The sequence below is a fragment of the Azospirillum soli genome (assembly GCF_017876165.1).
Classification (GTDB): Bacteria; Pseudomonadota; Alphaproteobacteria; order Azospirillales; family Azospirillaceae; genus Azospirillum; species Azospirillum soli.
In genome coordinates, this window is sequence record NZ_JAGINQ010000009.1 from 54,480 (window position 1) to 110,233 (window position 55,754).

Sequence of the window (55,754 nt, forward strand, 5' to 3'; positions counted from 1 at the left end):
GGGCTAAAGGGCGACTACAACGCGCGCTTCACCGGCTTCGTGCGCAAACTCCTGGGCCTTTCGGAGGACGAAGGCGTCACGCTTACCGGCGCCGTTGCCGGGATGCTGAAGAACCTGGCCGCCAAGGCCGGGATCGAGCCCCCAGAGGGCGAGGAGCTCAAGGAGGAGGACACCGGCGGCGTCTCGATGATCGAGATCCACTTCTCCGACCGCAAGGGTGGCGGGTCCGCTCAGATCATGATCGACGAGGAGATGCTTTCCGCCCTCGCGGACGAGGCGTCAGCCCTGAATCCGTACACGTCGCAGCGCCGCACCGTGAACCTGACCAAGCCCGAGAACGTCGAGCAGCGCAGCCGCGCGCAAGGCCTGAAGGATGCGTTGCGCGAAGGGCCGTTCGGCGACTTCTGGGTGGAGAAGCCGCACAAGAGCATGGCCTCGCCGACCGCACAATCCGTGTACGCCGTTGCGGACGGCGATGGCGGCGAGAAGCCGCTGTTCCTCATGCAGACGGAACACCAGAACGCCTTTGTCCGCGACAAGGCCGGTGACGTGTTCCAGCGGCTCGCCAGGGCGCTGTCCGGGGCCCTGACCTGACGGAACGTCCTGAGATGATGGAACCATAACGCCCTCCCCCTGTTGGAAGGGCGTTTCCATCATTTTAGGAACAAATCATGAACAAGGATCAGCATCCCAATCCGAAGACCGGCGACGATGTGTCCAACCGCAACAAGGACCCGAACGACTGGACCACCGGCGACGAGCCGATGACCGGCGCCCAGGCATCCTACCTGAAGACGCTCAGCGAAGAGGCCGGCGAGACATTCGACGACAGCCTCAGCAAGGCCGAAGCGTCCAAGCGGATCGACGCTCTTCAGGACAAGACCGGCCGCGGCAAGTGAACGGCGGCGCGGCCTTTCCCGACTGGCCCTGCCCTACGCCATCTCCTCGGCGTAGTGGCAGGCGACCAGCCGCTCGTCCACCGGGCGCAGGGCCGGCACTTCGGTCGAGCAGCGTTCGGTGGCATACGGACAGCGCTTGTGAAAGGGGCAGCCCGGCGGCGGGTTCAGCGGCGAGGGCAGTTCACCCTTCGGAATGACCCGCTCGGCCCGCAGCGCCGGATTCACGCGCGGCGTGGCGGCCAGCAGGATCCGCGTGTAGGGATGGCGCGGACGTTCGAACACCACGTCCTTCGGACCATGCTCCACCGGGCGGCCGAGGTACATCACCATGATCGCGTCGGCGATGTGCCGCACCACGCTCAGGTCGTGGGAGATGAACAGATAGGCGAGGTTCAGCTCTTCCTGCAAATCCATCATCAGGTTCAGAACCTGCGCCTGGATCGACACGTCAAGCGCCGACACCGGCTCGTCCGCCACGACCACGCGCGGGTTCAGCATCAACGCGCGGGCGATGGCGATGCGCTGGCGCTGGCCGCCGGAAAACATGTGCGGGTAGCGGTCGATCTGGTCCGGGCGCAGGCCGACCTTGGCCATCATGCCCAGCGCCTTCTCCCGCCGCTCCTGCTTGCCCATGGGCGTGTTGATGACCAGCGGCTCGGTCAGGATGGAACCCACGGTCTTGCGCGGGTTCAGCGATCCGTACGGGTTCTGGAACACCATCTGGACAGTGCGGCGCAGCTCCTTCATCTCCGCCGCCGTCCGCCCGACCACGTCGCGCCCGTCGTAGAGCAGTTGCCCCGACGAGGGCGGCTCGATCATCGTGACGGACCGCGCCAGGGTGGACTTGCCGCAGCCGGACTCGCCGACCACGGCCAGGGTCTTCCCGGCCTCAAGCTGGAACGACACACCGTCCAGCGCCTTCACCGTCGCCGGTGGCTTGAAGGCGCCGCGCTTCACGGCGTAATGCTTGCGCAGATGAATGGCTTCCAGCACGACCGGCCCGGTCGTCGGCATGGTTTTGGTGAGGAAATCGCTCATCGCAAGGCCTCCTCGACGCCCACGGGGCCATCGGGAAGAGGATAGAAGCAGCGCGCCCTGCCGGCATCGACGTCGAACAGCGCCGGCCGCTCGATGCGGCAGCGCTCCGTAGCGAAGCGGCAGCGCGGGTTGAACAGGCAGCCCTGCGGCCGGTCGGAGATGCCGGGCACCACGCCGGGGATCGTCGGCAGCCGCCGCTTGCCCAGCGCCCGCTCGGGCAGCGCGTCCAGCAGCGCGCCCGTGTACGGGTGGCGCGGCGCCTTGAACAGGTCGGCCACGGGGCGCGTTTCCGCCACCTGCCCCGCGTACATCACCACCACGCGCTGCGCCGTCTCCGCCACCACGCCCATGTCGTGGGTGATGAGGATCAGCGCCATGCCCCGCTCCTTCTGGAGGCGGACCAACAGGTCGAGGATCTGCTTCTGGATGGTCACGTCCAGCGCCGTCGTCGGCTCGTCGGCGACCAGCAGGCGCGGGTTGCAGGCGATGGCGATGGCGATCATCACGCGCTGGTTCATGCCGCCGGAGAGCTGGTGCGGGAAGGCCGACAGGCGGCTTTCCGGGGCGGGGATGCCGACCTGCTCCAGCAGTTCGATGGCGCGGTTGCGCAGCGCCTTGCCCGACAACCCCTCATGCACCTTCAGCGTTTCCATGATCTGGAAGCCGACGGTGAAGCAGGGATTCAGGCTGGTCATCGGCTCCTGGAAGACCATGGCGACGTCCTTGCCGGTGATCTTCCGCCGCGCCGACGGGTTCAGCGTCAGCAGGTCCGTTCCGGCGAAGCTCATCCGGTCGGCGACGACCTTGCCGTTGGAGCCCAGCAGGCCCATGACGGCCAGCGAGGTCACCGATTTGCCGGAGCCGGACTCGCCGACGATGCCGACCACCTCGCCCTCGTCCACGGTGAGGTCGATCCCGTCCACCGCGCGGAAGGTGCCGGCGCGGGTGGTGAACTCGACGGACAGGTTTTTGATGTCGAGAAGAGGCATGATGCGGATCAGCGTTTCAGCTTGGGGTCGAGCGCGTCGCGCAAGCCGTCGCCCAGCAGGTTGAAGGCCAGCACCGTGACCAGGATGGCGACGCCGGGCCAGGTGACGACCCAAGGCGCGCGCTGGAGGAACTGGAGCGAGGAGGCCAGCATGGTGCCCCATTCCGGCGTCGGCGGCTGCGCGCCGAGGCCGAGGAAGCCCAGCGCCGCCGCGTCCAGGATGGCGGTGGAAAAGCCCAGCGTCGCCTGCACAATCAGCGGTGCCACGCAGTTCGGCAGGATCACCACCAGCATCAGCCGCAGCGGCCCCGCCCCGGCGACGCGTGAGGCGATGACGTAGTCCTTGTTCGTCTCCGCCATCACCGCCGCGCGGGTCAGTCGGGCGTAGTGCGGGATCACCACGATGGACACGGCCAGCATGGCGTTGACCAGCCCCGGCCCGAGGATGGCGGCCACCACAACGGCCAGCAACAGGCTGGGCAGCGACAGCAGGATGTCCATGAAGCGCATGGTCAGCACATCGACCATCCCGCCGAAGAATCCGGCGACCATGCCCAGCGCCAGACCGACCGCCAGCGACAGCGTCACCACGATCAGGCCGATCATCATCGACAGCCGCGCGCCGTAAACCAGGCGGGACAGCATGTCGCGCCCGATGTCGTCGGTGCCCAGGACAAAGCGCCAGCTTCCCCCGTCCTGCCAGACCGGCGGGACGAGAATCGCCTCGCGGTACTGGATGTTGGGGTCGTGCGGGGCGACCACGTTGGCGAACAGCGCCACGAAGGCGATCAGCAGGATCACCGCCAGACCGATCATGGCCCCGGTGTTCTGCCGGAAATGGTACCAGAACTCGACCAGCGGGTGCGGCGGCTGGGAGGTCGGGACGGTGGCGGCGATCGCCGTATCCTTGACTTCGGTCGTCATCGTCTCACCTCACCGCGAATGCCGGATGCGGGGGTTCAGGACCCCATACAGAACGTCCACCAGCAGGTTCACGGCCATGACCGTGGTCGCGATCAGCAGAACGCCGCCCTGCAACGCCGGATAGTCGCGGCGGTTGATGCTCTCGATCAGCCACTTGCCGACGCCGGGCCAGGAAAAGATCGTCTCGGTCAGGATCGCGCCGCCCAGCAGCGTGCCGACCTGAAGGCCAATCACCGTCACCACGGGGATCAGCGCGTTGCGCAGCGCGTGCAGGCCGATGACCCGCTTGCTCGCCAGCCCCTTCGCCTTCGCCGTGCGGATATAGTCCTCGCCCAGCACCTCCAGCATGGCCGAGCGCGTCATGCGCGCCACCACGGCCAGGGGCACCGTGCCCAGCACGATCATCGGCAGAACCAGATGGTGCAGCGCCGACCAGAAAGCCTCGTACTCGCCGGCCAGCAGCGTGTCGATCAGCATGAAACCGGTCACCGGCTCCACGTAATGCAGCAGGTCCAGGCGCCCGGACACCGGCGTCCAGCCGAGCCCGACCGAGAAGAACAGGATCAGCAGCAGGCCCCACCAGAAGATCGGCATCGAATAGCCGGTCAGGCTGATGCCCATCACGCCATGGTCGAAGATCGACCCGCGCTTGACCGCCGCGATGATGCCGGCCGGCAGGCCGACCAGCGTGGCGAACAGCATCGCCGCCACGGCCAGTTCGATGGTGGCCGGGAACAGCGTGAAGAATTCGGAGATCACCGGGTTCCGGGTCACCAGCGACAGGCCGAGGTCACCGGTCAGCACCCCACCGATGTAGTCCAGGAACTGCTGCCACAGGGGCAGGTCGAGCCCCAGCTCTCGGCGCAGCTGCTCCAGGCGTTCGGGCGGAATGCCGCGTTCGCCCACGCGCACCTCGATGGGGTCGCCGGGCACCAGCCGGATCAAAAGAAAGGTCAGAAAGGTGACGCCGAGGAAGGTCGGGATCACCAAGCTCACCCGCGTCAGGATGAAGCGAAGCATCGGATCGTCACCGGGGGTCGTAACGAAAGCAAGGGGGCACCAGCCCCCTTGGTCATCCCTAACCTATAGGTATAGGGAAGCCGGGGGTTTAATCCTCCGGCCACCCCTTTGTAAAGCCGTTCCTCGTGTGGACTTATTGTTTCAAGTCCACGCCATGGAAACGATGCACACCGAACGGGTCCATCTTGTAATCGACCACATTCTTGCTCAGCGCCATGTGCTGGATCGAATGGCCGATGGTGAACCAGGGCGCCTCCTCCTTGAAGATCACCTGCGCCTGCTCGTACAGCTTGGTGCGCGCGGCGATGTCCGTGGTGCGCTTGGCCTGGAGCACGAGGTCGTCATACTCCTTGTTGCACCACTTGGCGATGTTCGAACCGCCCACGCGCGCCGCCTCGCAGCCCAGCAGGACGTGCAGGAAGTTGTCCGGATCGCCGTTGTCGCCGGTCCAGCCCAGCATGCCCATCTGGTGCTCGCCAGCCTGCAGGCGCTTGCGGTACTCGCCCCACTCGTACTGCACGACCTTGGCCTTGATGCCGACCTTGGCAAGATCGGCCTGCATCATCTCGGCCATGCGCTTGGCGTTGGGGTTGTAGGGGCGCTGCACCGGCATGGCCCACAGGTCGGTCTCGAAGCCGTTCGGATAGCCGGCCTCGGCCAGCAGCTTCTTCGCGCGCTCCTGATCGAAGGGGTAGTCTTCGATGTTGTTGTTGTACGACCACATGGTCGGCGGGATCGGGTTCTTCGCCGGAACACCGGAGCCCTGATAGACCGCGTCCACGATGGCCTTCTTGTCGATGGCCATGTTCAGCGCGCGGCGCACCCGCACGTCGTCGAACGGCTTCTTGCCGACGTTGAAGGCGAGGTAGCCGACGTTCAGGCCCTCCTGCTCCATCATCGTGATGTTGGGGTCCTTCTTCATCGCCTCCAGGTCGGCCGGATTCGGGTACGGCACCACGTGGCACTCGCCGGCCTTCAGCTTGGCGTAGCGCACGGCCGCGTCCGGCGTGATGGCGAAGACGAGGTTGTCGAGCGGCTGCCGGCCGCCCCAATACTGCTCGAACGCCTTGTAGCGGATGACCGCGTCCTTCTGATAGGCGACGAACTGGAACGGGCCGGTGCCGATCGGGGCTTGGTCGATCCGGTCGATCTGGTTCTTCTTCTGCAGGAAGTCCGCGTATTCCGCCGACTGGATGATCGCGAAGGGCATCGCCAGGTTGGCGATGAAGGGCGCCTCGACCTTGTTCAACGTGAACTTGACCGTGAGGTCGTCGACCTTCTCGATCGACTTCAGCAAGTCGGGCATCGCCATGTCGTTGAAGTAGTCATAGGCGCCGCCGGACACCTTGTGGAAGGGGTGATCCTTCTTCCACTGGCGGTTGAACGACCACAGGATGTCGTCGGCGTTGAACTCGCGCGTCGGCTTGAAGTCGTTGTTGCTGTGCCACTTCACGCCCTTGCGGAGCTTGAAGGTGTAGACGAGGCCGTCGTCCGACACCGTCCAGGATTCGGCAAGGCCGGGGATGACCTTGGTGCCGCCGCGCTCGAACTGAACGAGGTTGTTGTACACCGGCAGGCCCACGTCGAAGCTGGTGCCGGTGGTGTTCACCATCGGATTGAAGTTTTCGGGGCTGCCCTCGGAGCAATAGACGAGGGTCTTCGCCGCCTGTGCCGGCGCCGCAAACGCGAGCGCGGCGGCAACGCCAAGCCCGGCACCCAGCAGGATGCGCTTCATTCTTCTAGCCTCCCGTGTTCGATCGAAAGGGCGCCGGTTTCTACGGTCGCCCTTTGTGGTCTCTAAGGTCATTTGGCGCGCGGCCGATTTCGCTGTCAACACGCAAGCCAGCCTAGCCCTTGCGGGCGTTGCCATGCCTTTCGTCCCAGCTGGTATCTCAACCGCAGGCCGATTTCCACAGATCCTTAGTATTCGTAGAATAGCAGCGAATCCGGCCATTTCAGGGCGGACGGCGCGTCAACCTCGACACGGGTCCGCACGCGCTTCCGCCATGATCGATCACCGCCCGGATCGGGGGATCCGACGCCGACGGATCGCGACTCCGGCGGCGCGCTATCCACTCCGCAGCCATCCCACATCCTCAACCTGCGCAAGCCTGTCCTGAGCATGGGGTGGACGGGTAAATCTGGAAGCGGTGGGCATAGCGCACTATGGTGCGCCGGCTTCTGCCCACGGGATTTCGATGACCGCTGCCCCCCGCCACGCGGCCTTGACCGCCTGCGCCCTGTATGTCCTCTGCTCGGCCCTCATGGCGTCGAACGTCATCTTCGGGCGCGCCGCCGCGAACATCGTGCCGCCGGTCGGGCTGGCCTTCTGGCGGTGGCTGGTCGCCTTTCTCATCATCCTGCCGATGGCCCTGCCCGGCCTGCTGGCCCACCGCCACACCCTGCGCGCCGCGTGGAAGCGTTACCTGCTGCTGGGCGCGCTCGGCCAGGGCATCTGCGGCGCCGTCGTCTACATGGGGCTGGAACAGACCAGCGCGACCAACGCCGGCCTGATCTACGCGACCAGCCCGGTCATGATCGTGATGATCGCCGCCCTGTGGCTGGGCGAGAAGGTCACGCCGCGCCAGACCGCCGGCATCCTCGTCGCCATGGCCGGCGTTCTCGTGATCCTGACGCGCGGCGACCCGCAGGTGCTGTTCCGCTTCGCCTTCAACGTGGGCGACCTGCTGGTTCTGGTCGGCGCGGTGGCCTGGGCGGTCTACACGGTGCTGCTGCGCCAGTCGCGCACGTCGCTGCCGGTGGTGACGGCCTTCGCCGCCAACGCGCTGGCCGGCGTCATCGTGCTCGCCCCCTTTTACCTGTGGGAAACCCTGGCCTTCCGGACGGTGCCCGTCTCGGCGGAGGCGGCCGTCCGCATCATCGGCGTCGCCCTGTTCGCCTCCGTCCTCGCCTTCATCACCTACCAGAAGACCATCGCGACCATGGGGCCGGCGCGGGCGGGGACGACGCTCTACGTCATGCCGCTGTGGGCGGCGGTGGCGGCCTGGGCGCTGCTTGGCGAAGCGCTGCAAGCCTTCCACCTCGCCGGCTTGGCCCTGGTGCTGCCCGGCGTCGCACTGGCGACCCTGCCGCCCCGCAAGCCCGCTCCCGTCACCCGATCATCGGAAGCGTGAGGCCCCGCTCCCGCGCGCACTCCTTCGCCAAGTCATAGCCGGCGTCGGCGTGGCGCATCACCCCGGTGCCCGGATCGTTGGTCAGCACCCGCTCCAGCCGCCGCGCCGCCTCCGCCGTGCCGTCGGCGACGACGACCATGCCCGCGTGCTGGCTGTAGCCCATGCCGACCCCGCCGCCGTGGTGGATCGACACCCACGTCGCGCCCGAGGCGCAGTTCAGCAGTGCGTTCAGCAGCGGCCAGTCCGACACCGCGTCGGAACCGTCCATCATCCCCTCGGTCTCCCGGTTCGGGCTGGCGACGGAGCCGCTGTCCAGATGGTCCCGCCCGATGACGATGGGCGCCTTCAGTTCGCCCTTCGCCACCATCTCGTTGAAGGCGAGTCCCAGCTTCGCCCGATCGCCCAACCCCACCCAGCAGATCCGCGCCGGCAGCCCCTGGAACCGGATTCGCTCCCGCGCCATGTCCAGCCAGTTGTGCAGATGCGGGTTATCGGGGATCAGTTCCTTGACCCGTTGATCCGTCCGGTAGATGTCCTCGGGATCGCCGGACAGGGCAGCCCAGCGGAACGGCCCGATGCCCCGGCAGAACAGCGGCCGGATATAAGCCGGCACGAAGCCCGGAAAGGCGAAGGCGTTCTCCACCCCCTCGTCCTTGGCCATCTGGCGGATGTTGTTGCCGTAATCCAGCGTCGGCACGCCCATGGCGTGGAAGTCCAGCATCGCCCGCACGTGCCGCGCCATGGACTGTTTGGCCGCCTTCACCACCGCCGCCGGGTCGGCCTGCCGCTTTGCCTCCGCCTCCTCCAGCGTCCAGCCGGCCGGCAGATAGCCGTTCAGCGGGTCGTGCGCGCTGGTCTGGTCGGTCACCGCGTCGGGCCGGAAACGCGGATCGGCCTTTGCCCGCCGCACCAGTTCCGGAAACACCTCCGCCGCGTTGCCGAGCAGGCCGACCGACACCGGCCGCCCGGCCGCCTGCGCCTCCCAGATCATCGCCATCGCCTCGTCGAGGCTGTTGGCCGAACGGTCCAGATACTTCGTCTCCAGCCGCCGCTCGATCCGGTGGGCGGAGCATTCCACGGCCAGCATCGACGCCCCCGCCATGGTCGCCGCCAGCGGCTGCGCCCCGCCCATGCCGCCGAGGCCGCCGGTCAGGATCCAGCGCCCTTTCAGGTCGCCCGCGTAATGCCGCCGCCCGACCTCCACGAAGGTCTCGTAGGTGCCCTGCACGATCCCCTGGCTGCCAATGTAGATCCAGGACCCGGCGGTCATCTGGCCGTACATCATCAGCCCCTTGGCCTCCAGGTCCCGGAAATGCTCCCAGTTCGCCCAGGCCGGCACGAGGTTGGAGTTGGCAATCAGCACCCGCGGCGCGTCCGCGTGCGTCCGGAACACGCCCACGGGCTTGCCCGACTGCACCAGCAACGTCTCGTCCTCACCCAGCCCCTTCAGCGCCGCCACGATGGCGTCGAAGCAGGCCCAGTTCCGCGCCGCCCGCCCGATGCCGCCATAAACCACCAGCTCGTCCGGGTTCTCCGCCACGTCGGGGTCGAGGTTGTTCATCAGCATGCGCAACGGCGCCTCGGTCAGCCACGACCGGGCGGACAGTTCCGTACCGCGCGGCGCGCGCACGACACGGCGGTTCGCGGATTGGCTGTCGGTGGAGGCAGAGTCGGTCATCAAGAACCCTCCCGATTTTTTCTTTAGGTCGGAACGGCGCCTTCTCCCAGCAAGATCAACTCCGCGTCATCCCGCCCCGCACCACGCCCACGCATGGGTTGGCGCCCAGCCAGTAGCAAAGCTCCGCCGGGTCGCCGACGTCCCACACCGCGAAGTCCGCAGCCTTGCCCGCCTCCAGCGTCCCGTGCGTCTCGGCCATGCCCAGCGCCTTGGCGGCGTTCCGCGTCACGCCGGCCAGCGCCTCCTGCGGGGTCAGGCGGAACAGCGTGCAGGCCATGTTCAGCATCAGCAGCAGCGACACGGCCGGCGAAGTCCCCGGATTGCAGTCGGTGGCGACCGCCATCGGCACGCCGTGTTTCCGGAACAGCTCCACCGGCGGCAGTTTCGTCTCACGCAACGTGTAGAACGCGCCCGGCAGCAGCACGGCCACGGTCCCCGCCTCGGCCATGGCGCGCACGCCGTCCTCACCCGTGTGCTCCACATGGTCGGCCGATAGCGCCCCGTAGCGTGCCGCAAGGGCCGCACCGCCGCCGTCCGACAGCTGGTCGGCGTGCAGTTTCACCGGCAGGTTCAGTCGCCGCGCCGCGTCGAACACGCGGGCGGTCTGTTCCGGCGTAAAGGCGATCCGCTCGCAGAAGGCATCCACCGCATCCACCAACCCCTCCGCGGCCAGCGCCGGCAGAATTTCCTCGCACACCAGATCGATATAGGCGTCCGGCCGCCCGGTGAACTCTGGCGGGACCGCGTGCGCGGCTAGGCATGTCGTCCGCACTGTCACTCCGTACTGCTCCCCCAGCCGCCGCGCCGCGCGCAGCATCGCCCGCTCCGTGGCGAGGTCTAGGCCGTAGCCCGACTTCACCTCCACCACCGTCACCCCTTCGGCGAGCAGCCGCTCCAGCCGCCCGGCCGCGCTCGCCACCAGCCCCTCTTCCCCCGCCTGCCGCGTCGCCGCCACGGTGGAAACGATGCCGCCACCGGCCCGCGCGATATCCTCGTAGCTGGCGCCCTTCAGCCGCATTTCGAACTCGCGGGCCCGGTTGCCGCCGAAGACCAGATGCGTGTGGCAATCGATCAGCCCCGGCGTCACCCAGCGCCCGCCGAGATCGTGCACCTCCCGCGCCGCTCCTTCCGGCAAGTCCGCGCGCGGCCCGACCCAGGCGATCCGCCCATCCTTCACCGCCAGGGCGGCGTCCCGGACGGTGCCAACCGGTGCCATGGTGGCGGCGTGTCCGTTGAACCAGAGGCTGTCCCATTCCATTCTACAGGTCTCCCCTTTCTCAACCCATCGGCCACATGCCCACCCTGTTCGCCGACACCGCCCTGCTTCCCGACGGCTGGCGCAGCGCCGTCCGCATCACGGTGGCCATGGACGGCACCATCGCCGCCGTGGAGCCCAACGCCTTCCCCAACGGCGCCGAGCGGACCGCCGGCCCCGTCATTCCCGGCCTGCCCAACCTGCACAGCCACGCCTTCCAGCGCGCCATGGCCGGCCTTGCCGAGCGCGCGGGGCCAGAAGAGGACAGTTTCTGGACATGGCGGGAAACCATGTACCGCACCGTGGCGTCCCTCACCCCCGAGCAGGTGCAGGCCATCGCCCGTCATCTCTACATTGAGATGCTGAAGGCCGGTTACACCTCGGTCGCCGAATTCCACTATCTGCACAAGGCCCCGGACGGCACCGCCTACGCCGATCCCGCCGAGATGGCCCAGCGCATCGCGTCGGCGGCCGAGGACGCCGGCATCGGCCTGACGCTCTGCCCTGTGCTCTACCGTCACGGCGGCTTCGGCGCCCAGTCGCCCGGCGAAGGGCAGCGCCGTTTCATCCTGACCACCGACGCGTATCTCGACCTCCTGACCGCCATCGACCCGCGCGTGCCGACCGGCATCGCCTTCCACAGCCTGCGCGCGGTCACCGTGGAGGACATGGGCACCGTTCTGGCCGCCGTCGATCCGGCCCACCCCGTCCACATCCACATCGCCGAGCAGCGGCGCGAGGTGGAGGATTGCCGCGCCTGGTGCGGCGCCACGCCCATCGACTGGCTGTACGACCATGTCGAGGTGACGGCGCGCTGGTGCCTCGTCCACGCCACCCACGCCAGCGACGCGGAACTCGCCCGCATGGCCGCGTCCGGCGCGGTTGCCGGCCTCTGCCCGACGACCGAGGCAAACCTCGGCGACGGCGTCTTTCCCGCGCGCCGCTTCCAGGAACTCGGCGGGCGGTTCGGCGTCGGGTCGGACAGCCACGTCGCCGTCAGCCCGTCCGCTGAGCTGCGCTGGCTGGAATACGCCCAGCGCCTGACGGCGGAGCGGCGCAACCGCCTGTCCCGCCCCGGCCGCTCCTCGGTCGGCGGCTCGCTCTGGCAGGCGGCGCTCGAAGGCGGTTCGGCCGCCCTTGGCCATCGCACGCCCGGCATCGCGGTCGGCGCGCGCGCCGATCTGCTGGTGCTGGATGGCAACCACCCGCTGCTTTCCTCCGTCACCGATGACGCTATTCTCGACCGCTGGATCTTCGCCGCCGACCGTGCTCTGGTGCGCGACGTGATGGCCGGCGGCGTCTGGCGCGTCCGCGACGGCCACCACCCGAAGGAGGCCGAGGCCGCCGCCGCCTTCGCCCGAACCGCCAAGGCCCTCGCCTCGCTATGATCAAAGCCCGCCAGCACCGCGTCCTTCTCTGCGCCGACGACTACGGCCTATCTCCGGGGGTGAACGAGGCGATTTGCGACCTGATCGCCGCCGGGCGCCTGACCGCCACCTCGGTCATGTCGCTCTGCCCCTATTGGCGAGAGGGCGCCGCGCCCCTGAGGACCCTTGCCGACAAGGCCGACGTCGGCCTGCATTTCACCCTGACCGACCAGCCGCCGCTGGGCGCCATGCCCGGCCTTGCCCCGGACGGCCGCCTTCCCCCGCTCGGCACGCTGATGCGCAAGGCCTACACCGGCGGGCTCGACAAGGTCGAGATCCGCGCCGAACTGGCCCGGCAGATCGACGCCTTCACCGCCGCCTGGGGCGGCCCGCCGGCCTACATCGACGGGCACCAGCACGTGCACCAGCTGCCCATCGTGCGCGAGGCTGTGGCCGACGCGCTCGCCACGCTCCCCGGCGCCTACGTCCGCCTGTGTCGGGAGCCTATTGCGGCCATTCTTCGCCGTGGCGTCGCCGTTCCCAAGACGCTGCTGATCGGCGGCCTCGGCGGCGGTCTCGCCCGCCTGACGAAAGCGCGCGGCATTCCAGCCAACGAGCGCTTCGGCGGCGTCTACGACTTCTCCGGCAAGGCGCCCTTCGCCGACCTGATGGCCCGTTTCCTCGACGCCCCGAATGGGAAGACCCTGGTGATGGTTCACCCCGGCATCCCGGACGAGGCGTTGCGACGGGCCGACCCGTTGGTCGATCAGCGCAAGGTCGAGTACGACTATCTGAAGGGACCCGATTTCGCCGCCCTTCTGGACGCCCGGAGCATCCGGCTTGCGCGCTTTGCGGATCTTGCGACCGCTTGACGCGATGCGGCAGTTTTATGACGCATTGCGGTAGCCTTTGACCGCCACAAAACAATTCGATACCTAGAGATTCCCATGGACGGCGCCTCGCGGATTGCATGAATCCGGCGGCCTGCGCTCCCCCGTGGCAGGGTGGTCGCTGGAGAGCTGCGAAGCATGAATCAACAGGTGCCGTTCGACCCGCAGATCCCCCTCGCCACGCCCATCGGCATGGCCGGCGAACGCGGCGTGCGCGCCCCCCTGGTATGGGACCAGCTAGCCCGGACCCTGCTGTTCTGCCTGGCAGTCGTCGCCGCCCTGACCTTCCGCGACTACGGCATCAGCACCGACGAGGAGGTGCAGCACATCTACGGGCAGAAGCTGCTGGCCTTCTACACCAGCGGCTTTCAGGACTGGTCGGCGTTCAGCTTCAAGGATCTCTACCTCTACGGCGGCCTGTTCGATCTCGTGACGGCGCTGCTCGTTCCCAATTCGCCGTTCGACGAGTACGACACCCGGCACCTGCTCTGCGCCATTGTCGGCGTCTTCGGCATCGCCGGAACGTGGCGGCTGGGGCGCTTGCTGGCCGGCCCGCGCGCCGGTTTCATCGCGGCGGCCCTTCTGGCGCTCAGCGGCGTCTATTACGGCGCGATGTTCAACAACACCAAGGACGTGCCCTTCGCCGCCGGCATGGTCTGGACGGTCTATTTCGCCACGCGCATGGCGTTGCAGTTCCCAAGGCCACGCCCGTCGGCGGTGTTGAAGTTCGGCCTCGCCCTTGGGATGGCGCTCGGCATCCGGGTCGGCGCGATCCTGGCCGGCGTCTATCTCGGCGTGGTGGCGCTGATCTACATCGGCCTGACGGTGCGCCGGTTCGGGACGCGCGCAGCCTTGTCCGACGCCGGCTCGATCGTCCTGCGCTCCCTGCCCGCCTTGCCGGTCGCCTACGGGCTGATGGCAGCGCTCTGGCCCTGGGCGGTGTTCGAGCCCCTGAATCCCTTCCGCGCGCTGTTCACCTTCTCCAGCTTCCAGCATCTGCAATTCTCGCTGCAGACCCTCTATTCCGGCGCCATGGTTTCGGCCACCGACGCCCCCGCGCTGTACCTGCCGGTCTATCTGCTGATCAAGCTGCCGGAAACCGTGGTGATCGGCACCAGCCTGTCCGCCCTGCTGCTGGTCGCCTGGGCATGGCGGACGGCCCGCGACGGCGGCTCCTGGCTGCCGGTCATCCGCTATACCATGACGATTCTGGCCGCCTTCCTGCCCATCGTCATGTTCGTGGCGATGCGGCCGACCGTCTACAACGGCATCCGCCATTTCCTGTTCGTCGTGCCGCCGCTGACCGTGCTGGCCGCCGTCGCCTTCCAGCGGATCTGGACCCTCGCCGAGGCGCGGAGCGAGCTTGCCGGCCGCACCGTCGCCCTGGCGCTCGCCGCGACGGCGACGGTGCAGGCCTGGACGCTCGGCACGCTGCATCCCAACCAGTACGTCTACTACAACCAGTTCGTCGGCGGGCTGAAGGGCGCCGATGGCCGGTTCGAATTGGACTACTGGGGCAATTCCCTGCACGAGGCGACCAAGGAACTGATCGCCTTCATTGAGCGCGAGAACGACGGCAACACCCCACCGCGCACCTACACGCTGACCGTCTGCGGCAACCCGCTGGCCGTGCGTTACGACCTGCCGCCCTGGCTGAAGCTGGTCAACGGGATCGAGCCCGACTGGCGCCGCGCCGACTTCTTCCTGGCCTTCACGCAGAGCCGCCGCTGTCCTTCCCTGCTCGATGGCCGCCCGATCATCGAGATCGGGGTGGACGGCGTGCCCCTGTCCATCGTCAAGGACCGCCGCCGCGTCGAGGAGTGAAGCGTCCGGTAGTAATACGTACGTTCCACAAGCTTGACGCCTTCGGCACCGTGCCCGTACCCTTTCAAGGCATAGTTGCGCCAAGGAACGGCGCCCCCTTCACCGCAGGGGGTACCAACGACCGTTCCAGCGCACTCCATTCATGAATGCGATTGGGAGCGAATTCGTGCCGCAGAACGTGCATTCAACAAGCGATACCCCCCAGGACTGGGTCGCCTTCTGGAACCGCCCGAACGCCATCTACGCGAACCGCCGCAACTTGGAAGCGCATTTCGCCTGCCTGCTGCGTGACCTCGAAACCTATTTGCCGGAAGGCGGTACAGTGCTGGATTTCGGCTGCGGCGACGCTCTGGCGGCCGAGGCCATGGCCGCGCGCTGCGGGACTCTCTACCTCTACGATGCCGCCCCGGCCGTCCGGCAGCGCCTTCAAGACCGCTTCCACAATCACCCGCGCATCAAGGTGTTGGACGAAGACAGCCTTGGCTCCCTGCCGGCCGGCAGCATCGATCTGATCCTTGCGGTTTCCGTTCTGCAATACATCCCGCGTGAGGATCTGCGAGGCCTGATGCACCGCTGGCGCGGCCTGCTGCGGCCCGAAGGGCACGCCCTGATCGCCGACGTGGTAGACCCGCACACACCGATGCTTCAGGACATCGCCAGTCAGCTGCGCATGGCCCACCAGCACGGCTTCCTGCTGGCCGCTCTGCTCGGACTCGGCCGGCTGGCCTTTTCCGACTACCGCCGCATCCGACGCGAGGCGGGTTTCTCCGCCTACACCCCGGCGGAGCTGATCGACGTGTTGGAGGCCGCTGGTCTGAGCGCCGCCCCCCTGCCGCGCAACGTCGGCCCGACGCCGCACCGCCGCTCCTTCCTGGCCCGCCCCACCGATCGGAAGGCCGCGGTTCAGAGCGCGGATGAACCGGCGTTGAAGGTCCAATAGCGGTTGGCGGCAAAGCTCCACACCATCACCAGCCCCGTGGCGGTGACCTGCGCCAGCAGGTAGTGGAGGTCCAGCCCGTGGGTCAGCGCCCACATGATCGCGCTGTTCAGGCACAGGCCCACCGCCGCGACGGCGACGAACTTCGCGGCGGTGGGCAGGTGTTCCTGCTCGCTGCGGAAGACGTGCCCATAGTTCAGCACGTAGCTGATGATCCCCCCGGTCACATATCCCGCCGCCGAGGCCGGCACCGGCGGCACCGCCAGCAGTTCGGCCAGGACGATCAGCACCCCGTAATGCCCGACCGCCGCCGCGCACCCGACGACGGCGAACAGGATAAATTGTGTCAGCGGATGATGGGCCACGGGATGCACCGGCAAGTCTTTCCGCGCGAAGCTCTACCCGCGCGATAGCCCCCTGTCCACCCCCACTCCGGGAGAAGGAACGGTCATTCATCCCCCTCCCATTCCTTCTTGCGCAGCTTGTAGCGCTGGACCTTCCCCGTCTCGGTCCTGGGCAGCGCGTCCAGGAACTCCACAGCACGCGGATATTTGTAGGGCGCAATCCGTTCCTTGACGTAGCCCTGAAGCATTTCCGCCAGTTCGTTGCTGGGCCGCACGCCATCGCGCGGCACGATGAACGCCTTGGGAATGGTGCCGCGCAACGGATCGGGCGCAGCAACCACCGCGCATTCCTCCACCGCCTCGTGCCGCAGCAGCAGTTCCTCGACCTCAAGCCCGCTGATCTTGTAACCGGCTGAGACGATCAGGTCGTCGGTGCGCGCGTGGTACCAGAAGTACCCGTCCTCATCCATGTGGAAGGCGTCGCCGGTCAGATTCCAGCCGCGCTGCACATAATTTTCCTGCCGGGGATCGTCGAGATAGAGGCATCCCGTCGGCCCGCGCACCGCCAGCCGCCCGACCTGCCCCGGCGGCAGGGGAGTCAGGCTGTCGTCCACGACGCAGGCCTCGTATCCCGGCACGACCTTCCCCGTCGCCCCCGGCCGGACCGCGCCGGGCGGAGAGTGCAGCACGGCGTTCAGCATCTCCGTCGTGCCGAAGCTGTCCAGGATCTCCAGTCCCGTCGCGGCTCGCCACGCCTCGAAGGTCGCGGCCGGCAGAGGCTCGCCCGCCGACACGCAGGCGCGCAGGCTTGCCAAGCCCTCGGCCGCCACGACCTCGCCCTCCAGCATCGTCGTCATGGCGCGGTAGACGGTCGGCACGGTGAACATGACGGTGGCCTTGTGCCGCTGCACCGCTTCCAGCAGTTGTTCCGGCGTGGACCGGTCGAGCAGCACGACGGAGGCCCCGACCCGCAACGGGAACAGCAGCAGCCCGCCCTGCCCATAGGCGAAGGCAAGGGATGGAGTTCCGCAGAACACGTCGTCGGCCGTCGTGTGCAACAGGGACTGCGGCGACAGGTCGGCCACCGCCAGCAGGTCGCGGTGGAAGTGCGCCGTCGCCTTCGGCAGCCCCGTCGTCCCGGATGTGAAGGCGATCAGCGCCACATCATCCCCCGCCGTGTCGGCGGCGGTGAAGCCCGGCGGCTTGTCGGCGGCCCTCGCCTCCAACTCTCCCCCGTTGAAGCTCAGGACCGGCGTTTCCCCGCGCGCGGCCTCCAGATCGTCCAGGAACCGCGCGTCGCACAGCGCCAGATCGACGGCGGCGCGCTTCAGAATCGCGTCCAGTTCTACCGCGCGCAGCAACGACATGGTCGGGACGACGACCGCCCCCGCCTTCAGCACCGCCAGCCAGCAGGCAGTGATCATCGGGGTGTTCGGGCCGCGCAGCAGCACGCGGTTGCCGGAGACGATGCCGAAGTCCTCCACCAGCACCCGCGCGACGCGGTCCACCGTGTCGCGCATCCGGCCGTAGCTCCACACCACGTCCCCGCCAGCCACGCCCCCACCAATTACACAGGGGCGTTCGTCCCACCCGCGATCCCGCCAGACGTCCAGCAGGGCGGTGGCGGCGTTCAGACGCTCGGGATAGGTCAGCTCGGGCCGGTCATAAAGGAAATCGGGTTGTTGCTCCTCCGGAGGCAGGCCGTCGCGGGTGAAGCTGTCGATGTGACCGGACTGAGCCATACGCTATCGCCCCCCGTCCCTGTTTCCGCCGCGCGCCGATGTCTTCACCTTGCCCAGCAACCCCATCAACTGCACGACCTCGTCATGGGACAAGCCGTTGGTCATCTCCGTCAGCCAGCGGCGCTGCGCCGCCGTGATCGCCTGGACGATGGCCCGGCCCTCCGGCTCGATCCGGACCAGTTGCATGCGCCGGTCGCTGGCGGCGGGCGCCCGCGTCACCAGCCCGTCGCGCAGCAACCGCTCCACGATGCCCGTGACGTTGCCGTTGGTGACCATCAACCGTTTCGACAGTTCTCCCATGGTCAGCCCCTCGGGCGACCGGTCGAGCAGCGACAGAACGTCGAAGCGGGGCTGCGTCGTGCCGAATTCCTGGCGCAGCCGGCTGCGCAGCCGGGCGCCGATCAGGACGGCGCACGCCGAGAGGCGCAACCACAGGCGCATCTCCGGGGAGGCGGCGAGATCGGCCGCGGCCTCCACATCGACCGATGCGTCCCCCGGCGCCTCGGCCGAACACTCGGCCGGTGCGAAGGTGGATCCCTTCACGGTCTGTCTCACTCCCTTTGAGGGGCGTCCGCCGCGCGGCGTCCCTTCTTGTATGGATTCATTACTGTAGTGCGCTGCTCAGCCTTTGAGCCATGCAACGACAGAATGGTGGGTGCACAAGCAATCACCGTTTACGCTGGGAGGGTGGGCGCTCACGCGCCAGCGCTGAGGTACAGGTCGATTTCCGCCTGCTCCATGACGTGGGCGGTGCCGTGGATGATGCCGTTGGCGACCTGGATGATGCGGTGGATCATCGCCACCGAAGTCTGGCAATCCAGGCGCAGCTTGTCCGTCATGCCGTCCTGGATGTCGGCCCCGATCCGGTCCAGCGTGTGGCGGATCACCTGATGGGCCTGGGCGATGGTGTCCTCGAAGGGGCGCTTGAACTTGCTCGGCACATGTTCGTACGCCTCAATCGCCAGGTCCTTGTCGGAAAAGCCGCTGTCGCGAAAATGCTCGGCATAGCTCTTGGGCTGCCAGATCAGGCACTCCTCCAGCATGTCCGGCATGTCCGGAATCATCTCGATCAGCATCACGATCTCGTTGAAGTGATTGAGATAATCGGTCGCCAGCAGGGTCTTGTCGGAGATGTTGGTGCCCTTCACGCGCTGACGCCACGCCAGGAAGTCGGCCAACTCGTCCGGCGGAATGCCGTTGGTCATGGACGGGTCGAACTCTTGGTCTTCCATACGCGGTTCCGAATCCAAACGACAACGGGCGGGCAGCACCGTGGGACGGGAGATCTGTCAGTAATGCCCCGCAATCCAGCGCGCAAGCGTGCGCGAGCAACCGGCGCGCTGCAAGCGGCAAAAAAATTGCCGCCCCCACGGTTCCCAAAGAGGGGCGTGGGCGGCGGCTTCAGGAACTGGCGGTTCAGGGAGGAATCACACCATTGCCCCAAGAACACTCCCTTTTCCCGTTTGTTCCCGCACGCTTCGCATGTGCGGTATGCGGGAACGAATCCGGCTGGACGAAAAAGCGCCGCCACCGGGGGAATGGTGACGGCGCGCAGTCTTGGGAACACTCGCCATAACCCCATCGCGATCCGCGTCGGGGCGCAATACCAGAGTGACGGGATAAGTCTTTCACAAGCGTTAAGGCGGCGCACCGCGCCCGTTCCCGTGCGAGCCGCTCATCGCGCAATCGAAAGGGGATATCCGAAATACACTAACCGGTCCGAGGTAACCCGCTCCAGCTATCACCAATAACCCTTTTGAATTCACTCCTGATATGGCGCGAACTGCGCCATATGAACTTAACCTTGGAAGCAACAAATTCCAATTTCTCTTGCCACGAAGAACCGCGGCGGTGCCCAGCCAACCGCTTTGCAGAGAGGTACGGGGAGAGTCATGGATCAAAACACCCGCCACCTGATGGAGCATCTGCCCTATCTGCGCCGATACGCCCGTGCCCTGACCGGCGGGCCGGCTCAGGGTGATGCCCTGGTGACGCGCACACTGGAATGGTGCCTGGAGGACAAGGGCGCCCAAGCCGGAACCGACCAGACCGGAGCCGATCTGTCACGCGGCGCCCTGTACCGACATCTGAACCACCTCCAGGACAGCGCCGGCCAATCGGCGACGCGCGTTTCCCGACACCCGGTCGAGGCGGCGTTGTACAGCCTGGACGAATCCGACCGCCGCCTTTACCTGCTGGTCAATCTGGAGGATCTGCCACTCGCCGACGCCGCCTCGGTCCTGGAAATGCCGCCGGAAGAGGCGGTGGAGCGTCTGAACCGTGCCCGCGAGAGGGTGCGCGACCGGTTGACCGCCACGATCCTGATCGTGGAGGACGATGCGATCATCGCCTTTGATCTGGCGGAGACCGTGCGTGGCATGGGCCACACCGTGTGCGGCAACGCCGCCACCATGGACGAAGCTCTGGCGCTGGCCGCCGAACACAACCCGACGCTGGCGCTGATGGACATCCGCCTTGCCGAGGGCGACAACGGCATCGAGGTCGCCCGCGAACTGCGCCGCCAGCGTTTCCTGCCGGTGATCTTCGTGACCGCCTTTCCGGACGAGCTGTCCAAGCGCGGCCTGGAGCATCTGGGGCCGGTGATCCCCAAGCCCTTCACCCGCGAGCAGATCGAGCAGGCGATCACCCGCGCCGTCTTCACCCCCCACCCCGAGGAAGCGAAGATGGCGCTGGGGCCGCACTGAGCCGACGGTGATGGCCCGCCGGTGAGGACCCTGGGTTACTTGAACACCACCGTCTTGTTGCCGTTCAGCAGCACACGGTGTTCAACGTGGTAACGGACCGCCCGCGCGAGCACGATGTTCTCGATGTCGCGCCCGATGGCCACCAGGTCGTCGGGCGTCATGGTGTGGTCCACGCGCTCCGCCTCCTGCTCGATGATCGGCCCCTCGTCGAGGTTGGACGTCACGTAATGCGCCGTGGCGCCGATCAGCTTCACGCCGCGCGCGTGCGCCTGATGGTACGGCTTGGCGCCCTTGAAGCTCGGCAGGAAGGAGTGGTGGATATTGATGACCCGCCCGGCCATCCGCTGGCACAGCGCCGGCGACAGCACCTGCATGTAGCGGGCAAGCACCACGAGATCGACGTTTTCCTGTTCGACGATCTCCAGCAGGCGGGCCTCCTGCTGGGCCTTGGACTCGTTGGTCACCGGCAGATAATGGAACGGAATGTTGTGCCACGCCGCCAGCTGATAGAAGTCGCGGTGGTTGGAGACGATCGCCGGGATCTCGATGGGCAGATAGCCGGTTCGGTAGCGGTACAGCAGATCGTTCAGGCAGTGGCCGAACTTCGACACCATGATCAGCACGCGCTGGCGCCGGCTGGCGTCGTGCAGCTTCCAGGTCATGGCGAAGCGCTTGGCCACCTCCTCCGCGAAGGCCGCCTCCAGCTCCGACTGCGACGGTCCACCGGCCGCGGCCGAGAAATGGATGCGCAGGAAGAACAGGCCCGAGACGCGATCGCCGAACTGCGCGCTGTCGATGATGTTGCACGACCGCTCGGCCAGGAATCCGGACACCGCATAGACGATGCCCACCGTATCGGGACACGAGATGGTCAGGATGTAGTCGGAAGCGGTCTCGGACATGCGCGCCTACCGTTGCGGGCAAAAATTGGGGGCGAGTTCCCTAGCATGAACCTCCGCCGGATGCACCCGGCAATCGCTTTGGCGGCAATCACATTGGCAGCTTTTGGTAAAGACTTTCATGGCACACTGACGACCTCGACCGGAGAGGTGCATGATGACCATGGGCGGCAAGATCATCGGCGAGTACGCCAAGGGCAAGGTGGACAAGCTCCTAACGCCGGAAGCGGCCGACAGCACGTCGCGCCACCGCATCCGGCATTTCCTGGAGAACATGGAGGCGGCCGTCCTGGAGGCCAACTGCGAGGTCATCGGGCGCGAGATCCCGCATCTCAACCAGGAATCCTTCCTGCGCATGGCGGTCCGCGTGGCCGAATTGCGGGCCGACTACATCCGCGCTGGCCTGAAGGCGACCGAAGCCCGTCACCCTGCCCCCGCGGCCATTGAGGAGTTGGCCCGCATCCGCAAGGCCTACGAGGAGATGCAGGCGGTCTTCGACGCCGCCGAACGCATCATCGAACGCGGCTACGTGAAGCTGGGATAAAAAGCCAATGCCCCTTCCCGCTTCGCGGGAGAGGGAGAATTGCGCCGGACCAGTTCGGATCCTGGTTCTTGGAGATCACCCGCAAGCAGCGCGGGCGAAATGCCGCCGTTTCCAAAGTCGTGCCTGTTTCCGTTTGATGACAAAACCCCTCCCTGGCATCGCCGGAGAGGGGTTTGCAAATTCCACGCTTTGAGATCGAAAATGTCCGTCAGACGTCGCGAAAGTGTTCCAGTTCGCGCCGAAGGCTTGTCGCCTCCTGCTTCAAGGCAACCAGACGACCAACATCAGGAGCCGGGCTGCGCTCTTCCTTTTCGAGCTCACCCTCGACCTCTTGCTGCTCCTGCCGGATGATGTTGAACAGGGCTTTTCTCAACATCGCGACCTCCCAAGCTTATTGCTAAAATTTTAGCGCTTTCGGCGAGTATCTTCAAGCAAGCAGTGGATTGAGTCGAATCTTCATCCGGCCATGCCCGGGTGTATGAAAATCTTCCCTGCGCCATTGGTGGGGATTACCACCTTCGTCCCTTGACAACCCTTTTTCGCGCACCCATTGGTTAACGCGGACGAGACGCCGCCGGCCTGAACGCGGCGGAGCTTGGGGCTCATGGAACGCAGACACTTCCTCCACCTCGCGCTGTCGCTCCCCCTTCTTGGAAGCGGCGTGCTGCTGCCCTCCGCATCCCTGGCGGCGGAGAAGACGGCCGCCCGCCCGCCGGCGCGGCGGCGGCTGATCATGCTCGACCCCGGCCACGGCGGCATCGACCCCGGCGCCATCGGCACGCGCGGCACGAAGGAAAAGGACGTCACCCTCGACATTGCGCGGGAAGTGATGCGCCTGCTCTCCACCCGGCACAAGGTCGACGCCAAGCTGACCCGCCAGGACGACCGCTTCCTGGCCCTGGACGAGCGCGTGGATATGGCGCGGGAGTCGCGCGCGGACCTGTTCGTGTCCATCCACGCCGACAGCGCCCCCAACCGCGAGGCGCGCGGCCTGTCTGCCTACACATTGTCCGAAAAAGGTTCCGATGCTTTCGCCGCCGCCCTGGCCCATCAGGAGAACCAGGTGGACCGGTTGGGCGGGGCCGATCTGAAGGGCACCAAGAAGGTGGTCAAGGACATCCTCCTCGACCTCACCGCCCGCCACACCAAACACGCCTCGCTGGTCGCCCGCCACACCATCGTGAAGGGGGTTGGCAAGGACCTCCGCCTGCTCGACAACCCCATGCGATCCGCTAACTTTGCCGTGCTTAAGGCGCCGGACATCCCCTCCGTCCTTCTTGAGACCGGATTCCTATCAAACCCCCACGATGAGGAGATCCTGCGCGACGCCAAGGCGCGACGTACGGTCGCACGGGTGCTCGCGCGGGAACTGGCGGGCATCGTGTCCCGCGCCCCCTTCGCCTGACCGTCCACGTGATTGCGGCCTTCGCAGCCGCAGCGAGTGCAACATTCGTGCATCACCCTGGAATAAAAAGACGATGACGCGTAAAAGCCCCCAGAATCCCCATTGCCAACGCGCCCGCAGCATGACTTTTTCCCGCCGCTCGCCCCTTTGGCGGGCTGGGGGACGGAGGCAGAGCGTGGCAGGGTTTGGCCGCCTTTGGGCGCTGGTTGGGATGGTCGCCGTGACGGCGTTCGCATCCGGCTGCGCGCCCGTGGTGATCGGCGGCGCCGCCACCGCCGGCGTGGCCGCCAGCGAGCATCGCGGACTGAAGGGCTTCGCCAACGACACCCAGATCCAGGCCGAGATCAATCACCTCTGGTTCCAGCATTCCATGGACCTGCACCGGCGCATGGGGCTGACCGTCAACGACGGCCGGGTGCTGCTGACGGGGCGCGCGACCGACCCGCAGATGCGCCTGGACGCCGTCCGCCTCGCCTGGCAGGCCAAGGGCGTGCAGGAAGTCATCAACGAAATTCAGGTGGACAACGAGTCGGGCCTGATGGACAGCGCGCGCGATACCTGGATTTCGACCCAGCTGCGCACCCGCCTGACCTTCGACTCCCGCATCCACAGCCAGAATTACAACATCGATACCGTCAATGGCGTTGTCTATCTAATGGGTCTGGGCGTCAGCCAGGACGAGGTGGACCGCGCCGTCGATCACGCCCGCTCGCTGCCCAACGTCCAGCGCGTTGTCAACTACGTCCGCCTTCTCTAACCGTCCGCATCCTCCAGCGCCCCGCCTCCTCCAGCGCCCAAGGTCAACCGCCGCCATGGCACTCCTGCCCGTCCTCGCCCACCGCCTAGCCGCCCTCGCCACGGTCCTGTTCCTGACCATGGTGGCGCTGACCGCCGCGGCCGTGCTGGTGCTGGCCGGGGGCGGCGCGGCGTTCGCGCAACAGGCGCAGGACCAGGGGCCGGCGAACCGCCTGTTCGTCCAGGCGATGCAGATGATCAGGCAGGCCGACAACACCTACGACGTCGCCGAGGAAAGCCGCCTTCTGAAGGACGCCGACAAGCTCCTGAACGAGATCGTGGTGAAGTATCCGGACAGCCCGCTGGCGGTTCAGCTCGTCACCAACCAGTTCGTCGGCGACTTCGACTTCTACGAATTCCGCTCGCGCATCCGCGCGCTGGTCTGCAACGAGCCGCTGACCTCGCTGTGCTTCCTGCACCGCGTCGGCGAGATGCTGCCGCCGGTGGAAACGCCGATCACGGCGGCCCGCTGGGACTGGCTGTCGCTGGCCGTCGCCTACAACACCGTCGGCGACGGCGCGCGCGCCAAGGAGATCGTCGCTCCCTTCGTCAGCGCCGTGCGCCGGGGTGCCGCCGCCGATGGCGCGGGGCAGGACCTGTTCGTCGCCCGCGCGCTCGCCCTAATGGGTCAGACCCAGCTGGCGCTGGACATCACCCGGCAGATCCCCGACTGCTCGACGCGCATCTACAACCTCGCCGACATCGCCAAGGCGGCGGCATGGCGCAACGACGTGAACCTGACCGTCCAGCTGGCCGAGGAGGCCAAGGCCTACGCCACCGCACGCGGCTGTTCCTGGGAGCTGGGCCTTGTCGCCCAGGCCTTGCTGCGCGCCGGCAAGGAGGCCGCCGCCCGCACCCTGTTCCTCAACACGGTCGAAACCCAGTTCTCCAAGTTCCGCGAGACCAAGGGCGACTGCTGCCCGCCGGAGCTGGCCGTCGCGGCGGCGGAGCTGAGCGACAGCAATCTCGCGCTGAACCTGCTGCGCACCGTGCAGGACGAGAATCCCTGGGCCATTCCGGCGGTGCTCGGCCGGCTGGCGCGGCGCAGCGACGCCGCCGTGGCGCTCGCCTACGCCGAGCAGGTGCAGGACATCGACATCCGCGGCGAGTCCTTCGCCGAACTGATCGAGGCGGCGCTGAAGCGCGGCGACGGCACCACCGCGGCCGAGCTGATGAAGCGCCTCAACCGGATGGTGGACGAGGCCGCCGGCCGCCGCCCCGCCCTGCTCGCCCAGAAGGCCAAGGCGGAAAAGGCGATGTACGGCGACGACCGCTGGCGCACGACCTTCCAGTCGTCGATCAACGCCGCCGAGCGCGCCAGCAACTTCGTCCGCCGCGACATCGGCGCGCCGCTGCTGTCCGCCCTGGTGCGCATCGAAACCGGCCTGCCGATGCTCGATTAATCACAGCACCTGCTTCGGCAGCGACAGCAGCTCCTTGCGGATCTGCCCGAGGCTCGGCCGGTTTTCCGCCCCGAAGGCGATCGGCCGGCACAGGTGCATGGCGGTCACGCCGACCCGCGCGGTCAGCAGCCCGTTGATGACCCCCTGCCCCATGCGCGTGGAGATGGCCGCCGCCAGCGACCCGCCCAGCGCTTCCACCGCGACATGGTGCGCGCTCTCCGCCACCCCGGCGACGGCGATGTTGGCGAGCATCCGGCGCAGCAGCTTCAGCGAACCGACATAGCCCGGCCGCGCGCCGTAGAGCGCCGCGATCTCCCGCACCAGCTTCAGGTTCCGCCACAGCACCACAGCGAGATCGACGACCGCCGCCGGGCTGAGCGCCGTCGCCACCGCCGTGTCCCGCGACGCGCGCAGCACCATCTGGTAGGCCCGGCTGTCGAGCGGCGCCATCACCTCGCGGTCGAGCAGCCGCACCACCTCATGGTCATCGTGCGCGTCCGTGACATGGTCCTTCACCCGCTCCAGGGACGGCGCCAGATCGGTGCGCCCGGCGTACAACCGTGTCAGGGACCCGGCGAAGCGGTCCGCCTCGCCCGGTTCCACCGCGCCGGACAGCCGCTCCGCCTCCTGCCGCAGCGCCTCGATCCTGCGCAGCCGCCGCAGGGAGCGCAGTTCGCCCACCAGCATCGCCACCGCCGCCCCGCCCGCGACCACCGCCAGCGATGCCACCAGGGCGCCCAGCGCCACGCTGGTCGCAAAGGACCGGTTCAGCAAATCCCAGGTGTCAAACCCCAGCGCCACCAGCACCAGCGCCGCGACCGCCCCGACCAGCCACCGCCCGACGCGGCTCTTCGGCCGATCATCGACCGCCAGCAGCGCGGGCAACCGTTCGCCGGCGGTTCTGGGCGCCGTCCCGGCGATGATCGCCTCCTCCTCGGCGGCCGGCACGGGCGCGGCCCGTCCCGGGTCCAGTTCCATGGGCGGAACCCACTCCGCCTCGCGGGTGCGGGAATCGGTCATTCCAGGTAATCCCCCAGCAGGAACTGCAAAGCCTGATCCAGACGGATGTGCGGCAGGCCGCGCGTCTCGTGCGCCAGATTGTCGGGCGGCTGGAAGGCCATGAACTTGTAGGGATTGTCCCGCCCCGGCGGGAAGTCGGCATTCTCCGGGATTTCGCCGGGGAACAGCACCGTTGGCCGGTCGCGCCCGATGGGCACGCCGCGCACGCAGCGCAACTGCCGCCCCTCATGCTCGCTCACCACCGTCTCCGTGCATTTCAGCGCGGCGATGGCCATGGTGTCCACCTGTGCCCCCTCGAACCGGATGGAGGAGCGCGCGTCGGACACCAGCCGGTCCAGCAGATGCCGCAAACTGTTGTGCTGGTGCGAGGCGACGTGGTCCGCCTTGGTCGCGGCGAACAGCACCCGGTCGATCTTCGTCCCGAACAGCCAGTCGAGCCACCCCGCGCTGCCGTGCCGGAACGGCTCCAGGCTCAGCTCCAGGGCGCGCTTCATGTCACTCATCCCCGCCGGGCCGGAGTTCAGCGCCCCCAGCACGTCGATCAGCACGATCTGCCGGTCGAGCCGCGCGAAATGTTCGGAGAAGAAGCCGCGCACCACCTTCGCCTTGTACGCCTCATACCGTTCCTCCATCAGCGCCCACAGGCTGCCGCGCCCACGCTTTTCGCCGGGCAGCGGGCAGAAGGTCAGCAGCGGCGCGTCCTTCCACTCGCCCGGCTCCAGGAACCGCCCCGGCTGGATCAGGCTCAGCACATTGTCCGAGCGCCGGCAGGCGTGCAGGTAGTCGGTGTAGAGCGCAGCACCCCGCCGCGCCGTCTCCTCCTCCGCCGGAGCGCCGGGATCGACCGTCGCCAGCCAGCCGCGCCACGCCGCCGACAACTCGTCGCGCGGCGGCCGCGCCGCCAGTTCCAACGTCAGGGTGCTCCACTCGGCGAAGCTCTGCCGCAGCAGTGGCAGGTCGAGCAGCCACTCCCCCGGATAATCGACGATGTCCAGATTCAGCGTGGCGACCGGCTGGAGCGTCCGCTTGATGACCGCGTTCGGCCGGTAGCGCAGCGAGAGCCGCAACTGCCCGATGCCCCGCGTCGGCTCGGGCCAATGCGGCTCCGGCCCGGTCAGCGCCGCCAGATACCGCTCGACATCGAAACGGGGAACGTCCGGGTCCGGCTGGGGCCGCAGCCTTGCGGCCTGGAACCGCCCGGATGACACCACGTCCAGGAACGGCAGCCGCCCGGCCTTCAGCAGGTTATCGACCAGCGCCGTGACGAAGACCGTCTTGCCGGCCCGGCGCAGCCCTGTGACGCCCAGGCGGACATCCTGTTCCAGAATGCCGCCGGTCACCAGATCGCCGGCCCGTTCCACGAAACGGGTGCCGGCGTCGAACAGATCGTTGAAGACGGGAATGCGCAAGTCCGACGCTCAACCGAAGGGAAAACCGCCCTTCAATATGGGGATCCGCGCCCGCCGTCACAGACCCCCACCCTTGCGTCACGCTGTCAGGGTCAGTTGGCCCCGAAGTCCAGGCCCCACTGGGAGTAGCGCTCCGGATCGTTCTCCCAATCCTCGCGCACCTTGACAAACAGGATCAGGTGAACGCGCCGCTCCAGCATCTCCTCCAGTTCGGTCCGGGCAGCCTGGCCCAGCGCCTTGATGCGCGTCCCGCCCTTGCCCAGCACGATGGCCTTCTGGCTTTCGCGCTGCACGAAGACGACCTGGGAAATCTTGACGGAGCCGTTCTCAAACTCCTCCCACACCTCGGTCTCGACCGTGGCGGCGTAGGGAAGCTCCTGGTGGAGCTGGTGGAACAGCTTCTCGCGCGTGATCTCCGCCGCCAGCAGCCGCATGGGCATGTCGGAGATCTGGTCTTCCGGATAGTGCCACGGCCCCTCCGGCATGCGCGCGGCGAGGAAGTCGCGCAGATGCTCCACGCCGTCGCCGGTCGAGGCCGACAGCATGAAGATGTCCGTGAAGATGCCCTCGTCGTTGAAGGACTGCGCGAGGCCCAGCAGCTTCTCGCGCGGCACGAGGTCGATCTTGTTCAGGATCAGGATGGCCTTGCGCCCCTGCTCCTTCAGCTTCTCGACGATGCCGCGCGTGTCGTCGTCGATGCCCTTGCGCGACACGTCATAGAGCACGCCGACGAGGTCCGCGTCGTCCGCGCCCTGCCAGGCCGCCGCCACCATGGCGCGGTCCAGCCGGCGCTTCGGCTTGAAGATGCCGGGCGTGTCCACAAAGATGATCTGGCTGTCACCGGCAATGGTGATGCCCAGCACCCGCGTGCGCGTCGTCTGCACCTTGGAGCTGACGATGGACACCTTCGAGCCCACCATCGCGTTCAGCAGCGTGGACTTGCCCGCGTTCGGCGCCCCCACCAGCGCCACGAACCCGCAGCGCGGATTGTCAGGCTCATGACGGCCGGGCTCATGGCCGCCCGCTTCGTCCGTTCCGTCGTCCATGCCGTCTTCGAAATCGTTATCGTCGATATCCTTGTCGTGACCGTCAGTCATCGACCTTCACTCCCACTTGGCGCAGCAACGCGCTGGCCGCCTGCTTTTCCGCGATCCGCTTGGACGGGCCCGTGCCGATCACCGGCTCCATCCCCTGCACCCGCACCCCGACGCGGAACACCGGCTCATGCGCCGGCCCGCTCTGCTCGATCAGTTCATAGGCTGGCAGAGGTTTGCCCTTGCCCTGCACCCATTCCTGCAACGCCGTCTTGGGATCGACCGGCGGCGGCTGCACCCGGTCGATCTGGTCGGCCCAGGCGGAGCGGATGAAGCGCTTGGCCACCTCCATCCCACCGTCCAGATACAGCGCCCCGATCACCGCCTCACAGGCGTCGCCCAGGATGGTGCGGTTGCTGCGTCCGCCGCCCTGCGCCTCGGCCGGCGACAGGCGCAGATAGCGCCCCAGCCCGATGGCGTCGGCAACGCGCCCGACTGCTTCGCGCTGCACCAGCGACGCGTGCCGCTTGGCGAGCGCCCCCTCCCGCTCGTGCGGGAAGCGTTCCAGCAGCCATTCCGCCACGACCAGCCCCAGCACCCGGTCGCCCAGGAACTCCAGCCGTTCATAGGCCAGCCCCGGACCATGCTCCGGCCGCTTGCCGCCCCGGCCCGTGCGCTCCAGCCCCATCAGGCTCGGGTGCGTGACGGCGTCCGCCAGAAGCTGCATATCGGCGAAGACATGCCCAACCGACGCGGCCAAACCGTCCAGATCCGCGTCCATACGATCAGGATTCAACTCACTTCACCCCACTGAACAAACGGCTGAACCGCAGATCGAACGGCCAGCGCCACACCTCGAAGAAGCGGGTCCCGTCCTCCAGCGAGAAGAACAGGAATTCGGCGCGGCCGACCAGATTTTCCAGCGGCACATACCCCACCTGCGCCGGCACACGGCTGTCGAGCGAGTTGTCGCGGTTGTCGCCCATCATGAAGACGTGGCCCGGCGGCACCTTGAACACCGGCGTGTTGTCCAGGGGGCCGTTGTCCGTCTCTTCGATGATGCGGTGGGTGCGGCCTTCCGGCAGGGTCTCGATGAACTGCGCGACGCGCACCTCGCGGCCCAGCGCGTCCTTGGTGACGAAATCCTCGATGCGCTCGCGCTTCACCGGCTGGCCGTTGATGATCAGAACGCCGCCGCTGACCTGCACCGTGTCGCCGGGCAGTCCGACGACGCGCTTGATGTAATCGGTCTTGTTGTCGCGCGGCAGCTTGAAGACCGCCACGTCACCGCGCTCCGGCGCGTGGCCCAGGATGCGCCCCTCGAAGACCGGGAAGCCGAAGGCCACCGTGTATTTGCTGTACCCGTAGGAGAACTTGGACACGAACAGGTAATCGCCGATCAGCAGCGTCGGGATCATCGAGCCCGAGGGGATGTTGAACGGTTCGAACGCGAAGGTGCGCACGCCGAAGGCGATGATCACCGCATAGAAGACCGTCTTCACCGTCTCGGCAAAGCCGCCTGCATCCTTCGTTTTGCCGGTAACGGCGGTTTCTTTGTTCATGGTCATGCGGGGGAAGCCGTCGAGCTGGTGATGGGGGTATCGGCCGGTTCGGCGCTGATGATGACGAAGGCCTCGGCCATCGGATATTCGTCGGTCAATGTGACGTGAATGCGGGCCTGCATGCCCGGCGGCGTGATCGCCTTCAGCCGCTCCAGCGCCCCGCCCGTCAGCGTCATCGTCGGCTGGCCGGAGGGCAGGTTCACCACCCCCATGTCGCGCCAGAACACGCCGGCCTTGAACCCGGTGCCCAGCGCCTTGGAACAGGCCTCCTTGGCGGCGAAGCGCTTGGCGTAGCTGGCCGCCCGCGCGCTGTGCCGTCCGGCGGCGCTCGCCCGCCGCTCCGACTTCGCGCGCTCCACGTCGGTGAAGATGCGGTCGATGAAGCGGTCGCCGAAGCGCTCCAGCGACTGCTCGATGCGGCGGATGTCGATCAGGTCGTTGCCGATGCCCAAAATCATGCGCGCCCCATCACACCCGAGAATCCTTCATCAGGGCGCGCATGCGCTGGATGGCGTTGCCGAGCCCGACGAAGATCGCCTCGCCGATCAGGAAATGACCGATGTTCAGCTCCACGATGGTCGGGATGGCCGCCACGGCGCCCACCGTCTCGTAATTCAGCCCATGCCCGGCGTGGCATTCCAGCCCGATGGCCTCGGCGTGCGCGGCGGCGCGAACGATGCGCGCCAACTCCGCCTCGCGCTCCGTCCCGGCCGGCGCGTCGCAATAGGCGCCCGTGTGCAGTTCCACCACCGGCGCGCCCAACGCCTTCGCTGCGTCGAGCTGCGCCGGCTCTGGGTCGATGAACAGCGACACCCGCACGCCCGCGGCCCCCAGCTCGCTCACATAGCGCGTCAAGTAATCGTAATTGCCGACGACGTCCAGCCCGCCTTCCGTCGTCACCTCGGTCCGCTTCTCCGGGACGAGGCAGCTGGCGTGCGGCCGGGTGCGCAGAGCGATGCCCAGCATCTCCTCCGTCGCTGCCATCTCCAGGTTCAGCGGCAGAGCGACCTCGGCCCGCAGCCGTTCGATGTCCGAATCGATGATGTGGCGCCGGTCCTCGCGCAGATGCGCGGTGATGCCGTCCGCCCCGGCCTCGGCGGCAAGCTTCGCGGCGCGCACGGGATCCGGGGCACGCCCGCCCCGCGCGTTGCGGACGGTCGCCACATGGTCGATGTTCACGCCGAGACGAAGAGGACGGGGCATAAGGCGAGACTCCGGAATCCCACCGTCCCCGCGCAAGACCGGCGGGGCTCGGTGTTCCCGTCTATATAGCGGTGGTGCGGCGTCCCGTCACGCCCTCATCCCCGGAGAGGCGATCACGCCACGACGATCCGCGCCCCGAGCGCCTTCAGCTCGTCCATCGGCGGATTGTTGCGCGGCCACACCAGATCGGCCCCGTCGCCCTCATAGCGCGGCACAACATGGATATGAATGTGCGGCACCGTCTGCCAGCCCGCCGCCTTGTTGGCCTGAAGCAGCGTGATGCCCTCGGGCTCGAACGCCGCCTGCACGGCCTTCGCCACCCGGTGCACGGTGCGGAACAGCGCCGCCGCCTCGTCCTCGCTCACATCCAGGATCGTCGGCGCCGGCCGTTTCAGCGCCACCAGCACATGGCCGGGATTGACCTGCCCCGCGTCCATGAAGGCGAAGGTCTGTTCGTCCTCATAAACCTTGGCGCAGGGCAGTTCGCCAGCGATCAGGCGGCTGAAGATGGTCGTTTCGGACATGTTTCCTCCCTTCCAAGCCCGTTGGCCGGGCAATTCCATTCCAGAACCCTGCACACCGGGGCGGACATTGCAAGGAATAGGATACCCAGGACCCTGCCACCATCCCGACAACCCACCTGTACGATAGCGTCCTTGACAACCGCATCTTCCCCATTGACGCGATTTGATTGTCATAGGAATTATTGAAATACGAACATTTCTGGAGACATATCCCGCCTTGCGAGCGGCAGGCGGCCCGGAGCACGCGCGTTCACACGACTGTCCGTTGCGTTCGATTCACCCAAACCCGCCGGCAAACCACCCAAAACCGAATGGCCGATCTTTCGGCCTCCATGCAGCGAGGAATAACATGCCCAATTACGTGTCGTTTACCTCCGCTGGGGGATCAGCCACGCTCGACAACACGGATATTACTGGCTTCACCGCCATCGAGGTTCACTTTCAAACCACCTACAAGAAATACCAGCCGATTCTCAGCGCCATCTCCTATGGGTACATGGGCCAAAACGGCTATTTCTGTCTCTACCTGAAAGAAGGAAATCAAATCGGAGCCCGCTACTGGCATTACAGAACGGAGAACGCAACCGCAAGCTGGACTCCGTCCGTAACCTTAACCGACGGCGAATGGCACCAGATCGCCGTCAGGCTGGAGAACGGCCAGCTCACCTTCTATGTGGACGGCGTTCCGCAGACCTTGGACAAGAAGCTCCAGACGCAGCCTTTCTCACTTCCCATCGAGGTCGGCGGCAACATCGTCCTTGGAAACTTCAACTGGGATCAAGGATCGGACCTCAACGGCAGCTTCCTTGGCAACATCACCGAGGTCCGCGTTTGGAATAACCGGCAGAACTTCGTGCCGACTCCCTTCGCTCCCGTCGGCCCCGATGCCGCGGGTCTGGTGAATTACTGGCCTTTCTGGAGCAACTACGGCAGCCGGGCCAAGAATCTCGATGTCGCCACGGCCGTCAGCAAGCCGACGCCGGCAACGCTGAAGAACTGCACCCTCGCCTACTCCGCGTCGCAGATCTTCTACGATCCGTGGAACGAAGCCGTCCTCAACGCCCCGCTCCAGGCCTTCCCGTCCTTGAACGACGGGCTGCAGAGACTGGCGGTCCATGATCTGCTGAACCAGCTCGCCAAAAATGGGACCATTCAGGCTGCCGAGGCTGACCTGACGGCGTTCCGGACAAAGCTCTACCCGAATCCGGTGAAGATCACCCCCAGCACGCTGCCGTCCGCCATCGACCACGCCACCCCGAACACTCCCAACGGCAGTGACGCCGCACTTTACGCCAACGCCTTCAATACGGTGAAGGAGCAGCTGCTCAAGGAGATTCACACCCTTCAGTCGGTTTATGAGTACGCCAACCTCGCCACCCAGTTCGCGAATTCCTACTACAACAACGTCTCCACGGCCCTGGCGAACGCTTATTCCGCCAACGTCGCGCCCCAGACGGCGTCGGTATCGGTCGATCTCGACACCGGCTTGGAAATCTCCAAGGCGCTTATGGAATTCCTGCTGTGCGCCGTTGCCGCCCCGGTCCCCGCGCTGGCCGGCGAAGGCGCCTTGACCAACGGAAACGGAAACGAAGACGAGGAGGTGGAGCCCGGCGAAACCGGTTCGGCGGCGATGGCTCTGATCTTCGCCCTGATGCGCTTTGCCATTCCGAAAGACGACTCGGCCAGCATCCTTTACGAGATGAACAAACGCCTGATCGGCACCTGCGCCACGCTGCGCACCAGCGTCATCTCCACCTACAACGATTACGTCGGCAACGTGAACTCGACTGCGGTCGCAATTGCCAAGGATTGGGGCAAGCTTTCCCTGCTCCACGATCATTCGGACGATTTCGCCTTCCCGTTCTACCCGCCCACAAGGCAGCTTCTGGACGGGGTGCTTCAAGCCAACGAAATCGCGTTCTGCAAATCGATCCTGCCGACCCAGTATGCCCGCTGGGAATTGGTGGATGTTCCCGGAAACGCGATGAAGGACATCCATTTCAACGGAGCCGACATTCTCGACCCGTATCTAAGCACGTTCAAGAACGAGGGCGGACACTGGAACTTCTACACCATCGCCAACTTCAACCGTGACCCGAACGTCAACGGCTTCACCTCGGCTCCGTCGCGAGAACTGGTGGACTTCCTCAAGAAACGCAGCGTGACCACCGACGATCTGCTGTGGCGCTGGCCGTTCGCTCAGAACATCTATCAACAGAAGATGTGACTGGGGCCGTAGCTTGCCCATCTCCCTTATCCGCCGGGTCCCAGCGGATAAGGGAGAGGCTCTCAAAACCCCTGCGGTCAGCGCCCCCGCGCCCGGTCCACGGAGTTGATCGCGGGGGTCGCCCGCAACGCCGCCATGATGTTGGTCAGGTGCTTGGCGTCCTTCACGTCGATGTCGATCAGCAGCTCGAAGAAATCGGTGTTCCGGCTGGTGATCTTCAGATTCGTGATGTTGCCGCCGTTCTTGCCGATGACCGTGGACAGCGTACCCAGCGATCCCGGTTCGTTGTTCACCACCAGCGTGATGCGGCCGACATGCTCTTCGGGGTTGTCGGGGCCGATGTCCCAGGCGACGTCGATCCAGCGCTCCGGCGACTCGTGGAAGCTCTCCAGCGTTTCGCAGTCGATGGTGTGGATCGTCACGCCCTTGCCCGTCGTCACGATGCCGACGATGCGGTCGCCCGGCAGCGGGTGGCAGCAGCGGGCGTAATGCACGGCCATCCCAGGGATCAGCCCCTTGATAGGCAGGGGCGAATCCTTGCCCTTGTGCTTGGGCTTCGGCTTCGGGATGGTGATCGCGTTCTTGTCGTCGCCTTCCTTCGGCGTCGGAACGTGCGGCTTGTGACCGGGGAAGACGGCGTGGAAGACCTCGCGGCCCGAATGCAGACCGGACCCGACGCTGGCCAGCAGATCCTCGGAACTCGGCTGCTGGAAGATCTTGATGACCCCGTCCAGCGCCTTTTCCGAGAACTCGTAGCCTTCCGCCTTGAACTGGCGTTGCAGGATCGCGCGGCCCAGTTCGACGTACTGCGCGCGCTGTTGGGTGCGCAGGAACTTGCGGATGCGCGCCCGCGCCTTGCCGGTGACGACGAAGCGCTCCCACCCCGGAACGGGCGTCTGCGCCTTCGACGTGATGATATCGACCTGATCGCCGTTCTGCAGCTGCGTGCGCAACGGCAGCATGCGCCCGTTGATCTTCGCGCCGACGCAATGGTCGCCGACCGCCGAGTGCACCGCGTAGGCGAAATCCACCGGAGTCGCCCCGCGCGGCAGCGCGATCAGATCGCCCTTGGGCGTGAAGCAGAACACCTGATCCTGGAACAGTTCCAGCTTGGTGTGCTCCAGGAACTCCTCGGGCTTCTGGGCGTGCTCCAGGATGTCCAGCAACTCGCGCAGCCAGCGGTATTCGCGGGCTCCGGTGCGCGGCTGGCCCTGCTTGTAGGCCCAATGGGCGGCAACGCCCAGCTCGCCGATCTCGTGCATCTCGCGGGTGCGGATCTGCACCTCGATGCGGTTGCGCTCCGGGCCGATGACGCCGGTGTGCAGCGAGCGGTAGCCGTTCGGCTTGGGCGTGGAAATGTAGTCCTTGAAGCGCCCCGGCACGACCGGATAGTTGGCGTGGATGACGCCCAGCGCCTGATAGCATTCCGGCACCGTCTCGACCATGATCCGGAAGGCCATGATGTCGGACAGCTGTTCGAAGCTGACGTTCTTGCGCTGCAGCTTGCGCCAGATCGAATAAGCGGTCTTTTCGCGGCCCGTCACCGTCGCGTCGGGCAGTCCATCCGCCGCCAGCGTCTCGCGCAACTCGTCGATGATGCGCTGGACGCGGTTCTCGCCTTCCGACCGCAGGCGGGCCAACTGCGCCAGGATGCTGTCGCGGGCGTCCGGGTTCAGCTCGGCGAACGCCAGATCCTCCAGCTCGTCCTTGACCTGGTGCATGCCGATGCGCTCGGCCAGCGGCGAGTAGATCTCGATGGTCTCGCGGGCGATGCGCTTGCGCTTGTCCGGGTTCTTCAGGTGGAACAGCGTGCGCATGTTGTGCAGCCGATCGGCCAGCTTCACCAGGAGGACGCGGATGTCCTCCGACATGGCCAGCACCAGCTTGCGGAAATTCTCCGCCTGCTTGGCCTGCTCGCTGTGCATCTCCAGCCGCGACAGCTTGGTCACGCCATCGACCAGCCGCGCGATTTCCTTGCCGAAGAGCTTCTCGATGTCCTCCAGCGTGGCGACCGTGTCCTCGACCGTGTCGTGCAGCAGCGCGGTCGCGATGGTGCCGGCGTCCAGCTTCAGCTGGGTCAGGATGCCGGCGACCTCCAGCGGGTGGAGGAAGTAGGGATCGCCCGAGGCGCGGGTCTGCGACCCGTGCGCCTTCATGGAGAAGACATAGGCGCGGTTGAGCAAATCCTCGTCGGCCGAGGGGTCGTACGCCCGGACGCGTTCGACAAGCTCATATTGCCGGATCATGCCACCGGACCCGGCGCACCAAGCGCCTTGTTAGCGTTGAGACGAAAAGGGGGCCTTTCGGCCCCCGTACCCTCGCGAGCGGCCAGGATCAGATGTCCCCGTCGGCATCGCGCCCGACGACATCATCCTCCGTCATGCCGAAGGCGGCCTCGGGGTCGCCGTCCATGTCGGAGAGCATGTCCTCGCCTTCGCCGACCTCTTCGGCCTCGCTCATGCCGTCCTCGTCGTCCAGCGAGTTGTCGCTGCGCGCGGCCCAGTCGTGCTCGCCGGCCATCAGCTCGACGATCTCTTCCTCGGGCTCGTCCGGCTCGACGTGCTTCTGGTGGCCCTTGATCAGGGAGTTCTTCAGGTGATCGAGCGACACCGTCTCGTCCGCGATCTCGCGCAGGGCAACGACGGGGTTCTTGTCGTTGTCGCGGTCGATCGACAGCGGAGCGCCGGACGCGACTTCACGCGCGCGCTGGGCCGCCATCATCACCAGCTCAAACCGGTTCGGAACCTTGAGGACGCAATCTTCGACGGTAACGCGGGCCATACCAAACCAACTCCGGGATCTGCGAAGGCATTTGAATATATTGATCGGCCAGCGTCGGCGCAAGCGCTTAGAACCTGAATCGGACCCGCCCGCCGTACTCCGCCCGCACCCGCAGCCGCAAATCCGCCCCCTTGCTCCGGCGAAGACGACACCCTAGTTTCTACATCTGGCGCACCGCAATTTCGCGTACGCCGAAGATATAATACAATCACTTGTAGAAGGAATACGACATTGGAACGCAATGCAACTTTGCCGAAGGATGTTACAAAACTTTTTTATAAAGAAGAACGACTGGCAATGTTCATCGACGGCGCGAATTTGTACGCCGCCGCCCGCGCTCTCGGCTTCGACATCGATTACAAGCGGCTTCGCGACGGCTTCGCTTCCGAAGGGCGGCTGATGCGCGCCTTTTATTACACCGCCCTTGTCGAGGATCAGGAGTATTCGCCGATCCGGCCGCTGGTCGACTGGCTGGACTACAACGGCTACACGATGGTGACCAAGCCGACCAAGGAATTCACCGACGCGTCCGGCCGCCGCAAGATCAAGGGCAACATGGACATCGAACTCGCCATCGACGTCATGGAGATGGCCGAGCATGTCGATCACATCCTGCTCTTCTCCGGCGACGGCGACTTCCGCCGGCTGGTCGAGGCGGTTCAGCGCAAGGGCGTGCGCGTCAGCGTCATCAGCACCGTGCGCTCCCAGCCCCCGATGGTCGCGGACGAGTTGCGCCGTCAGGCCGACAACTTCATCGAGCTTCAGGACCTCGCCCCCAGCATCGCCCGCGTCCATCATCACCGCGACCCGGTGATGAACGCCGGCGGCATGGGCGGTGGGATGGGCGGCGGTCACGACCAGGGACCGAACGGCCTCTACGACAACGTCTGATCCCGCACCGGCGCGGCGCTGAAACGATTGGGATTAGCGCCGCGCCAGCGCCGGCTTCAACGCCTTGGCCGGCAGCGCGAACATCATCATGTAGGTGCGCTGGAGCGCGCTGCGGTTGTCGTCGGACACGATATAGACCATCGTCTCCTCATCCGGCCCCGGCCGCACCGCGATCCCTTCGAAGTTGTCCACCAGCAGCGGCGGTTCCAGCCGTGCCAGCTCCACACCATCTATGACCGCGCCCGGCCGCAACGCGTCGGCCGGCACATGAACGATTCGCGCCGCCCAGCCGCCCAGCAGAGACACGTATCGTTCCAGAACCAGCGCGCTCCCGTCCGGCAGCGGCGCCGCCCCGGTCGGGCGGAATCGCGGCGCCGTCCGGTAGGTCAGCGCCTGCCAGTCGCCGCGCGCCTTCAGCCCCGCTTTGCCGATCCAGGCGCGGTGCTCCACGACTCCGTCGTCATTGCCTTCCTCGATCACCAGCAGCCGCCCATTCGCCAGGGCGGCCATCGCCTCCGGCCCGCCGTTGGGCGGCGCGTCCTCCAGCCCCGGCGGGGTGGGCAAGGGCGCCGGTTCGCCTTCCGGACGCTCCGGGCCGGAGCGGTAGCGCAGAATGCGGTGATTCCGTTCGAAGGACACCAGCCAGGAACCATCGACCAACCGCGCCAGCTCCTCTGAATCGTTCATGCGGCCCGTTCGCCCCTTGCGCTCATCAAGCGGCAGATCCCGTGCCGCGAAGTCGCCGGCCCCGACCAGCTGTCCCGCCGCGTCGTAGGCCAGCCGGCCCGTCAGCGTCCGTCCATTGTCGCTGATCGCCACAAAGCGGTTGCCGTCGCCGCTCACCCATAAGCCGGACAGCCCACCCACGCCGCCGCCGTCGGGCAGCTCGATAGCCCCTCGAAAGTGCAGGGCGCCGACCTCCGCCGCCTCTGGGCGCTGCTTGTCGAGCGCCACCGGGAAAGCGCGCTTCGATTCGCCAACACCGGCCGCCGCGACGCAGCCGCCGGCCACCGCCAGCACGGCCAGAACGGAAATTGTCAGATTTCTCATGCGCATGAAGGCCACTGAAGCACGGCCCATCCGATCTGGAAATGCCTTTTCGGGCGTGCCACATCATGTCGAGGCCATAGGCCCCCTGCCCCGCCCGGCCGGAGGATCTATGCGCCCCGAGGTACTTCCTCAGAACCAATCCGAGAGCGGGGGGAAGCGCATAAATTGTTCTCGACCTTGTAGAACTCGTCCCGTCCGAACAGAGATTCGCGTGATGTCGATGCCCCCCCGGCACCAGCCGGCCGCCCTGCCCCCGGATCGTCCCGCCACCGGTCCGGACGCGCCGGAGGACCCGCTCGCCCTCCGCATCCGGGAGCTGGAATCCGAACTGCGCGAGCTTCAGCACCGCGCCAAGAACAGCCTGCAGCTGGTCATCAGCCTGCTGAAGCTCCAGGCCGGCCGCATCCGCGATCCGGACGCCCGCGCCGCCTACGAACAGACGCTGGTGCGAATCGAGGCGTTGGCCATCCTCTATCGGCAGCTGCACGAATCCGGCTCGGGCACCCACGTCGGCCTGCAACACTATGTCGAGGCCCTGGCCGACGCGGTGAAGCACGGCACGCCCGGCGGTCTCGCCAACGTCCCCATCGAGATCAAGTCCGACCCGATCCAGATCGGCCTTTACGAGGCGATGCCGCTTGGCCTCATCATCGCCGAACTGCTGACCAGCAGCCTGCATCACGCCTATCCGGAGCAGGGCTGGATCCGCATCAGCGTGACGCAGGAAACCAGCAGCCGCGCCCGATTGACCGTGGAGGACAACGGCCGCGCCCTGCCCGCCGGCTTCGACACCACGGCAGAAGACGGCCTGATGCTGGCCGAGGCGCTTGCCGCGCAGTTGGGCGACACCCTGTCCACCGACAGCGACGCCGCCGGCACCACCGCCAGCGTCAGCTTCCCGATTTAGCGTATCCCTTCAGGGGTGGTCGTGATGGTCATGCGGGTGTTCGGGCGCCGGGGCAGCCTTCACCGTTCCAGCGAAATAGTCCCGGATCGCCTGAACGGGATCGGTTTCCACCGTCGTCACCGGCTCGATGCCGCGCCGCCGCATGTGATTGATGAAGCCCTGCCCCGAAGAGCCGGTCACCACCACCTGAACCTCGTCGATCGGGTGCGGACGGCCGTCGCCGGCCACATGCAGCACCTCGTCCTCGCCCAGCTCGATACGCTTGACCTCGACGGGCACGCCGCCGGCCTCGGCCTCCAGCACCAGAAAGCGCCGGGCGCGTCCCCCGTGGGTGGCGATGGTTCGGAAATCCTGGGTGGCGACGGCGAACTTCATGCGGCATCTCCCTCATGGCGTGCACGCCACCGTGGCACGACGGATTGTCGTGCACACTGAGGGAAATCAATGAAGGTCAGAGGATGTCGGTTTCGTCGGAGCGGATGACGTCCGTCCACTTGCGCTCCAGCCGGCGCAGCGTGCGGTAGGTCACCTCGAAATCCTGAGTGTCGTCGTCGGTGCGGATCAGCCCCTCGGAATGCAGCGAGGCCATGCGGCGCAGCTGCTCGCACAGCTCCGTGCCCTTGGCCGACAGCTTCAGGCGGGCGGCGCGCTTGTCGCGCGGCGAGGCGGAGCGGTCCACATAGCCCGTATCCACCAGCTGCTTCAGATTGTACGACGCGTTGGAGCCCAGATAGTAGCCGCGCTCGATCAGGTCGCGCACGCTGATCTCTCCGTTGGAGATGTTCAGCAGCATCATCACCTGCACCGGACTGATGTCGTCGATGCCGATGCGGCCCAATTCGATCCGCAGCACGTCCAAGAATCGGCGGTGCATCCTTTCGATGATGCGGGCCACCTCATGATACATCTGGGTGGCCGTCGCCTTGTCCTTGCGCGCGGCGTCTTCGTTCTGTGGCTGGGCGAGCGTGGACATGGGTCTTTGGTTCTTCTTTGATGGCTCTGGAACCGCCTTCTTCAAGCAAATCACCCTAGGGAGCTAACTGTTTAAGATATGTTAACTCTGAGGGGCGAAAGTGCCGGCCGTCCGCAACACTCTCCGCCCTGCCTCTCATCAGGCCATCATCGACGGTTGCGCATGTTCACGACTTGTCACGGCCCCTTCGACCGTTCACGCTTCTCTCGCCGGCTGCGCGCCGCCGCGCTGGTCGCCGCTCTGTCGGCGCTTCCGCTCGCCGGCTGCGGGACATTCGGCGACGAGGCCGCCAAACCCGCCGCGACGCAGAGCCAGAACGCCAGCTACGGCTCGCTGATGCGCATCGCCGCCCAAGCGCAGGCGCAAGGTGACCTAAACACCGCCAGCACGCTGTTCGGCCGCGCCCACGAGACCATGCCGGACAAGGTGGAACCGCTGCTCGGCCTCGCCGCCGCCCTGACCGACCTCGGCCGCCCGCGCGAGGCGCTGGACGCCTGGCGCACCGCCCTGACCCGCGAGCCGACCAACGGCGACGCGCTGCGCGGCTACGCCCGCACGCTGATCGCCATGGACCAGCCGGAGGAAGCGGCCCGCCAATACGCCTCCCTCCTCAGCCGCGAGCCGAAGGACGTGCGCGCCCTGACCGGCCTCGGTGTCGCCAAGGACATGATGGGCGACCACGCGGGCGCGCAGCAGCAGTATCAGTTGGCGTTGACCCTGGCGCCCAAGGATCGCTCCGCGCGCAACAACCTGGGTTTCTCGCTTCTGGTGTCCGGCAAGCCGACCGAGGCGATCACCATCCTGGAACCGCTGGCCCGCGACCCGGCCGCCACCGCGCAACAGCGCCAGAATCTGGCGCTCGCCTACGGCCTCGCCGGCCGCGACGAGGAAGCGGCGCGGATGGCCCGCCTGGATCTCGACGATGCGTCGGTGCAGAAGAACCTTGCCTACTACCGCGAGGCCCGCGCGACCGGCGCCATCCCCGACGACGCCATACCGAATCCGATTGCCCCCAAAGCCTCTCCGCGCCCCAAGGTCGAGCCATCCAAGGAACGTGGGCGGTCGTAGGGGCAAGGCCTCCCTTATGTGTTCATAAGCGCCGGAAACTCACCCTCCCACGGCCTTGCCTCGGCTCCCTCCCTTGTCCGCCCCGCGCCCACGCGGAGCATCGGAGAACGGCATCGCCAGCAGGCTCAGCAAACCCAGCTTGCCCTGCTCCTGGTGGTCGGCGAGGCCGAGAACGGCGCCCTGGTGGCCGCGTTTCGGCGGGGCGCGGTGGTAGGTGCCGCAGAGGCGGTCCCACACCGACAGGAAGAAGCCGTAGTTCGTGTCGGTCTCCGTCCGGTCGATGGAGTGGTGGACGCGGTGCATGTCCGGCGTGCACACCATCCAGCGCAAAGCGGCGTCGAGCCACTCCGGCAGGCGGACGTTGCCGTGGGTGAAGACGGCAGACCCGTTCAGCACCGCCTCGAACAGCAGGACCACCCAAGGATCCGCGCCGATGGCCACGACGACGGCGGCCTTGAACAGCATCGACAGCAGAATCTCGATGGGGTGGAAACGCAGCCCCGATGTCAAGTCGATGTCGAGATCGGCGTGGTGCACCCGGTGCAGCCGCCACAGAACCGGCACGGCGTGTGATGCGACGTGCTGGAGGTAAACGGCGAAATCCAGGATCAGGAAGGCCGCGACCGCCTCCGCCCAGAACGGCAGGTCCACGAGGTTGAACAGACCCCAGCCGCGCGCCTGGGCGTACATCGCCGTGGCGAAGGCCAGCGCGCCGATGGTGACGCGCAGAATGACCACGTCCAGCACGACGAGGCCGAGGTTGATGCCCCAGCGCCGCCAGCGGCTCACCCGCAGCGGGCGCTTCGGGAAGGCGAACTCCAGCAGTCCGACGGCGACGAAGATGCCGGCGAAGATGGTCAGGCGCAACGCGGCTTCGCTCATGGTGCGTCCCTTCGGGGTCCTCACATCCATATCGGCGCGGTCGGGACCTTGTACCAGAATGGCCCGGCAAAGACTGCGCGTTGCCGGTGAGAAACTTCCCGGTCGCAAGGAGGAAATTGCCGCGACACATCGTGCACCCGATGTCACAAGAACAACCAACCCTTTGTCACGTCTTTGTTTTTGACCGGTGTGACCACTGGCACCGGCTTTGCGATGGGAAGGACGTGCCTACGGGCACCGAAGAAACCCTGGCCAAAGGAAACGAGACCATGTCTTTCCATGCCACCCCCATCCGGATCTGCATCGCCGCCTCTGTCCTGGCCCTCGCCGCCATGCAGCCTGCGGTCGCCTCGACCAGCGGTTCGGTCAAGTTGCAGGGTAATGTTGCGCTGAACTGCTCTGTGGCGGTGACCGACCTCAACCAGACCCTGAACCTTGTCGGCGGCGAGAGCGCGCGGCAGGTCGGTACGGTGGTGGAGAACTGCAACAGCGGCACCGGCTATACGATTTCGCTCAGCTCGGCCAACGGCGGTCAGCTGAAGAACAGCAACAACGCGACGGTGAGCTATCAGGTGGCCTACGACGGCCAGGGCGGCACGCTCGGCAGCGCCATGTCGGTGACCCGTTCCACCGCCCAGTTCGCTAAAAGCGTCCCGCTCGCCGTGTCGCTCAGCGCCAACGCCAACGCCATCGCGGGCAGCTATTCGGACACGGTGACGATCACCATCGCCGCGAAGTGATGGGCGCGGTGAAGTGATGGGCGCCGCCAAGTAATGGGCTCCGGATCGGCGCCGAAGGGATTGCCCGCCCGTCGCGGTTGTCTCTTTGGCGCCGGAGACCAGTTGGTGTATGGTCCGCCTATCCGGACTATAACCAACGATCTGATCCATGAACGGTTTTCGCCTGCTGGGCTCCGCCTTCGTCTTCACATGCCTCCTCCTGGCCCAGGTGAGCCCGGCCAGCGCCTTCCGTCTGGTGCCCATCGAAATGGAATTCGCCCCGAGCGGGCGCGGCGCCACGCAGATTTTCCGCCTGGAGAACGACACCGCCGAACCGGTCGCCATCGAAGTCTCGCTGATGACCCGGCGCATGACCGAGCAGGGCGAGGACCAGCTGGAGCCGGCCGGCGAAAATTTTGCCATCTTCCCCGAACAGATCGTCCTCCAGGGCAACCAGAGCCAATCCGTGCGCGTCCAGTGGATGGGCAATGCCAACCCGTCGCAGGAGCTGGCCTTCCGTCTGGTCGCCGAACAGCTGCCGGTGGACCTGGGCAAGGCCCCGCTGCCGGGCGGGCAGGTGCGCCTGCTGGTGCGCTACGTTGCGTCGGTCTACGTGACGCCGCAAGGCGCCAAGCCCGATCCGGTCGTGACCTCGGTCGCGCCGCAGGGCAAGGCGTTGGCGGTGACCGTCACCAACCGCGGCACCTCCCGACAGATCCTGCGCGACGCGACGCTGACCGTCACCGGCGGCGGCAAGACCGTGACCCTGCGCGGCGAACAGCTGACCGGCTTGCTCGGCGAGAACGTGCTGGCCGGGGCGACGCGCCGCTTTTCCATCCCTCTGCCCGCCGGTCTCCCCCAAGGACCGCTCAGCGCCACCCTGGCCGCCGCCCCGCGCTGACCGCGAAGGGGAAGGCCGCCTTGGGCCGTGCGCGGGACGAAGGACGCCTTTCCATAGCCCCTCCCCCCTCTTCCACGGGGGAGAGAGGGGCTTTGTTGCTCCTCGCCGTCGCTCTCTGCTCCCTCGCCCTGCCCGCTCACGGCCAGACGCCCGCCAAATCCACCGAGGACATCTACCAGCAAGTCTTCGGCAAGAAGAAGGGCGCCTCCGCCACGGCTTCGGCCGTGCGGGACATGATGGTTCCGGTGCTGGTCAACGGGCGTGAGGCCGGAATGGTGCCGGCGCGAATCGCCGCCGACCCCAAACAGACCACCGTCGCCCTGCGCCCGCTGCTGGAAACGCTGGCACCGCTGGTGCAGCCGGCCGTCCTTGAGAAGCTGCGCGCGGTGAAGGAGGAGCAGCTCCCCCCTGCCCGGCTGGCCGGGAACGGCATGGACATCGCCTATGAGGCGACAGAGATCGCGGTCGTCGTCAAGCTGGATCCGGAGGCGCGCAAGACCGTCGATCTCGACCTCGGCGGGGCGCCGCGTCCGCCGACCGGCAACATGGCGCTGGAACCGGCGGATTTCAGCGCGCTGACCAACATCACCGTCAACGAGGAGTGGATCTCCTACTCCGACAACCGGCCGAACGGCGGCCGCCGGCCGTTGCGCACGGCGTTCGCGCACGCCCTGAACGTCGGCGGCTTCGTGGTGGAAGCGAACACCTTCTACCAGGAGGACGGGTTCGACCGCTGGCAGCGCGGTGACGCGCGCGCCACGGTGGATTGGACCGACGCCGCCGTCCGCATCAGCGCCGGCGACGTGACCTTCCCGGTCAGCGGCTTCCAGGCGGGGCAGCGGATCGGCGGCTTCGTGGTCGGACGCAACTTCGCGCTTCAGCCCTACACCCTGTTCCAGCCGGCCGGGCAGCAGGAATTCGTGCTGACCTCGCCGTCCGTGGTGGACGTGCAGGTGAACGGACGGCCGACGCGCAGCTACCGCCTGCCGGCCGGTCCCTACAGCTTGCGCAACTTCCCCGGCACGCTGGGCGCCAACGACGTGACGGTCCGCATCACCGACGAGTTCGGGCGGACGCAGACCATCGACGTGCCCTTCTTCTTCGACAGCCAGCTGCTGGGCGAAGGGGTGCATGACTTCACCTACGCCGGCGGCCTGCCGACCACGGTCAACCAGGGGACCTACCGCTACGATCGTGGCCAGCCGACCGGTTCGGCCCGCCACCGCTACGGCGTCACCGACCAGTTGACGCTGGGGCTCAACGCCCAGGGCAACCCGGACCAGCGGATGTTCGGGGGGGAGGTGCTGTTCGCCTCCCCCATCGGCACCATCGGGATCGAACCGGCGGTCAGCGACGGGCGGACGCTGCCGCGCGATTACGCGGTGCAGATCAACTACCGCAACTTCACCACCGGCGACCAGTTCTGGAAGCAGCGCACGGTGACCGCCCTGGCGACGTGGCGCGGGCCGAATTTCGCGCAGTTGGGGACGACGCAGCCGCGCAATCCGGTGAAGCTGGACCTCGGCGGGCGGATCACCCAGCCTCTTGCCGACTGGGTGACGGCCAGCGTCAGCGGACGCTACCAGTATTCGCGCGATCCGACGCTGAGCGACACCTCGTCGGTGGAACTGGCGCTGCGCACGCGCATTGCGCCGGGCGCCTCCGTCGATCTGTCCGTGGAGCAGAGCCGGCGCACCAACGGCGAGATGGAAACGGCGATGTTCGCCAGTCTGCGCTATTCCTTCGACGGCAGCCGCCAGACGATCGGCGCACGCACCGACACGCGCAACCAGTCGCGGGAGCTGGACTGGCGCCTGCGCAGCACGGAGATGACCAACGCCCTGGACGCCGGCCTGCGGGTGCGCCGGGACCGCGACGGCTATGGCGCGGACGGCGACGCCTCCTTCCTGCACCAGCGCTTCACCGCCAACGCGCGCAGCACCTACCTCAGCCAGTTGAACGACTCGGGCACCGGGATGAGCCCACGCAGCTATGACCGCAGTTCGGCTTTGACCTTCTCCACCGCGCTGCTGTTCGCGGACGGCTATGTCGGCGTGTCGCGGCCGGTGAACGACAGCTTCGCCATCGTGGCGCCGCACCCAAGGCTGGCTGACAAGCAAATCGGCGTCGATCCCTACAACCAGCGCTACGCGGCGGAGACCGACCTGCTCGGCGCGCCCGTGCTGCCCGATCTGTCCGCCTACCGGCAGCGCGCCTTCCTGCTGGACGTGCCGGACGCGCCGGTCAGCTATGACCTGGGCAACGACCGGCCGGTGCTGGTCCCGCGCTATCGCAGCGGCACCGTGGTGCCCATCGGCACCGACGCCACCGCCAGCCTGTCGGGCGTTCTGAAGGGCGAGGACGGCAAGCCGCTGGGGCTTCAGTCCGGCGTGCTGCGCCCGGCGGACGGAAGCGGTGCCGCGGAGATCGCCTTCTTCACCAACCGCCAGGGCCGATTCCGCGTCGAGGGCGTGCGGCCGGGGCGCTGGACTCTGGTGATCCATGGGATGGAAGACCGGCCAAAGACCCTGACGGTCCCGGCGGACGGCGACACCATCGATTTGGGGGAGGTCAAGCCATGATGACGCGCATCCGTTTTGCCCTGGCCGCCGCGAGCCTGCTCTCCCTGTCCGGCGGGGAGGCGTTCGCCTGTGCCGAGTTCAAGAGCCTGCCCGACATCGTTTTTTCCAGCCCCTACGATCCCTTTGCGGCCACGCAGGCGCCGCGCACGGTGACCATCCGCGTCGGCGGCACGGAGAGCGGTTGCACCGTGGGGATCGGTGTGGATGGCGGGCAGAACGGCGGGCGACGGATGAGCGGCCCCGGCGGCGGATCCCTGCGCTATGAGATCGTCGGGTCGGACGGCCGGCCGGTTCCCGACGCCCCGGCGACGGCCGACAACGGCCTTCTTGTCGAGCGCATTCCGGGCAAAAGCCGCCTGGACGTCGCCGCCTACGCCATGATGCCCCCGGGACAGACGCCATCGTCCGGCGGCTACAGCGACCAGCTGACCTTCAACCTGTATGAGATGAGCGACGGCCAGCCCGGTCGGCTGCTCGATTCCCACACGGTGTCCGTTCAGGCGTCGGTCAGCGGCACGATCCAGAGCACGCTGGTCGTCGGCGGCCAGCGCGGCGACCTCGGCGGGCGCACCGCGACGCTGGAGTTCGGCGAACTGGAGACCGGTAAGAGCCTGACGTTCGGCCTGGAGGTGACCGGCAATACTCCCTATCAGGTGACGCTGGAATCGCAGAATCGCGGCCATTTCACCGGGCTGGACACCGGCATCACCGACGCCCGCATCCCCTATACGCTGACGATGGACGGCCGCACGGTGGGCCTTGGCGGGCCGTTCGACCTGCCGGTGTCCTCCCCCACCGATTCGGGACGGCGCAGCAACGAGCACGGCTTCGAGGTGAGGGTCGGGAATACCGAACGGGCATTGGCCGGGCGCTACAGCGATGCCATCACTGTCACCGTGTCGGCGAATTAACGTCCTTTTACGATCTCCCGGCCCAAGCTGAAGCATTCTTGGGATGGGAGGCCGCCATGGCGCGCTTCGGAAAGATTGCCGCGAGCGGTTTTGTGGTCGGGATCGTGGCGGCTGGAGCGGCCGCCCTGGCCGATGGTCCGTCGAGCAGCGGGCGCATCCGCATCGTCGGCGAGGTGCCGACCGTCTGTACCGTCGCCGTGACCGAGCGCGGCACCCCCCTCGATCTCTCCCGCGGCATCGAGCGCGTGCCCGTCGCCACGGTGGAGGAACGCTGCAACACCGCCGCCGGCTACAGCGTCACGCTGACCACCCAGAACGGCGGCCAGCTTCGCACGGACAATGGTGCGGCCGGCGTTCCCTACAGCATCAGCTACGACGGCGCCACGCGGTCTGGGGCCGGCATGGTCGCCAACCGCGCCGCCTCTCCCCAGCCGCAGAACCGGGAACTGTCGGTCAGCGCGGCGGCTCCCGACAAGCTCCCGTCCGGCACCTACCAGGACACGATCACCATCACGATCGCCGGGAAGTAAAGGACCTTCAGGCCGGCTTGGCCTGAAGCTCGCGGAAGCCGATCAGGCGGCGGCTGTCCTCGTCGAACAGGGCGAGACGAACCGTCTTCAGGCTTTCCTTCAGGCTGATCGACCGCACGGCCTGGAGTTCCGGAATCGACCGGTGGCAGTCGCGCAGCCGGTAGTTCGGCACGCGGGACGCCAGATGATGCACATGGTGATAGCCGACGTACGCGGTCATCCAATGCAGCCAGCGCGGCAGGTCGTAGAAGGAGCAGCCGTGGATGGCCGCCTCGTGGAAGTCCCATTCCGGCTCGTGGCGCCAATAGACGCTCTCGAACTGGTGCTGGACGTAGAACATCCAGATGCCGACCGTCGCCGCGATCAGCACCACCGGCAACCACACCTTCAGCACCGGCCCAAGGCCGAAGACCATGGCGAAGAGGGCCAGCACCACCAGGATCATGGCGTTGGTGGTCAGGACGCTGACCCAGGCCTTGCGGTCGCGGACCTGATCGCCCAGCGGAAAGCGGAATTTCCACAGGAACAGAAAGGTCGGCCCCAGGCCGAACAGGACCAGCGGGTGCCGGTAGAGACGATATCGGAAACGCTGGAATGGCGTCAGCGCCAGATACTCGCGCACCGTCAGCGTGTCGATATCGCCGGTGCCGCGCTTGTCCAGGTTGCCGGAGGTGGCGTGGTGGATGGCGTGGTCGCGCCGCCACATCTCGTAGGGCGTCACCGTCAGCACGCCCAGGCAGCGGCCGACCCAGTCGTTCGCCTTCGCCGAGGCGAAGAAGGCGCCGTGACCGCAGTCGTGCTGGAGAATCCACAGCCGCGCCAGGAACAGCGCCGCCGGCACGGCCAGCAGAAGAGTCAGCCAATAGCCGACCGACAGGGTCAGGCCCATCACTGTGATGATGCCGGCCAGCGGGATCAGCGTGCTGGCGAGTTGCCCGACGCTGCGGGCGACGCTGGGGTCCTTGTAGGGGGCGGTCCGTTCGGCCCAGAAGCGCGCCTGACGCTTGCGGGCTTGGTTGTCGTTCGCTTGGTGGGTTTCGGTCGTCGAAACGGTGGCGCTGGCGGGCGCCCCGATGGCGGCTGAAGTCATTGCTGAGAAATTCCCGGTGGTCAGGTGCGCAAACAGTCGGGTTTGGTCAGTGGGTGGTACTACATTCCGACAATCTAGCGTATGCCAGCGGGAAGGGCGTCTTAAATTTTATCCGACTTGCCCTCTCGGGCTTAAGCTATGCCGTAGCGCCGGCCAGCCTCGATCGTCAGCCCCAGGCCGACCGAGCCGAAGATGTTGCCCTCCACCACGCGCGCACCCGGTACCTCGGCCAGGATGGAAGCGCGGACCTGCGGCAGCAAGGTCGAACCGCCGGTCAGGAACACCGCGTCGATGCGCTCCGCTCGCGTGCCGGCCTCGGCCAAACAGGCGCGGACCCGCGCGCCGATGCGGCCGGCGAGGGTGCCGGTGGCTTCGTTCAGTTCCGTCACCGTGACCGGGCGGGTCAGGTCGCCGTTGCCCCAGTCGAGCGCCAGACCGGCCTCCGGCCCATCGGACAAGGCGATCTTGGTCCTCTCCACCGCCATGGCCAGCGCGTGGCCCAGCCGGTGTTCGACTACGCCGATCAGCCGCTCGATCCGGTCGGGGGCCGCCGAATCGCGGTGCAGCCGCTCCAGTTCCGCCATGGCCTTGGCGGTGTAGAGGAAGTTGATCTTCGACCAGGTCGCCAGATCGAGGAACAGATGCTTGGGCGCCAGCAGGCCGGCGCGCTTCATGGCGCTGCCGTGGCCGAGCAGCGGCATGGCGGTGGCGAGGCTGAGGTCGCGGTCGAAGTCGGTGCCGCCGACGCGGATGCCGTCGTTGGCCAGGATGTCCTCGCTGCGGTCGGCCTTGCCGCGCCGGTCCGGGCCGATGCGCACGATGGAAAAGTCCGAGGTGCCGCCGCCGATGTCGGCGATCAGGGCCAGTTCCTCCGCGTTCACCTGCTGCTCGTAGTCGAGCGCGGCGGCGATGGGCTCATACTGGAAGGAGATGGCATGGAAGCCGACGGAGCGGGCGATTTCGCCCAGCGTCTCCTCCGCCGCCGCGTCGCCGGCCGGGTCGCCGTCCACGAAATGCACCGGGCGGCCGAGCACCACGTCGGTCAGTTCGCCGCCCTGAGCGGCCTCGGCGCGCTCCTTCACAGCCTTCAGGAAGGTGGCGATGACCGCGCGGAAGCTGATGCGGCCCTTGCGCAGCGCGGTGTCGGCATCGATCAGGTCGGTGCCCAGCATCGACTTGATGGAGCGCATCAAACGCCCCTCGATACCGGACACATAGGCGTCGATGGCCGCCTGCCCGACCGTGACCTGATCGGCCTCGAAATCGAAGAACAGGGCGCTGGGCAGCGTCGAACGCTCACCGTCGAGCGGCAGCAGACGGAATTCGCCGTCCGCCCGGATGCCGAGGGTCGTGTTGGACGTGCCGAAGTCGAGGCCGCAGGCCGTCATGGGAACCCCCGCCGTGAGAAAAGGGGCGACGCTTTAACGGGGTCCGGCCTCCGGGTCAAGCCGTTCAAAAGCCGAGGGTGTGTTCGACCAAAATCTTCGTGCCAATGGCGATCAGGCCCAGGCCGCCGATCAGTTCGGCGCGCTGGCCCAGCAGCGGGCCGGCGGCGCGGCCCATCAGGACGCCGCCCGAGGCCATGCCGAAGGTCACGACGCCGATCAGCAAGCAGATGCTGACGATGTCCACGTCAACCACGGCCAGCGACACGCCCACGGCGGCCGCGTCGATGCTGGTGGCGACGGCGGTGAACAGCAGCGCGCCCAGCGCCGTGCGCCCGTCGCCATCGCCACCAGCCTCGTCCTCTTCGTCGCCGAACAGGCTCTCCCAGACCATCTTGCCGCCGACGCCGAGCAGCAGAAGGAAGGCGATCCAATGATCGACCTCCTGCACGAAGGTGGCGAAGGTCAGGCCCAGCGCAAAGCCGATGGCCGGCATGGCAAGCTGCACGCCGCCGAAGCAGGCGCCCACGCGGAACGCCTCCCACAGGCCGGGGCGGCGCAGGCAGGCGCCGGTCCCGAGCGCGGCCGCGAAGCTGTCCATGGACAGGCTGAAGGCGAGGATGAGGGCGGTCGCGATGGTCATGGGGCCAGCCGGCACGGGGAATAAGGCGGCGCGACGGCTAGCAGACTATGAACAGCTGTTCAAATACATTTGCTGGGGTTTTATGGAAGATTGGCTTACTGCCGCCTTCCCGCGCGTAGCGGGACGGTGCGGGTACCCTCGCCTTGCGGCGAATCGGCCCTTACCGGCGTGTCGGACAGCAGTTCCTTGATCGGCACGCCCAGCATGTCCTCGTGGCTCTTTTCAGCCTGTTCGAGAAGCTGCGCGGTGCGCTCCTGCCAGGGCAGCTCCAGCCCGCCGAGGCCGCGCACAGACCCGCGAATGCCGATGCCCAGCGCCTTCATCAGGTCGTAGAGGGACGATTCGCCGAGGTCGCGCGTCACCACCCAGGCGTTCCGGGTCGTGTGCGCAACCCAATGGGCGTCGCGCAATTGCTCCAGAATGCCGTCGATCAGCACCGTTCCGACCGGCACCCGCCCGACCAGCGTGCGCCGACGCAAGCCGACGCCGAGGCGGCTGGCGTCCATCAATTCGTGCAGCACCGCCAGCGCAAGGCCCAGTCGTTGAGCCGGCAGCAGCCCTTCCGGCCCACCGCGCGTGATCTTGCCGGCCCGCCATTCGGGAAGGGAGGCGGTGACCACCGCACCGAACAGCACCGTGGACCAGGCGATGTACAGCCAAAACAGGAAGATCGGCACCGTCGCCAGCGCGCCATAGATGGTCTGGTAGGCGGGGAATTCCCGCATGTACCAGGCGAAGCCCGCCTTCGACGTTTCCAGCAGCAGGGAAGCCACCGCCCCGCCGCAGGCCGCGTCCAGCCAATAGACCTCCCGGTTTGGGATGATGAGGTAGAGCAGCGTGCAGCCGATCAGCTGAAGCACGAAGGGCAGCACCGCGCCGATGCCCACCAGCGGGTCGGTGAAGTCCTCCAGATGCGCGAACTGCAACGCGGCCCACAGCGTGCTGGACAGCGACAGGCTGGCCCCGGCGAACAGGGGCGTCAGCGACACCACCGCCCAGAAGGACAGGATGCGCGTGATGTAGGAACGCGGCTCCTTCACCCGCCAGACGGTGGCGAAGGAGCCCTCGATGGTCCAGATCAGCAGCACCGCCGAAACGGCCAGCCCGACGACGCCGAAGATCGGCATCTGCCCGGCGTTGGCCATGAAGGCGCCGAGATATTCCAGGATCGCGTCGCCGATCTCCGGCACCAGATTCTTGAAGATGACCGTCTGGATTCGCGTCTGCAACGCGCCGAAGGCCGGAAAGGCCGAGAAGATGGCGAAACCGATGGTCATCATCGGCACCATCGCCAGCAGCGACGTGTAGGTCAGCGACGCCGCCGTCTGGAAACAATTGTCGTTGTAGAAGCGGACCGCCGAATAGGCGATGAAGCTCCAGGCCTCCCGAATGCGGGCGAGCACGCGGCGGGGCTTCGGCGTCCACCGTTCAGTTGCGGCCATGGAACGCCTCCCGCCCTGGGTTCACCGGATCGCTTTTGACCGGATCGGTCTTTCGTGTAGGATGCCGCCCACTTTTCAAAGCATAGCAGTGATTCACGAGGTTCCGATGTCCAACCCGAAGCCGCTCATGGACGGCAAGCGTGGCCTGATCATGGGTGTGGCGAACGACCGTTCGATCGCCTGGGGAATTGCGTCCACCCTGGCGCAGCACGGCGCCGAGCTGGCCTTCACCTACCAGGGCGACGCCCTGCTGAAGCGCGTGAAGCCGCTGGCCGATCAGGTGGGCTCGCGTCTGGTGCTGCCGTGCGACGTGACCGACGAGGCCAGCATCGACGCGACCTTCGCCGCCATCGAAGCGGAATGGGGAAAGCTGGACTTCGTGGTTCATGCGATCGCGTTTTCCGACAAGAGCGAACTGGACGGTCTCTACCTCAACACAACGCGGAGCAACTTCCTCCGCACGATGGACGTCTCCTGCTACTCCTTCACCGCGGTGGCGCAGCGCGCCGTGCCGCTGATGACGGAAGGCGGCAGCCTGCTGACGCTGTCCTACTATGGCGCCGAACGCGTCATGCCGCACTATAATGTGATGGGCGTGGCGAAGGCGGCCCTCGAGGCCAGTGTGCGCTACCTCGCTGTCGATTTGGGCGGGAAGGACATCCGCGTCAATGCCATCTCGGCGGGTCCCATCAAGACCCTGGCGGCGAGCGGCATCGGCGATTTCCGCTATATCCTGAAGTGGAACGAGCTGAACGCGCCGCTGAAGCGCAACGTCACCATCGGCGAGGTCGGCGGCGCCGGCCTGTTCCTGCTGAGCGATCTCGGCACCGGCGTGACCGGCGAGGTGATGCACGTCGACGCCGGTTACCACACCGTCGGCATGGTCGCGGTCGACGCGGCGGCCGAGGTCGGGCAGCTGCTGGGTTCGCTCGGCGCCGGCGCGACGAAGGGTTGATAAACGGAAAGGTGGCGAGCGGGAAATATTGTTGCGACCCGCTTGCCACTTTTGATCGATGCGAACATTAAACATTCGTTGACGTAACCTGCCGTCCAACTATCCTCCGCGCCCGAGATTTGGTGGGGAGTGGTGGTTCGATGAGGGCTAAACGGCATTCGGATTCGGTGTCCCCGATCCTGGAGCAGATCCTGTACGGCGGCTCCAGCGTGTCGATGAACCTGATCGCGATCACGCGCAACATCCCGCCGGAAAACCGTCTGTTCAAGGCGCAGGGCCTGAACAAGGCCATCCTGTTCAAGTACCCGAACTTCGACGAACGGGCCGACGAATACGCCAACCCCATCGTCGAGGACGAGGATGGCGAGGGCGGCAGCCGCCCGGTCGAAACGGGCATCTACGTCCCGCACAGCGCCGACCATCCGGAAGGCGGCGGCGTCGCCATCTACCTGCGGGCGCGCAACAGCGACGTTCTGCTGGCCGAGCAGTTCGGGCTGACCGCCGAGGCGGGCGAGGCGATGGCCGCCGACATGCGGACGCTGTCGCTGATCGACAGCATCCCGTCGCTGGACGCCTTCCTGCTGAAGACCTGCTTCGAGGCGGAAAAGGTCAACGCCGATCCGCGCCATTGGCTGATCAGCGACGAGGAGGATGCACAGCTCCGCCGCCTGATCCGCCAGCGCATCGAGCCCATCGTCCGCAAAGCCATCGACGGCGGCGGCACCAGTTCCCAGGGCATCGAGCGGTTCCTGGAGGCCATCTGGAACCCGAACATGGAAGAAGCCGGCCTGTTCGTGTCGGCCTTCGGCATCGAACGCAGCGAGGCCGATGCCATCTTCAGCGCCTGGAAGGGCACGACCTTCTACGAATACCAGCTGCGCCGCATCGCGCCGCGCGCGCGCACCATCCTGAACTGGCTGAAGTCGCGGGACTGCATCCCCGTCGATATCCGCATGCACAAGCCCTACGAAACCCAGCTTCTCATGCACATCGAAAAGGTGGGCAAGCTGCTGGAAACCACGCTGATGGACATCCGGCAAATCCTGGCGGAATACGAGGCGAGCTTCACTGCCTTCATGAACGGCCAGCCTGAACCCTTCCGCGACTATCTGCGCAAGATCCGCATGCGTTACTGGCTGCTGGGCTACTGCGTGTCGGCGCTAACCAGCGTGGCGCATCTGGACGCCCGCTGCATGAAGAACAACCCGTCGCGCAAGCTGTATTTCGAAATGGTCCAGAAGCTACTGCGCCAGTTCGAGGTCGCGCTGGACCGC

At 66.7% G+C, this 55,754-nt stretch carries 54 protein-coding genes (2 of these 54 cut by a window edge); 23 read left to right on the forward strand and 31 right to left on the reverse strand.

Annotated features, from left to right (window positions below; translation table 11 throughout):
• Positions 1–594 carry the 3' portion of a hypothetical protein gene (locus J2852_RS15695; RefSeq protein ID WP_209877113.1) on the forward strand. 213 nt of this gene lie to the left of the window's left edge, so 594 of the gene's 807 nt are visible here — the last part of the coding sequence; the start codon falls outside the window, past its left edge; it ends in the stop codon at positions 592–594.
• 77 nt (positions 595–671) lie between these two features.
• Positions 672–899, forward strand: a complete 228-nt coding sequence (locus J2852_RS15700) for a DUF3072 domain-containing protein (RefSeq protein WP_209877115.1) — start codon at positions 672–674, stop codon at positions 897–899.
• Positions 900–932: 33 nt separating this feature from the next.
• Here the strand turns inward: J2852_RS15700 and J2852_RS15705 are convergent, their stop codons facing one another.
• From J2852_RS15705 to J2852_RS15725, 5 genes are all read right to left on the reverse strand, one after another.
• Entirely contained in the window at positions 933–1,937 is a 1,005-nt protein-coding gene (locus tag J2852_RS15705) for a peptide ABC transporter ATP-binding protein (protein WP_209877118.1), read from the reverse strand.
• Complete coding sequence (locus J2852_RS15710) at positions 1,934–2,926, reverse strand: ABC transporter ATP-binding protein (protein WP_209877120.1); 993 nt, start codon at positions 2,924–2,926, stop codon at positions 1,934–1,936. The genes J2852_RS15705 and J2852_RS15710 overlap by 4 nt, the downstream gene beginning before the upstream one ends.
• An 8-nt stretch (positions 2,927–2,934) precedes the next feature.
• Entirely contained in the window at positions 2,935–3,849 is a 915-nt protein-coding gene (locus J2852_RS15715; protein WP_209877122.1) for an ABC transporter permease subunit, read from the reverse strand.
• A gap of 9 nt (positions 3,850–3,858) precedes the next feature.
• Complete coding sequence (locus J2852_RS15720) at positions 3,859–4,869, reverse strand: ABC transporter permease subunit (RefSeq protein WP_209877124.1); 1,011 nt, start codon at positions 4,867–4,869, stop codon at positions 3,859–3,861.
• A 133-nt stretch (positions 4,870–5,002) separates the two neighbouring features.
• Positions 5,003–6,604: an ABC transporter substrate-binding protein gene (locus J2852_RS15725; protein WP_209877126.1), complete on the reverse strand. Its 1,602-nt coding sequence runs from the start codon at positions 6,602–6,604 to the stop codon at positions 5,003–5,005.
• Between the two features lie 463 nt (positions 6,605–7,067).
• On the opposite strand from J2852_RS15725, the gene J2852_RS15730 reads away from it, so the two are divergent.
• Positions 7,068–8,003: a DMT family transporter gene (locus tag J2852_RS15730; protein WP_209877128.1), complete on the forward strand. Its 936-nt coding sequence runs from the start codon at positions 7,068–7,070 to the stop codon at positions 8,001–8,003.
• On the opposite strand, the gene hutU is transcribed toward J2852_RS15730, so the two are convergent.
• Together hutU and hutI are read right to left on the reverse strand one after the other, a co-directional pair.
• Positions 7,981–9,681, reverse strand: coding sequence for a urocanate hydratase (gene hutU, locus J2852_RS15735; RefSeq protein ID WP_209877130.1), 1,701 nt, complete (start codon positions 9,679–9,681; stop codon positions 7,981–7,983). The two genes, J2852_RS15730 and hutU, sit on opposite strands and share 23 nt — an antisense overlap.
• 55 nt (positions 9,682–9,736) lie before the next feature.
• Positions 9,737–10,939: an imidazolonepropionase gene (hutI, locus tag J2852_RS15740; protein ID WP_209877132.1), complete on the reverse strand. Its 1,203-nt coding sequence runs from the start codon at positions 10,937–10,939 to the stop codon at positions 9,737–9,739.
• 35 nt (positions 10,940–10,974) lie between these two features.
• On the opposite strand from hutI, the gene J2852_RS15745 reads away from it, so the two are divergent.
• From J2852_RS15745 to J2852_RS15760, 4 genes are all read left to right on the forward strand, one after another.
• Positions 10,975–12,324: a formimidoylglutamate deiminase gene (locus J2852_RS15745; protein WP_209877134.1), complete on the forward strand. Its 1,350-nt coding sequence runs from the start codon at positions 10,975–10,977 to the stop codon at positions 12,322–12,324.
• On the forward strand, positions 12,321–13,175 hold the full coding sequence (locus J2852_RS15750) for a ChbG/HpnK family deacetylase (RefSeq protein WP_209877136.1): 855 nt from the start codon (positions 12,321–12,323) through the stop codon (positions 13,173–13,175). The genes J2852_RS15745 and J2852_RS15750 overlap by 4 nt, the downstream gene beginning before the upstream one ends.
• A gap of 156 nt (positions 13,176–13,331) precedes the next feature.
• Entirely contained in the window at positions 13,332–15,017 is a 1,686-nt protein-coding gene (locus J2852_RS15755; protein WP_209877138.1) for an ArnT family glycosyltransferase, read from the forward strand.
• A gap of 166 nt (positions 15,018–15,183) precedes the next feature.
• The gene (locus J2852_RS15760) at positions 15,184–15,957 is read left to right on the forward strand and encodes a class I SAM-dependent methyltransferase (RefSeq protein WP_343206757.1); all 774 of its coding nucleotides are present in this window, start codon (positions 15,184–15,186) and stop codon (positions 15,955–15,957) included.
• Here J2852_RS15760 and J2852_RS15765 read toward each other — a convergent pair.
• From J2852_RS15765 to J2852_RS15780, 4 genes are all read right to left on the reverse strand, one after another.
• Entirely contained in the window at positions 15,921–16,319 is a 399-nt protein-coding gene (locus J2852_RS15765) for a GtrA family protein (protein ID WP_343206758.1), read from the reverse strand. The genes J2852_RS15760 and J2852_RS15765 overlap by 37 nt on opposite strands.
• Before the next feature lie 83 nt (positions 16,320–16,402).
• Complete coding sequence (locus J2852_RS15770; RefSeq protein WP_209877144.1) at positions 16,403–18,040, reverse strand: AMP-binding protein; 1,638 nt, start codon at positions 18,038–18,040, stop codon at positions 16,403–16,405.
• 3 nt (positions 18,041–18,043) lie between these two features.
• Entirely contained in the window at positions 18,044–18,583 is a 540-nt protein-coding gene (locus J2852_RS15775) for a MarR family winged helix-turn-helix transcriptional regulator (protein ID WP_209877146.1), read from the reverse strand.
• Positions 18,584–18,735: 152 nt separating this feature from the next.
• Complete coding sequence (locus J2852_RS15780) at positions 18,736–19,272, reverse strand: hypothetical protein (RefSeq protein ID WP_246499703.1); 537 nt, start codon at positions 19,270–19,272, stop codon at positions 18,736–18,738.
• Between the two features lie 660 nt (positions 19,273–19,932).
• Here J2852_RS15780 and J2852_RS15785 point away from each other — a divergent pair.
• The gene (locus tag J2852_RS15785) at positions 19,933–20,745 is read left to right on the forward strand and encodes a response regulator (protein ID WP_209877148.1); all 813 of its coding nucleotides are present in this window, start codon (positions 19,933–19,935) and stop codon (positions 20,743–20,745) included.
• Between the two features lie 35 nt (positions 20,746–20,780).
• Here the strand turns inward: J2852_RS15785 and purU are convergent, their stop codons facing one another.
• The gene (gene purU / locus J2852_RS15790; RefSeq protein WP_209877150.1) at positions 20,781–21,647 is read right to left on the reverse strand and encodes a formyltetrahydrofolate deformylase; all 867 of its coding nucleotides are present in this window, start codon (positions 21,645–21,647) and stop codon (positions 20,781–20,783) included.
• Between the two features lie 151 nt (positions 21,648–21,798).
• Here purU and J2852_RS15795 point away from each other — a divergent pair, with 151 nt between their 5' ends.
• Entirely contained in the window at positions 21,799–22,188 is a 390-nt protein-coding gene (locus tag J2852_RS15795; RefSeq protein ID WP_246499704.1) for a hypothetical protein, read from the forward strand.
• Between the two features lie 208 nt (positions 22,189–22,396).
• On the opposite strand, the gene J2852_RS15800 is transcribed toward J2852_RS15795, so the two are convergent.
• On the reverse strand, positions 22,397–22,564 hold the full coding sequence (locus J2852_RS15800) for a hypothetical protein (protein ID WP_209877152.1): 168 nt from the start codon (positions 22,562–22,564) through the stop codon (positions 22,397–22,399).
• A 228-nt stretch (positions 22,565–22,792) separates the two neighbouring features.
• Here J2852_RS15800 and J2852_RS15805 point away from each other — a divergent pair, with 228 nt between their 5' ends.
• The 3 genes from J2852_RS15805 (at position 22,793) to J2852_RS15815 (ending at position 25,791) form a co-directional block, all read left to right on the forward strand.
• On the forward strand, positions 22,793–23,593 hold the full coding sequence (locus J2852_RS15805) for an N-acetylmuramoyl-L-alanine amidase family protein (RefSeq protein ID WP_209877154.1): 801 nt from the start codon (positions 22,793–22,795) through the stop codon (positions 23,591–23,593).
• 211 nt (positions 23,594–23,804) lie between these two features.
• Positions 23,805–24,350, forward strand: a complete 546-nt coding sequence (locus J2852_RS15810) for a BON domain-containing protein (RefSeq protein WP_246499741.1) — start codon at positions 23,805–23,807, stop codon at positions 24,348–24,350.
• Between the two features lie 55 nt (positions 24,351–24,405).
• Positions 24,406–25,791: a hypothetical protein gene (locus J2852_RS15815; protein ID WP_209877158.1), complete on the forward strand. Its 1,386-nt coding sequence runs from the start codon at positions 24,406–24,408 to the stop codon at positions 25,789–25,791.
• Here the strand turns inward: J2852_RS15815 and J2852_RS15820 are convergent, their stop codons facing one another.
• The 8 genes from J2852_RS15820 to J2852_RS15855 all read right to left on the reverse strand — a co-directional run bounded on the left by J2852_RS15820 (position 25,792) and on the right by J2852_RS15855 (position 32,543).
• On the reverse strand, positions 25,792–26,811 hold the full coding sequence (locus J2852_RS15820) for a YcjF family protein (RefSeq protein ID WP_209877160.1): 1,020 nt from the start codon (positions 26,809–26,811) through the stop codon (positions 25,792–25,794). It lies immediately after the preceding gene.
• Positions 26,808–28,220 carry a YcjX family GTP-binding protein gene (locus J2852_RS15825; protein WP_209877162.1) on the reverse strand — a complete coding sequence of 471 codons (1,413 nt, stop codon included), beginning with the start codon at positions 28,218–28,220 and terminating at the stop codon, positions 26,808–26,810. The genes J2852_RS15820 and J2852_RS15825 overlap by 4 nt, the downstream gene beginning before the upstream one ends.
• 92 nt (positions 28,221–28,312) lie before the next feature.
• Positions 28,313–29,317: a GTPase Era gene (gene era, locus J2852_RS15830; RefSeq protein ID WP_209877164.1), complete on the reverse strand. Its 1,005-nt coding sequence runs from the start codon at positions 29,315–29,317 to the stop codon at positions 28,313–28,315.
• The gene (rnc, locus tag J2852_RS15835; RefSeq protein ID WP_209877484.1) at positions 29,310–30,035 is read right to left on the reverse strand and encodes a ribonuclease III; all 726 of its coding nucleotides are present in this window, start codon (positions 30,033–30,035) and stop codon (positions 29,310–29,312) included. Before rnc ends, era begins: the two co-directional genes overlap by 8 nt.
• A gap of 16 nt (positions 30,036–30,051) precedes the next feature.
• Complete coding sequence (gene lepB / locus J2852_RS15840; RefSeq protein WP_209877166.1) at positions 30,052–30,822, reverse strand: signal peptidase I; 771 nt, start codon at positions 30,820–30,822, stop codon at positions 30,052–30,054.
• On the reverse strand, positions 30,819–31,274 hold the full coding sequence (gene acpS, locus J2852_RS15845) for a holo-ACP synthase (RefSeq protein ID WP_209877168.1): 456 nt from the start codon (positions 31,272–31,274) through the stop codon (positions 30,819–30,821). The genes lepB and acpS overlap by 4 nt, the downstream gene beginning before the upstream one ends.
• 10 nt (positions 31,275–31,284) lie before the next feature.
• The gene (locus J2852_RS15850) at positions 31,285–32,019 is read right to left on the reverse strand and encodes a pyridoxine 5'-phosphate synthase (RefSeq protein WP_209877170.1); all 735 of its coding nucleotides are present in this window, start codon (positions 32,017–32,019) and stop codon (positions 31,285–31,287) included.
• Between the two features lie 113 nt (positions 32,020–32,132).
• Entirely contained in the window at positions 32,133–32,543 is a 411-nt protein-coding gene (locus J2852_RS15855) for an HIT family protein (RefSeq protein WP_209877172.1), read from the reverse strand.
• Between the two features lie 349 nt (positions 32,544–32,892).
• On the opposite strand from J2852_RS15855, the gene J2852_RS15860 reads away from it, so the two are divergent.
• On the forward strand, positions 32,893–34,770 hold the full coding sequence (locus J2852_RS15860) for a LamG-like jellyroll fold domain-containing protein (RefSeq protein WP_209877175.1): 1,878 nt from the start codon (positions 32,893–32,895) through the stop codon (positions 34,768–34,770).
• Between the two features lie 77 nt (positions 34,771–34,847).
• Here the strand turns inward: J2852_RS15860 and J2852_RS15865 are convergent, their stop codons facing one another.
• Positions 34,848–37,016: a RelA/SpoT family protein gene (locus J2852_RS15865; RefSeq protein ID WP_209877178.1), complete on the reverse strand. Its 2,169-nt coding sequence runs from the start codon at positions 37,014–37,016 to the stop codon at positions 34,848–34,850.
• An 88-nt stretch (positions 37,017–37,104) separates the two neighbouring features.
• A complete protein-coding gene (gene rpoZ / locus J2852_RS15870) occupies positions 37,105–37,551 on the reverse strand; it encodes a DNA-directed RNA polymerase subunit omega (RefSeq protein WP_209877180.1) in 447 nt (148 codons plus the stop codon).
• A gap of 297 nt (positions 37,552–37,848) precedes the next feature.
• Here rpoZ and J2852_RS15875 point away from each other — a divergent pair, with 297 nt between their 5' ends.
• Positions 37,849–38,442: a LabA-like NYN domain-containing protein gene (locus J2852_RS15875; protein WP_246499706.1), complete on the forward strand. Its 594-nt coding sequence runs from the start codon at positions 37,849–37,851 to the stop codon at positions 38,440–38,442.
• 33 nt (positions 38,443–38,475) lie between these two features.
• Here J2852_RS15875 and J2852_RS15880 read toward each other — a convergent pair whose 3' ends face one another.
• Positions 38,476–39,492 (reverse strand): esterase-like activity of phytase family protein, encoded by a 1,017-nt coding sequence (locus J2852_RS15880; protein ID WP_246499708.1) that lies wholly within the window; start codon positions 39,490–39,492, stop codon positions 38,476–38,478.
• A 214-nt stretch (positions 39,493–39,706) separates the two neighbouring features.
• Here J2852_RS15880 and J2852_RS15885 point away from each other — a divergent pair, with 214 nt between their 5' ends.
• Entirely contained in the window at positions 39,707–40,399 is a 693-nt protein-coding gene (locus tag J2852_RS15885) for a sensor histidine kinase (protein ID WP_209877184.1), read from the forward strand.
• 9 nt (positions 40,400–40,408) lie between these two features.
• Here J2852_RS15885 and J2852_RS15890 read toward each other — a convergent pair whose 3' ends face one another.
• Both J2852_RS15890 and J2852_RS15895 read right to left on the reverse strand, forming a co-directional pair.
• Positions 40,409–40,774, reverse strand: a complete 366-nt coding sequence (locus tag J2852_RS15890) for a NifB/NifX family molybdenum-iron cluster-binding protein (RefSeq protein ID WP_209877186.1) — start codon at positions 40,772–40,774, stop codon at positions 40,409–40,411.
• Between the two features lie 76 nt (positions 40,775–40,850).
• Positions 40,851–41,372 carry a MarR family transcriptional regulator gene (locus tag J2852_RS15895; protein ID WP_209877188.1) on the reverse strand — a complete coding sequence of 174 codons (522 nt, stop codon included), beginning with the start codon at positions 41,370–41,372 and terminating at the stop codon, positions 40,851–40,853.
• Positions 41,373–41,534: 162 nt separating this feature from the next.
• Between J2852_RS15895 and J2852_RS15900 the strand changes: the two genes are divergently transcribed.
• A complete protein-coding gene (locus J2852_RS15900; protein ID WP_209877190.1) occupies positions 41,535–42,440 on the forward strand; it encodes a tetratricopeptide repeat protein in 906 nt (301 codons plus the stop codon).
• A 39-nt stretch (positions 42,441–42,479) separates the two neighbouring features.
• Here the strand turns inward: J2852_RS15900 and J2852_RS15905 are convergent, their stop codons facing one another.
• Complete coding sequence (locus J2852_RS15905; RefSeq protein WP_209877192.1) at positions 42,480–43,322, reverse strand: sterol desaturase family protein; 843 nt, start codon at positions 43,320–43,322, stop codon at positions 42,480–42,482.
• 269 nt (positions 43,323–43,591) lie between these two features.
• Here J2852_RS15905 and J2852_RS15910 point away from each other — a divergent pair, with 269 nt between their 5' ends.
• The 5 genes from J2852_RS15910 (at position 43,592) to J2852_RS15930 (ending at position 48,965) form a co-directional block, all read left to right on the forward strand.
• Positions 43,592–44,062: a spore coat protein U domain-containing protein gene (locus J2852_RS15910; RefSeq protein ID WP_209877194.1), complete on the forward strand. Its 471-nt coding sequence runs from the start codon at positions 43,592–43,594 to the stop codon at positions 44,060–44,062.
• Between the two features lie 148 nt (positions 44,063–44,210).
• Entirely contained in the window at positions 44,211–44,942 is a 732-nt protein-coding gene (locus J2852_RS15915) for a fimbrial biogenesis chaperone (RefSeq protein ID WP_209877196.1), read from the forward strand.
• 95 nt (positions 44,943–45,037) lie between these two features.
• On the forward strand, positions 45,038–47,524 hold the full coding sequence (locus J2852_RS15920; protein ID WP_209877198.1) for a fimbria/pilus outer membrane usher protein: 2,487 nt from the start codon (positions 45,038–45,040) through the stop codon (positions 47,522–47,524).
• Positions 47,521–48,435, forward strand: coding sequence for a spore coat protein U domain-containing protein (locus J2852_RS15925; protein WP_209877200.1), 915 nt, complete (start codon positions 47,521–47,523; stop codon positions 48,433–48,435). Before J2852_RS15920 ends, J2852_RS15925 begins: the two co-directional genes overlap by 4 nt.
• A gap of 56 nt (positions 48,436–48,491) precedes the next feature.
• Complete coding sequence (locus J2852_RS15930; RefSeq protein ID WP_209877202.1) at positions 48,492–48,965, forward strand: Csu type fimbrial protein; 474 nt, start codon at positions 48,492–48,494, stop codon at positions 48,963–48,965.
• 7 nt (positions 48,966–48,972) lie between these two features.
• Here the strand turns inward: J2852_RS15930 and J2852_RS15935 are convergent, their stop codons facing one another.
• The 4 genes from J2852_RS15935 to J2852_RS15950 all read right to left on the reverse strand — a co-directional run bounded on the left by J2852_RS15935 (position 48,973) and on the right by J2852_RS15950 (position 53,525).
• On the reverse strand, positions 48,973–50,055 hold the full coding sequence (locus tag J2852_RS15935) for a fatty acid desaturase (RefSeq protein ID WP_209877204.1): 1,083 nt from the start codon (positions 50,053–50,055) through the stop codon (positions 48,973–48,975).
• Between the two features lie 131 nt (positions 50,056–50,186).
• Complete coding sequence (locus tag J2852_RS15940; RefSeq protein ID WP_209877206.1) at positions 50,187–51,443, reverse strand: Hsp70 family protein; 1,257 nt, start codon at positions 51,441–51,443, stop codon at positions 50,187–50,189.
• Between the two features lie 64 nt (positions 51,444–51,507).
• Entirely contained in the window at positions 51,508–52,083 is a 576-nt protein-coding gene (locus tag J2852_RS15945; RefSeq protein ID WP_209877208.1) for a manganese efflux pump MntP, read from the reverse strand.
• 95 nt (positions 52,084–52,178) lie between these two features.
• Positions 52,179–53,525 (reverse strand): YihY family inner membrane protein, encoded by a 1,347-nt coding sequence (locus J2852_RS15950; protein ID WP_209877210.1) that lies wholly within the window; start codon positions 53,523–53,525, stop codon positions 52,179–52,181.
• Positions 53,526–53,631: 106 nt separating this feature from the next.
• Here J2852_RS15950 and fabI point away from each other — a divergent pair, with 106 nt between their 5' ends.
• Both fabI and J2852_RS15960 read left to right on the forward strand, forming a co-directional pair.
• Positions 53,632–54,480 carry an enoyl-ACP reductase FabI gene (gene fabI, locus J2852_RS15955; protein WP_209877212.1) on the forward strand — a complete coding sequence of 283 codons (849 nt, stop codon included), beginning with the start codon at positions 53,632–53,634 and terminating at the stop codon, positions 54,478–54,480.
• A gap of 140 nt (positions 54,481–54,620) precedes the next feature.
• On the forward strand, positions 54,621–55,754 hold the 5' portion of the coding sequence (locus tag J2852_RS15960; protein WP_209877214.1) for a hypothetical protein. 27 nt of this gene lie beyond the right edge of the window; only the first 1,134 of its 1,161 coding nucleotides appear in the window; it begins with the start codon at positions 54,621–54,623; its stop codon lies off the right edge, out of view.

What these genes read in the sequence shown, in the direction of transcription:
- J2852_RS15910 (WP_209877194.1), top strand. Translation starts at nt 43,592, where the DNA reads ATGTCTTTCCATGCCACCCCCATCCGGATCTGCATCGCCGCCTCTGTC.
- J2852_RS15755 (WP_209877138.1), top strand. Translation starts at nt 13,332, where the DNA reads ATGAATCAACAGGTGCCGTTCGACCCGCAGATCCCCCTCGCCACGCCC.
- J2852_RS15700 (WP_209877115.1), top strand. Translation starts at nt 672, where the DNA reads ATGAACAAGGATCAGCATCCCAATCCGAAGACCGGCGACGATGTGTCC.
- fabI (WP_209877212.1), top strand. Translation starts at nt 53,632, where the DNA reads ATGTCCAACCCGAAGCCGCTCATGGACGGCAAGCGTGGCCTGATCATG.
- J2852_RS15945 (WP_209877208.1), bottom strand. Translation starts at nt 52,083, where the DNA reads ATGACCATCGCGACCGCCCTCATCCTCGCCTTCAGCCTGTCCATGGAC.
- J2852_RS15900 (WP_209877190.1), top strand. Translation starts at nt 41,535, where the DNA reads ATGTTCACGACTTGTCACGGCCCCTTCGACCGTTCACGCTTCTCTCGC.
- acpS (WP_209877168.1), bottom strand. Translation starts at nt 31,274, where the DNA reads ATGATTTTGGGCATCGGCAACGACCTGATCGACATCCGCCGCATCGAG.
- J2852_RS15860 (WP_209877175.1), top strand. Translation starts at nt 32,893, where the DNA reads ATGCCCAATTACGTGTCGTTTACCTCCGCTGGGGGATCAGCCACGCTC.
- J2852_RS15895 (WP_209877188.1), bottom strand. Translation starts at nt 41,372, where the DNA reads ATGTCCACGCTCGCCCAGCCACAGAACGAAGACGCCGCGCGCAAGGAC.
- J2852_RS15810 (WP_246499741.1), top strand. Translation starts at nt 23,805, where the DNA reads ATGGTCGCCGTGACGGCGTTCGCATCCGGCTGCGCGCCCGTGGTGATC.
- J2852_RS15815 (WP_209877158.1), top strand. Translation starts at nt 24,406, where the DNA reads ATGGCACTCCTGCCCGTCCTCGCCCACCGCCTAGCCGCCCTCGCCACG.
- lepB (WP_209877166.1), bottom strand. Translation starts at nt 30,822, where the DNA reads ATGACCATGAACAAAGAAACCGCCGTTACCGGCAAAACGAAGGATGCA.
- J2852_RS15935 (WP_209877204.1), bottom strand. Translation starts at nt 50,055, where the DNA reads ATGACTTCAGCCGCCATCGGGGCGCCCGCCAGCGCCACCGTTTCGACG.
- J2852_RS15865 (WP_209877178.1), bottom strand. Translation starts at nt 37,016, where the DNA reads ATGATCCGGCAATATGAGCTTGTCGAACGCGTCCGGGCGTACGACCCC.
- J2852_RS15750 (WP_209877136.1), top strand. Translation starts at nt 12,321, where the DNA reads ATGATCAAAGCCCGCCAGCACCGCGTCCTTCTCTGCGCCGACGACTAC.
- J2852_RS15820 (WP_209877160.1), bottom strand. Translation starts at nt 26,811, where the DNA reads ATGACCGATTCCCGCACCCGCGAGGCGGAGTGGGTTCCGCCCATGGAA.
- era (WP_209877164.1), bottom strand. Translation starts at nt 29,317, where the DNA reads ATGACTGACGGTCACGACAAGGATATCGACGATAACGATTTCGAAGAC.
- J2852_RS15950 (WP_209877210.1), bottom strand. Translation starts at nt 53,525, where the DNA reads ATGGCCGCAACTGAACGGTGGACGCCGAAGCCCCGCCGCGTGCTCGCC.
- J2852_RS15720 (WP_209877124.1), bottom strand. Translation starts at nt 4,869, where the DNA reads ATGCTTCGCTTCATCCTGACGCGGGTGAGCTTGGTGATCCCGACCTTC.
- J2852_RS15725 (WP_209877126.1), bottom strand. Translation starts at nt 6,604, where the DNA reads ATGAAGCGCATCCTGCTGGGTGCCGGGCTTGGCGTTGCCGCCGCGCTC.
- J2852_RS15940 (WP_209877206.1), bottom strand. Translation starts at nt 51,443, where the DNA reads ATGACGGCCTGCGGCCTCGACTTCGGCACGTCCAACACGACCCTCGGC.
- purU (WP_209877150.1), bottom strand. Translation starts at nt 21,647, where the DNA reads ATGTCCGAGACCGCTTCCGACTACATCCTGACCATCTCGTGTCCCGAT.
- J2852_RS15785 (WP_209877148.1), top strand. Translation starts at nt 19,933, where the DNA reads ATGGATCAAAACACCCGCCACCTGATGGAGCATCTGCCCTATCTGCGC.
- J2852_RS15780 (WP_246499703.1), bottom strand. Translation starts at nt 19,272, where the DNA reads ATGGAAGACCAAGAGTTCGACCCGTCCATGACCAACGGCATTCCGCCG.
- J2852_RS15855 (WP_209877172.1), bottom strand. Translation starts at nt 32,543, where the DNA reads ATGTCCGAAACGACCATCTTCAGCCGCCTGATCGCTGGCGAACTGCCC.
- J2852_RS15925 (WP_209877200.1), top strand. Translation starts at nt 47,521, where the DNA reads ATGATGACGCGCATCCGTTTTGCCCTGGCCGCCGCGAGCCTGCTCTCC.
- J2852_RS15890 (WP_209877186.1), bottom strand. Translation starts at nt 40,774, where the DNA reads ATGAAGTTCGCCGTCGCCACCCAGGATTTCCGAACCATCGCCACCCAC.
- J2852_RS15915 (WP_209877196.1), top strand. Translation starts at nt 44,211, where the DNA reads ATGAACGGTTTTCGCCTGCTGGGCTCCGCCTTCGTCTTCACATGCCTC.
- rpoZ (WP_209877180.1), bottom strand. Translation starts at nt 37,551, where the DNA reads ATGGCCCGCGTTACCGTCGAAGATTGCGTCCTCAAGGTTCCGAACCGG.
- J2852_RS15880 (WP_246499708.1), bottom strand. Translation starts at nt 39,492, where the DNA reads ATGAGAAATCTGACAATTTCCGTTCTGGCCGTGCTGGCGGTGGCCGGC.
- J2852_RS15710 (WP_209877120.1), bottom strand. Translation starts at nt 2,926, where the DNA reads ATGCCTCTTCTCGACATCAAAAACCTGTCCGTCGAGTTCACCACCCGC.
- J2852_RS15730 (WP_209877128.1), top strand. Translation starts at nt 7,068, where the DNA reads ATGACCGCTGCCCCCCGCCACGCGGCCTTGACCGCCTGCGCCCTGTAT.
- J2852_RS15745 (WP_209877134.1), top strand. Translation starts at nt 10,975, where the DNA reads ATGCCCACCCTGTTCGCCGACACCGCCCTGCTTCCCGACGGCTGGCGC.
- J2852_RS15805 (WP_209877154.1), top strand. Translation starts at nt 22,793, where the DNA reads ATGGAACGCAGACACTTCCTCCACCTCGCGCTGTCGCTCCCCCTTCTT.
- J2852_RS15875 (WP_246499706.1), top strand. Translation starts at nt 37,849, where the DNA reads ATGTTCATCGACGGCGCGAATTTGTACGCCGCCGCCCGCGCTCTCGGC.
- J2852_RS15905 (WP_209877192.1), bottom strand. Translation starts at nt 43,322, where the DNA reads ATGAGCGAAGCCGCGTTGCGCCTGACCATCTTCGCCGGCATCTTCGTC.
- hutU (WP_209877130.1), bottom strand. Translation starts at nt 9,681, where the DNA reads ATGACCGACTCTGCCTCCACCGACAGCCAATCCGCGAACCGCCGTGTC.
- J2852_RS15705 (WP_209877118.1), bottom strand. Translation starts at nt 1,937, where the DNA reads ATGAGCGATTTCCTCACCAAAACCATGCCGACGACCGGGCCGGTCGTG.
- J2852_RS15930 (WP_209877202.1), top strand. Translation starts at nt 48,492, where the DNA reads ATGGCGCGCTTCGGAAAGATTGCCGCGAGCGGTTTTGTGGTCGGGATC.
- J2852_RS15850 (WP_209877170.1), bottom strand. Translation starts at nt 32,019, where the DNA reads ATGCCCCGTCCTCTTCGTCTCGGCGTGAACATCGACCATGTGGCGACC.
- J2852_RS15795 (WP_246499704.1), top strand. Translation starts at nt 21,799, where the DNA reads ATGATGACCATGGGCGGCAAGATCATCGGCGAGTACGCCAAGGGCAAG.
- rnc (WP_209877484.1), bottom strand. Translation starts at nt 30,035, where the DNA reads ATGGACGCGGATCTGGACGGTTTGGCCGCGTCGGTTGGGCATGTCTTC.
- J2852_RS15800 (WP_209877152.1), bottom strand. Translation starts at nt 22,564, where the DNA reads ATGTTGAGAAAAGCCCTGTTCAACATCATCCGGCAGGAGCAGCAAGAG.
- hutI (WP_209877132.1), bottom strand. Translation starts at nt 10,939, where the DNA reads ATGGAATGGGACAGCCTCTGGTTCAACGGACACGCCGCCACCATGGCA.
- J2852_RS15885 (WP_209877184.1), top strand. Translation starts at nt 39,707, where the DNA reads ATGTCGATGCCCCCCCGGCACCAGCCGGCCGCCCTGCCCCCGGATCGT.
- J2852_RS15770 (WP_209877144.1), bottom strand. Translation starts at nt 18,040, where the DNA reads ATGGCTCAGTCCGGTCACATCGACAGCTTCACCCGCGACGGCCTGCCT.
- J2852_RS15715 (WP_209877122.1), bottom strand. Translation starts at nt 3,849, where the DNA reads ATGACGACCGAAGTCAAGGATACGGCGATCGCCGCCACCGTCCCGACC.